The organism is Bradyrhizobium sp. USDA 10063 (assembly GCF_054063735.1).
On record NZ_JBSSGP010000002.1, the window covers coordinates 346029 to 402371 of the forward strand.

Sequence of the window (56343 nt, forward strand, 5' to 3'; positions counted from 1 at the left end):
GGCGTTGGCCGATTGACCGAAGAGGAACGGCAATCGCTGAGTGAGGATGAAAGGCAGAAATTGTAGTCCAAGGTGTGGACTCATTGGAGCGCGATCGCCCTCGGGACGGCAATCGCGCTCATCCATCGCATTGGGCATGATTCCTGACATCCGCGGAGCTCTGGACCGCCTGAAGATTTGGATCGCGAGGGCAGGGTAGTCGCGTACGATCCACGAGCTGATGCTGTCGAACCGGCCGCGCGGCTGGTGTGAGGAAACCGAACGATCTGTTTTAGGCAGCCTCGCGATTACATTGGGTCAATCCCGATCTTGCTGATGATTGTCGCCCACTTCGCGCTCTCCGATGCCATGAAATCTCTCAGACCTTCCGGGTTGAGCATGAACGGCTCGGCTCCCTGCTCGACGAAGAGGGCGCGCACCTTCGGATCGTTCACTGCATCCACCATCGCCGCATAGAGCTTGTCGATCACGGCCTTGCTGGTGTTGGCGGGGGCGAGAAGCGCAAGCCAGGCGGCGCTCTCATAGCCCTTAAGGCCGGCCTCGGCGGCCGTCGGGACGTCGGGCAGCGCAGTCATGCGCTTGTCGCTGGCGACCGCGAGCGCCCGCGCATCGCCGTTCTTGATCAACCCGATGACGTTCGGCAGCAACTGGAATCCGAGCGGGACTTGTCCGGCGATGAAGTCCGGCGTGTAGTTCGAAATATTACGGTAGGGTACGTGGGTGAGCTCCGTGCGCGTGAGCTGTTCGAAATAGGCGCCGGCCAGATGTTGTGACGAGCCGACGCCGACCGTGCCGTAGTTCAGCTCCTTGGGGTGTGCCTTGGCGTAGTCGATCAACTCGCGAAGGGATTTCGGCGGAAGCTTCGAATTAATGACGACGACATTTGGCAGGATAGCGAACAGGCCGATCGGCGCAAGGTCCTGCAGCGGATCATAGCCGAGCTCTTTGAACAGCGACTTGTTTGCGGCCAGCGGTCCGGAGGTGCTCATCAGCAGCGTATAGCCGTCCGGCGCGGCATGCGCGGCTGCTGCGGTGCCGATATTGCCGCCGGCGCCGGGGCGGTTGTCGACGACGAAAGTCTGCTTCAGCGACGTGGCCATCCGGTTGAGCAGGATGCGCGTGATCACGTCGCTGGCGCTGCCCCCCGCAAAGGGCACGAGCACCTGGATCGGCCGACTGGGATAGTCGGGACCCTGCGCGCCGGTGGGGCGCAGTCCGGCGGCGGCCAAGATCGCGCCCGCGCTCAGCGACAGGAGCGATCTGCGGCCGGGACGAAATCCGTCTCCTTGTGGCTGTGCGCCTTGCGTGATCCCGCTGTGACGGACCCCTGCCATCTCGGACTGAATCCTCCGGTTGCTTCTCGCCTTGGCGGCTTTGGCAGGAAGGTAGTTGGTCGGCGAACGGCACCGTATGCCGGTCGGTCTCAAGACTTACCAGCCCGTCTCATTTTGAGCTGGGGGGGGGCCGCATCTTGTCCACGTGATGACCAGGCGAGCCAGGTTCAGGAGGTTGTTTTTCTCCGAGGAGGCCGGCGCCGCCTGCGAGAGGATGAGGTCGCGCCACGAGAAGCGGGCTCCACGAACTCTCTTGCCGCCTTCGCGGCCTGCGCAAGATCGTGGCTGATGACGTCGAGCACGGCCTTCGCTGCCACGGACACGGTGCGTCGCGGATGATGAACCCAGGCGATCGAGCGAACGATCTTCTGTTCGTTGAAACGATGGGCCCTGATGGCCCCGCTCGCGAGCGATTGCCGGAGTGCAATGGTGGGCAAGACGGTCGCGAAATCGGTGGTCGCGATCACGTCGCACAGGGCCGGCAGGGTGTCGAGCTCGAGCCGCGGCCTCAAGTCGATGCCGAGCGCGGCGGCGTGCTCGTCCAGGATCAGCCGTAGGCCGTGCCGCTTCGAGGGCAGCACCAGGTCGAAATCGACGATGTGGTCGAAGCGCAGCTTTGCCGGCGGCTTGATCGGACTCTCTTTCCTGCAGGCAAAGATCATTTCCTCGTCCATGACGTGATGCGCGGCATGCGGAGTTCGTCGGCGCGGCACGTTGATCAGCGCGAAATCGAGCTGGCCGGTGTTGACCCAGTCGACCAGTGTCTCGGTGTACCCTTCGCAGGCGGACAGAGTGATCTCGGGATAGCGGTTGGCGACGGTCGCCGACGAGCTTGCCATGGTGCTCTGCGCGACCGAGGTGATGAGGCCGACCGAGACTCGGCCGGAAATGCGCCCGCCAAGCTGCTCCATCTCCTGCCGCGCATATTCGACGTCGCGTATGATAGGGGCCGTCAGCCGCAGCAGTGTTTCGCCGGCATTGGTCAGCGTCATTCCTTGAGCGCTGCGATCGAACAGCTTCTGACCCAGCTCTGCCTCGAGCTTTGCGATCTGCATGCTCAGCGCCGGCTGCACGATGTTGAGCTGTCGTGCAGCACGGGTGACGTTCTTCTCCTCGGCCAGGCACAGGAAATATCGCATCTGCCTGATTTCCACAGATCATCCTCCCGGCTTGGCTCGTGCGGCCTACGGTCATCATTTTCAGTGATCGACTTCATAATCAACCATTATTTGTGTTGATTGAAGGCCTTGCCTAGTCTTGTTCAAAAGTTGCTCGGTTCGCCTCATGGCGCTCGTCGGGCGAGATATTGCCGGTGTGGCCAGATGGTCGGCCAAGAACCATGGGGAGCGGAACGAAAACATGCGGGACGCGGCGCCCAAGCGGCTGATCATCGGCATTTCCGGTGCCTCCGGCGTCATCTACGGCGTACGCCTGCTGCAGGTGTTGCGGAATGCGGGAGTCCAGACGCATCTGGTGATGTCGAGGACCGCCGAGCAGACGGTCGCCTATGAGACGGATCTGAAGATCGCCGAGGTGAAGGAACTCGCTGCTGTCAGCCATGCGATTGACGACATGGCCGCCCCGATTTCGAGTGGGTCGTTTCGTACCGCCGGCATGATCGTCGCACCGTGCTCGATGCGGTCAATGTCCGAGATCGCGTCGGGCGCGACCACGACGCTTTTGAGCCGAGCCGCGGACGTCGTTCTCAAGGAACGTCGACGGCTGGTGCTCATGGTACGAGAAACCCCGCTGCATACCGGCCATTTGCGGACGATGACGGCATTGTCCGAAATGGGCGCGATCATCGCGCCACCGGTGCCCGCCTTTTATGCCAAGCCCGAAAATTTGGAGGATATGATCGAGCACGCGGTCGGCCGCGTGCTCGATCTGTTCGACGTCGATGTCAGTATTGTGCGCCGCTGGGGCGAGGATGATGCGTTGAAACGTCGCTCGCCATCGGTGCGCAAGATCGTTCCCTGAACGCATCGTCAAGATCAAGGACAAGTCACATGCGAGCAGAAGATCTGGCAAGAAGAGGGACCAACGCGCCATCCGATCTGCGCGCCTGGCTGGCCCATTTGGCCGAACGCGGTCGGCTTGCCATTGCGAGGGACGGCATCGGCCTTACCGATGAACTGGCTGCGATAGCCAAGCGGCTGGAGCGCGACCGTGCCGTGCTGTTTCTGCATCCTGACGGGCACGCGATTCCCGTCGTCGCCAATCTGTTTGCCGGTCGCGACTGGGTCGCGGACGCCATCGGGGTCAGCGAGGATCAATTGCTGTCGCGATTTCTCGCGGCTGCGCGTGAGCCGCTGCCGACCCACGAAGTGGCAAGCGGGCCGGTGCAGGAGGTCGTCCACAAGGACGTCGACCTGCTTTGCCAGCTTCCGATTCCGAAGCACAACGAGCACGACAGCGGTCCTTACATCACGGCGGGACTGCTGATTGCCCGCAATCCGAAAACCGGCGTTCAGAACGTCTCCATCCATCGCTGTCAGATCAGTGGTCCGAACCGCATCGGCGTCCTGCTGCTTCCGCGACACACGTTCTCCTACTACCACCTCGCGGAGCAGATGGGGCAGGCGCTGGAGATCGCGATCGTCATCGGCGTTCATCCGGCGCTGCTGCTCGCGTCGCAGGCAATAGCCGCATTGGACGAAGACGAGATGGCGATTGCGGGTGCGCTGCTGGGCCGCCCGGTCGATGTCGTCAAATGCCGGACCAATGCAGTCCGCATCCCGGCTCACGCGGAGATCGTGATCGAAGGACGAATCCTGCCTGGCGTTCGCGAGCCGGAGGGGCCATTCGGCGAATTCCCGCAATATTACGGCCCGCGTGCCAATCGCGAGGTGATCGAGGTGGATGCGGTCACGCATCGCGCGCGGCCAATCTTCCACACCATTGTCGGCGGTGGCTATGAGCACCTTATCCTCGGCGGAGTTCCGCGCGAGGCGACGCTGCTGCAGCATCTGCGGCGCAGCTTTCCCAACGTGCTCGATGTCCGCCTCACGCGAGGCGGCACGTGCCGCTATCATCTCGCGATCAAGATGGACAAGATCAACGATGGAGAGCCGAAGAACGTCATGATGTCCGCTTTCGGCGCCCATTACGACATCAAGCAGGTGGTCGTGGTGGATAAGGACGTCGACATCAGCTCTTCCGAGGAGATCGAATGGGCGGTGGCTACGCGCTTCCGGGCCGACCGGGATCTCATGGTCGTGTCGGGCGCGCTCGGCTCGAAGCTCGATCCGACGTCCAATAACGGGATCAGCAGCAAGATGGGCCTTGACGCGACCGCTCCCGCCGATGCGCCTGAACTCGCGTTCAAGCGCATTCGCGTGAAGGGCGAGGAGCAGGTCGATCTGGACGCGGTCTTGCTTGCCGACCCAGGGGCCGCCATCGCGCGGATCTTTGCGGAGGCCGGGTCGTGAGTCGGTTCCCGCTTGCGGGCATCTCGAGTTTGTTCGCGCCGGTAGCATCACCGGCGGATCGCGGCTATATTGGCGCTCCAGCAATAAAATCAATTCGCGTCGCAACGCGTGAGGGGAGGTACTGATGTCCACGGCCCTGCGCATCGCTCATGGTGCTTTCGGCCGGGTTGCTCTGCTCGACATGGATCGTTCGCTGGTGCGTCACGCCCATCACCACTGCCATGTCCTGCTCAAGGTCGAGGGCGGCGACACGCAGTTCCTGGTTGGGGACCGGGTCTACCCGCTCACGGATACGGCGGCGGTGCTCGTCGATGGGTGGAAGCCTCACGCTTATGTGCATGACGTGAACCGGCCGCGGACCCTCATCCTGGCGCTCTATATCGAGCCCGAATGGCTGAAGGAGTTCCGGCGGGGATGGGCCGCAAGCGGCGCGCCCGGCTTCTTCGAGCAGCCGTCGGGCGAGGTTTCTCCGCGCATCCGTGAGCTCACGTTGCGGCTCGCGGCCGACATGATGGCGCATCCGGACGCCGTGCGGACCCACGAGCAGACGCTGTCGGATCTCATGATTGCGGTGATCGAGCGGTTCACACCCTGGCGCAGCTTTCCAAGCTCGATCCGCGGCATGAGTGTGGTGAGCTGCGACTGGAGGATCCGGCGTGCGATGGATGCCGTACGGGTTCGCGATTCCTGCGTCAGCGTCGATCAATTCGTGAGAGGCGCCGGCCTCTCGCGCGCGCAATTCTTCCGCCTGTTCGAGGCTTCGCTGGGCGTCTCGCCCAAGCTCTACCTCAACGTCGTGCGGATGGAACGGGCGCTGGACGCGGTAATGCGTGAGGACACACCGCTGGGGGAACTCAGCGAACGCTTCGGCTTTCCGGAGCCCGCGCATTTCACGCGCTTCTTCCGTGACCATGCCGGCGTCGGCCCGCGCGAATTCCGCAACGTCTCGCGTCTTGCCGGCTGATATTGCGGCGCACGCGCCTTCAAATGAGACGATTTGGTAAGTCGTGAGAGCGGGCGGTATGGCCCCGCACACCTCGTCCTGACAACTGTCCGCGTCGCGTCAAAGAGCGCGTCGGGAGGTATGCCAGGACATGGTGCAGGCCGCGGTCAGATCCGCAACACTGATTGATCAGGGCGGGAGCGACGGCCGGCCCTGGGTTGGACGTTCTATTGAACGCGTCGAGGATGCCGCGCTGCTAAGCGGTCGCGGCCGCTTCATCGACGATCTCGGGGTTCAGCCCGGCACCCTGCACGCAGCGATCCTGCGCTCACCGCACGCCCATGCCGATATCATTTCCATCGACACCGAAGCGGCGAAGCGGTCACCGGGCGTTGCGGGCGTCCTCACGGGCGAGCAGGTCAAGGCAATCACGTCAAGCCTCGTCGTTGGCGTGAAGGCGCCGGTCGAATGCTGGCCGATCGCGATCGATCGCGTGCGCTATGTCGGCGAGCCGGTTGTGGTGATCGTGGCGACGGACCGCGCTCGCGCCGAGGACGCGGCCGAGTTGATCTCCGTCGAATATCGCGCGCGTGCCGCAATTGTCGACCCGCTTGGGGCGCTCGCGCCGGACGCGCCAGTTCTGCATGAGGGCTTTCCGGGAAATCTCGCGAGCGACCGCGCATTCCGTTACGGCAATCCCGAGCAGGAGTTTGCGGAGGCACCGCACCGCTTCTCGATCGACATCAGCTATCCGCGCAATTCCTGTACGCCGATTGAAACCTACGGCGTCATCGCGTCGCACGATGCGGCGGAGGATGCCTTCGATGTCCTGGCCAATTTCCAGGGTCCGTTCAGCATCCATACCGTGATCGCGCGCGCCCTCAAGGTGCCGGGCAACCGGCTGCGGCTGCGCACGCCCCCTGACTCCGGTGGCAGCTTCGGCGTCAAGCAGGGCGTCTTTCCCTATATCGTGTTGATCGCCGCCGCCGCCCGAGCGACGGGACGGCCGGTCAAGTGGATCGAAGATCGGCTTGAGCATCTCACCGCATCCGTATCGGCGACCAATCGGGCGACGACCCTGTCTGCGGCCGTTGCGGCAGACGGCAAGATTCTCGCGCTTGACTGGGACCAGGTCGAGGATTGCGGCGCGCATCTGCGCGCGCCCGAGCCGGCGACCCTCTACCGTATGCACGGCAATCTGACGGGCGCTTACGACATCCGTCATGTCAAGATCCGCAACCGCGTCGTCGTTACCAACAAGACACCGACAGGCCTCAACCGCGGCTTCGGCGGACCGCAAGTCTATTTCGCGCTGGAGCGACTGATGCAGCGCATCGCGATCGGACTCGGCCTCGAGCCGCTCGACGTCATCAGACGCAATCTCATCGATGCGAATTCCTTTCCCTATCGCACCGCGACCGGGGCCTTGCTGGATTCAGGCAATTACCAGGAAGCAGTCACGCGAGCGATCGAGCAGGGCAAGCTTGCCGAACTTAAGGCGCGGCGCGATAACGCGCGTTCGCAGGGTCGCCTCTACGGCATCGGTCTCGCTGCGGTCGTCGAGCCGAGCGTGTCGAACATGGGCTACATCACGACCGTGTTGACGGCGGCCGAGCGTCGCAGGGCGGGTCCCAAGAACGGCGCGCAGGCAACCGCGACCGTCGGCCTCGACCCGGTCGGCAGCGTCACCGTTCATGTCGCTTCCGTGCCGCAGGGCCAGGGCCATCGCACCGTGCTGTCGCAGGTCGTCGCCGACGTGTTCGGCCTCGAGCCGAAAGACGTCCGGGTCAACACCGAGATCGACACCGCCAAGGACGCTTGGTCGATCGCATCGGGAAATTATGCCAGTCGTTTCGCCGCGGCAGTGGCCGGCACCGCCAAGCTGGCGGCCGAACGCGTCGCCGGCCGTCTCGCCCGCATCGCCGCGAGCCAATTGAATGTCGAGCCGGCGGATATCGTGTTCGCGCGTGGCTTCGTCGCATCCCGGCACAATCCGGAAAACCGGATTGCATTCTCCCGCCTCGCAGCGCTCAGCCATTGGTCGCCCGGCTCGCTGCCGGACGATGCCGGTCAGACCATCCGCGAGACCGTGTTTTGGACGCCTCCGGAACTGACGGCGCCCGACGATGAGGACCACATCAACTCCTCGCTCTGCCACGGCTTCATCTTCGATTTCTGCGGCGTCGAGATCGATAGCATCACGCTCGAAACGCGTATCGATCGCTACGTGACCATGCATGATTGCGGCACCATCCTGCATCCCGGCATGGTGAATGGGCAGATCCGCGGCGGCTTTGCGCAGGCGCTGGGCGCGGCGCTCTACGAAGAATATGCCTATGCCGACGATGGCAGCTTCCTGACGGGAACGCTGGCCGACTATCTGCTGCCGACCACCACCGAGGTGCCAGAGCCGCAGATCATCCATATGGAGACACCATCGCCCTTCACTCCACTCGGAGCAAAGGGTGTCGGCGAAGGCAATTGCATGTCGACCCCGGTCTGTATCGCCAATGCGGTTGCGGACGCGCTCGGCCTTGCCGATGTCTCGCTGCCGCTGGTGCCCGCGAGACTCGCAGAGTTGGTGCGTGGAGCCGAACCGCCGCCGCCGGCGGGACGTTCGATCGCCGCGCCTCCGCGCGAAGGAGACCGGCGGCTTCACGGCGAGGGGCAGGCGTCCGTGGCGGCAGCGCCCGGGCAGGTCTGGGAGATGCTGCTCGATCCCGCCACGCTGCAGTCCGTCATTCCGGGTTGCCAGCGCGTTGACAAGATCTCCGATACGCACTTCCGGGCCGACGTGACACTCGGTATCGGTCCCGTCACCGGACGCTATCGCGCCGACGTCGAGTTGTTCGATCTCGACCCGCCACGCGCCGTCACATTGCGTGGACGGGCCGACGGCGCGCTCGGCTTCGGCAGCGCCGAGGGGCGGATCACGCTCGAGCCTGATGCCAAGGGCGGCACGCGGCTGGGATACAGCTATGACGCCGCCATCGGCGGCAAGGTCGCGAGCATCGGCGGCCGTCTCTTGGACGGCGCCACGCGGGTGATCATCGGGCAGTTCTTCACGGCGCTTGCCCGCAAGGCTGGCGGCGGTGGAGCGGTGAGCGGCTTCTCCCTGTTCGCGCTGCTCGGGAAACTCGCGGGCCTGTTCGGAGGACGCCGATGAAACCCGCCGCCTTCGACTATGTCCGCGCCGAAACGGCCGGCGAGGTCCTTGAAGGACTTGCGCAGGAAGGCAGCAATGCGCGCGTGCTCGCCGGCGGTCAGTCGCTGATGGCGATGCTCAACATGCGCCTCGCCAAACCGAAACTGCTGATCGACATCATGCGCCTCGAGGAGCTTCGTCATATCGAGCGGCAGGCGGGCGCGGTCGTCATCGGCGCCGGCGTGCGTCAGGCCGAGTTGCTCGCTTGGCCGCATCTCGCCGAGGCGCTGCCACTGGTAGCGCTTGCGCTGCCCTGGGTCGGGCACGTGCAGACCCGCAGCCGCGGCACGGTGTGCGGGTCGCTCGCGCATGCCGACCCCAGCGCCGAAATGCCGCTTGCGCTGGTCGCGCTCGGCGGCGAGGTGCATCTGCGCAGCGCGAAGCGGCGGCGGCGCGTGCCGGCCACAGACTTCTTCGCCGGCACGATGCTGACGGCGTGCGCGGACGACGAGCTGATCGAAGCCGTATCGCTGCCGATTCTTGGCCGAGCGCGCGTCGCGTTTCGCGAGGTGGCGCGCCGGCACGGCGATTTTGCCATCGTCGCATGCGCGGCGATGACGACGCCGAACGGACTGCGCTTCGCGGTGGGCGGCGTCGCCGATGTTCCGACGGCGCGCGATTGGCCGCGGCTGGAGGGCAGCGCGCTGGATGACGCCTTGAACAAATTTGCCTACGAGCTCGACGCGCGCGACGACGTTCACGCAACCGCGCGCTACCGCCGCGACCTGGTGCGGATGATCGGCCGCGAGCTGATCGGCGAGGTGCTGCAATGACCCGCATCCGCGCCGATAGCCGCCACTCCGTCCGGCTGACGCTGAACGGCGTCGTTGTTGCAGCGGATGCGGAGCCGCGGATGCTGCTCTCCGATTTCCTGCGCCAGCAGCTCGGTGCGACCGGAACGCATGTCGGCTGTGAACATGGCGTCTGCGGCGCTTGCACTGTCGTCGTCGACGGCATGCTCACCCGTGCCTGCCTCACGCTCGCGGTGCAGGTCGATGGCTGCGATGTCAGGACGGTCGAAGGGCTCGCTCCCTCGCCGGACCGGCTCGGCGCTTTGCAGCGCGCCTTCCGCCGCAACCATGCGCTCCAGTGCGGCTTCTGCACCGCCGGCATCCTGATGTCGCTCGACCACTATCTGAGCCGGCACCCGGCACCGTCCGAGGACGAGATCCGCGATCTCCTGAGCGGCCATCTGTGCCGTTGCACCGGCTACACCCCGATCATCCGAGCGGCTCTCGAAGCCGCCGGGCTTGCTACAGCCATGGAAGAGACCTCAGATGCTTGATCTCGGCAGCAGCTTCGTTGCCAGCGCGTCGCGCGATCCGAACGCCATTGCGCTGGTCGATGGCGATCTCCGCCTCACTTATCGGAGATGGTACGAGAAGATCTCGGCACTGGTGGCGTCGTTCGACCGCCTCGGCCTGAAGCCGGGGGATCACGTCGTCACTCTGTTGCAGAACCGCTGGGAGGCGGCCACGCTGCATTGGGCGTGCCAGTTCGCAGGGATCGTCATCACGCCGATCAACTGGCGAGCCAAGGCCGACGAGCTTGATTTCTGCATCGAGGATTCCGAGGCCTGCGCCATCTTCTACCAGGACGTCTCCATCGAGGCCGTGACGGGATCGTCGCGCGCCGGCCGATTGCGGCGCGTCTCGGTCGACCCGGGGGCAGGTGAGGCGATCAGCTTTGCCGAGATGATCAAGGACAGTGCGCCGGACGCCAAGCCGCGCGTCGGCGCCGACGCCTGGTCGATCATGTTGTACACGTCGGGCACGACCTCGCGGCCGAAAGGCGTTCCGCGGCGGCATCGCGCCGAACGGGCCGCGGCGATCGCGCATGTCGCGCAAAATTTGTATGGCCGCGGCGAGCGCATGCTCGGCGTCATGCCGCTCTACCACACCATGGGCGTTCGTTCCCTGCTGGCGATGTCGCTGATCGGCGGCGCCTTCATCTGCCTTCCGCGCTACGACAGCCGCCAGGCACTGGCGCTGATCGAAAAGGAGAAAATCAGCAACCTGTATCTGGTGCCGACTCTCTACCACGATCTCGTCCACCATGAAGCATTCTCGGCGACCGATGTGTCGAGCGTGCGCAAGCTCGGCTTTGCCGGAGCGTCGATGACTGACGGATTGCTGCGAAAGCTGAACGAGGCGTTCAAGCCAGAGCTCTTCGTCAATCACTACGGCAGTTCCGAGATCTACACGTTTACGATCGACCAGAACGCCGCGGCGAAACCCGGCTCGGCCGGCAAGGCCGGCATCAACCAGCATATCAGGGTCGTGCAGATCGGCGCGCGTTCGGTCGCGCAGCTTGCCGCGGTCGGCGAGGAGGGCGAGATCATCGCGTCGCTTGCCGGTGACGAGGCGTTCGAGGGCTACTGGCGACGCCCCGAGGCCGATGCGAAGGCGCTGCGCGAGGGCTGGTATTTCACCGGCGATACCGGCTTTGTCGATCCAGATGGCGACCTGCACGTCACGGGTCGCGTCGATGACATGATCATCACCGGCGGCGAGAACGTCTCTCCGGTCGAGATCGAAAGCTGCCTCTCGCTGCATCCCGCTGTTTCCGAGGTCGCGGTGGTCGGTATTGTCGACGAGAGATGGGGCAAGATCGTCGCCGCCTTCGTCAAGCGCAACCGGCCGGTATCCGAGGCGGAGCTGGAGCAGTTCTGCCGCGCCTCGGGCCTCGCCAATTTCAAGCGGCCGCGACGCTACGTCTTTGTCGACGCCATTCCGAAATCGCCGGTCGGCAAACTGTTGCGCCGACTGCTCGTCGCCGGGGAATACGAGACCGATCGCCTGCCGCCATCGGACGCCGCCTGACTTCAATGAACAATCAACAGAAGGAAGCACACATGCCGTCACCCTACACATTTGCGGATCCTCGCCTTTCAGAGCTGGACGGATTCAAGGTCGAAATCGACGAAGCCCATGAGCGCGCTGACATCATCCTTGGCCGTCCGCCCTATAACGTGGTGTCGATGCCGCAGCGCGACCAGCTCCGGCTGACTTTCGAGACCCTCGACGAAGATCCGCGCGTCCGCATCATCGTGCTGCGGTCCGAAGGCGATCATTTCTCTAGCGGCGGCAACATTGGCGGCTTCATGGAAGCGAGCCCCGAGCATGTTTCCAAACTGGCCTGGAACATCGCGGCGCCCGCGCGTTGCGCCAAGCCGGTGATCGTGGCCAACCGCGGTTATTGCTTCGGCGTCGGTTTCGAGCTGTCGCTCGCCTGCGATTTCCGCATCGCCTCTGAGACCACGCAATACGCCTTGCCAGAGCAGAAGCTCGGGCAGATCCCGGGATCGGGCGGTTCGGCGCGGTTGCAGAAGATGGTCGGCATTACACGCACCAAGGACATCGTCATGCGCTCCAAGCGCATCTCGGCGAAGCAGGCGTTGGAGTGGGGTATCGTGACGGAGTGCGTGGCGGATGCCGAGCTCGAGAAGGCGACCGACAAGCTGGCGGACGAGCTCCGCACCTTCTCGCCCCTTGCGCAGCGAACAGCAAAGAAACTTCTGAACGACACCGAGGATTCGACGCTCACGATTGCCATCGAGCTTGAAGGCCACTGCTACAGCCGCCTGCGCCAGTCGGACGATTTCAAGGAAGGGGTGGAGGCTTTCAACGCCAAGCGTCAGCCGAAGTTCGTCGGCCGCTGATACGCGAAGCAATCAACTGCCGCGGTTCGGCAATCGTTGAACCGCGACCATACAATATTCAACGGGGAGGGTAAAAAATGGCTGAAATCGACGTAGCAATCGGGAAGACCGAGACGTCTACAGGCAACGGGCAGATGATCAATGCGATCATTGCGTCGGTGTTGGGATGGGCGCTCGATCTCTTTGACTTGTTCATTCTGCTGTATGTGGCGCCAGTTGTCGGCGCATTGTTCTTTCCTTCGAGCAACGCGGCCCTGTCGCTGGCTGCGGTCTATGCCTCGTTTGCCGTTACCTTGTTGATGCGACCGCTCGGCTCTGCGGTGTTCGGACATTACGCTGACGTACATGGCCGAAAGCGCGCAATGCTGATTGCCATCATCGGCGTCGGGATCAGCACGGCTGCATTCGGCGTGCTGCCGACCATCGCTCAGGTCGGTGTCGTCGCGCCAATTGTATTTCTGGCGCTGCGACTGGTGCAGGGCGTCTTTGTCGGCGGTGTCGTTGCCTCCACCCATACCATCGGGACCGAGTCGGTGCCGGCACAATGGCGTGGCGCGATGTCGGGCCTGGTCGGCGGCGGCGGCGCGGGCATCGGTGCGCTGCTCGCATCGTTCGTCTTTCTGATCACGTCCTCGATCTTCCCTGGCGACGCGTTCGCCGTATGGGGCTGGCGATTCATGTTCTTCTCGGGCCTCTTGAGCTCGCTGCTCGGGTGGTTCATCTTCAAGAACCTGGAGGAGTCGCCCTACTTCAAGGAGCTCAAGCGCCAGCAGGGCACGCATCAGGCGAAGGTGTCGAAGGCGCCGGTCAAGGAGATCTTTTCGGGAAAGTATCGCAACATATTGCTGCTCAATCTCCTGATCACGTTCGGTGGCGGCGCCGGGTACTATCTGACGTCCGGCTACCTTCCTAGCTTCCTCAAGGTCATCAATGCAGTCCCGAACCAGACCTCGTCCTTGATCCTGATGGGCGCAAGCGTGTCGGCCTTCTTCTCCGCCGTCCTGGTGGGCGCGCTGAGTGACGGCATCGGTCGCAGGAAGACGTTTCTTCTGATCGGCGTTTGCGCGGCGGTGCTGCTGCCGCTCTGCTACCTGGGTCTGGCGGCGACGAAGGACGTCACAGAGATCACGCTTTACGCGATGGCCATCGCGTTCATCGGCAATGCCGGCTATGCGCCGGTTCTGATCTTCCTGAATGAGCGCTTTCCGACCGCCGTGCGTGCGAGCGGCACGGGACTGTCCTGGAACATCGGCTTTGCTCTGGGTGGGATGACGCCGACCTTCGTCTCGCTGGTGAGCGCGAGTCCCGCGCAGATTCCGACGTCGCTCGCCATGTTCGCGGTCGGTGTCTTCATCGTGTACCTGATCGGGGCGATCGTGGCGCCCGAAACCAAGGGCAACTTCCGCTGAGCTGTGGGCGGCGCGGCCACATCGAGGCTGCGCCGCCGCGTTGGCTCGCCGAGTGCATTGCGGAACGAGTTGGGAATGGATGGGCTGCATTTCGACGACGTGATCGTCGGCGGCGCTTCATGCATGTCTTCAACGTGCAGATCGATGAGATCGCCGAAGGTGCGAACCTTTAGCGTAGCTCGCGGTTCGGGTGATCCGCTGCGGTCGATGTTGCGCTCGATGTCGAGCGCCCATTTCTCGCCGTCCTTGCGGCGGCGAAAGCTTTCTGCAACGTAGCGGTTCTTGCGGCGGACCTGGACGCGCCAGTTCCCGGAAGGCAACTGAGTGAAGCTGGCCATGGCCGTGTGCACTCCCCAATTCGTGTGCGCTACGTGTGCACTGAGAGGTCAAAACGGGTACAAACGTATTGAGAGCATAAGGTAAATCATTGAAATCGCAAGATTATCGCTTTTCCGTGGCCCCGATGATGGATTGGAACGAGAGTTCAAGTTTTTCAATTGGATAGGCGGCCGCGTGTGCACGACGTGTGCACCGGGAGATCAAGAAAAATCTTGTCAGAGCCAACGTGAGCAGGGACTGGAGGTAGCCTCCTGCTTGGAGCGACCGGCATTACAGAGGGCAGGGGATATCGCCTGCGATGGAAGAGAAGGACCTAGCGATCTCGGGTGAGGTGCGGGCGGTCGCCGCACCTCGGCGGAGCGTCGCCGGCTCAATTGAGCACAATGAACGCTGACTTCGCTGGATTGTTAGCGGTCCCCGCTACCAACCGCACGGGTTGTGTACGCCAGCTTCGCTCGCAATTTGAGCAAGATATCCGGAGACGATCACAACCCCGAGGGCTCGTGCATTCGCTGCAGACCCGGCATCGCCGCCTATGCGACGCTGAGGCGGTCACGGTCGGAATAGGGATCGATCTCGACCACGATCTTTTTGATCGTAACGCTTGGCGCCTTGCGGCGGTGCCCGGCTGCCCTCATTCTGATAAACCCGACCGCCTCCATCTTTGCCAGCGTGCGCGTGAGGTTCGGCTGGGCCCGTCCACTCATCTGCACGAGTTCGGCGACCGACTGCGGCTTGCGGTCCCGGATAATGGCGAGAAGTTCGCGGTTCTCCGGAGTCAATAACCGCACCACTGCGTCGACCGAATTGAAGCTCGGTATGGCCGCATCGGCGGGAGCCGGACGCTCGCCGCGCGCTACGGCCTTCATCTCGTCACGCAATGATCGTAGATTTTGAACCTTGTGCTTCGTCATTTTGACCTCCGCATCTCTTCCACTCCGACAACTGTCGTACTGATTCCACGCTCGCCCAACACTCGCTCAACCTCGTCGAAAAAATCGTCTATCAGGGTCTCGGCGTCTTTGAACTTGTACGGCCGCCCTGGGTCCTTTTCGGTCCGGTGCCAATGGTCACGTGTTTCCGGTTGCCGCTTGAACCGCGATCCTGTCGCAGGAACAATGTGAGCGTTATCAAAGCCGACCAGTCGCGTACCATCCGGAGCATGCAGCGTGAACGAGTAAGACAGTCCGTGCGGGCGCTCCTTGGCGACCTTGACGCGCTTAATCTCGAACTTGATCCAATAGGCTTCTTCAAGGTGATGGATGCGTCCATCGAAGCCTAACAGGAATTCAAGCCCGTAATCGGACGTTTTACTTATCATATCCTATGATGATATATTAGTAAGATTTGCCCTGTCAAGGGATGGGGCTCGGACCCGAGCCGGGCCCAGGCAAACGGACCGAACCTCGTAACCGGCGATTGGCGAGCTTGCGCTGGGCCGCTGAGGCGGACCGCCTGAGTGAGAGCTACTCTGCAAGCACCATCAAAACTCCGCGTTCGTATACGGTTCCGAACTTCGTCTGCCGCGGCGCAATTTTGTTCTTCCGTCCCGGATGCTGCCCACTAGAATCGAGCATCGAACGGCCTCAGGAAGACAGTTCAATACGATGGCCAATGTTCATCGACAGATAGCAGTACTAAGGGACCGACTTGCAGCGCTCGACCGGGAGCGATCTGAGATCGCCGAACGATTGAACGCGCTCGAACGTGCGCGGGCAGAGGAGGAGATCAAACGGCCGGTTGTTGATGCTGCGCCTGTCACGATGGACTCTCCGACGGCTGCGAAGATCAGGCTCTTCCGAAGCCTGTTTCGTGGGCGAGAGGATGTGCTGCCACGTCGCTGGGAAAACCCGAAAACCGGGAAAACCGGCTATGCGCCCATGTGCCGGAATGAGTGGGTCCACGGAGTTTGTGGAAAGCCGCAGGTCAAATGCGGTGAGTGTCTCAACCAAGCGTTTGTTCCGGTTGGGGAGGACATCCTCCGCTCCCATCTCGCCGGAAAGGGAGCCGGCAGCTCGGCGGATGTCACCATTGGTGTCTATCCCATGCTGCAGGATGAGACATGCTGGTTTCTTGCTGCCGATTTCGACAAAAAGTCGTGGAAGCAGGATGTCGCAGCGTTCCGCGACACGGCCCGGGCGAGAGGTATCCCTATCGCGATCGAACGGTCACGTTCGGGCAACGGCGCGCATGCATGGATCTTCTTCGCCGAGGCGGTGCCGGCGGCGGATGCAAGACGCCTCGGCAGTCTTCTCGTGACAGCAACCATGGATCGCTGCCCCGATGTTGGATTTGATTCATATGATCGGTTCTTCCCCAGCCAGGATACGATGCCGGTTGGCGGCTTCGGCAATCTGATCGCCCTGCCGCTTCAGAGCCAGCCTCGCGAGAAGGGCAATAGTGTCTTTGTCGATGACGATTTCCGTCCCTACGAAGATCAATGGGCATATCTGTCGACGATCAGCCGGTTGTCACGGGATGAACTAACATCGATCGTAGCCGAAGCTGCTGCCGGAGGACAGATTATCGGCGTCCGGCTGCCGTCCACCGAAGAGGATGACGAGCCTTGGGTCGCGCTGCCGTCTCGCCGCATCAAGGAACTGCCGATCGAAGGCGAGGTTCCGTCTTCGGTCGAGGTCGTGCTTGGCAACCAAGTCTATATCGACCGAACGCAGCTTCCATCTGTTCTCGTGTCTCGCATTGCACGGCTCGCTGCGTTCCAGAACCCTGAGTTCTATGCCGCGCAGGCCATGCGCCTGCCGACCTTTGGCAAGCCACGCGTCATCTCATGTGCCGAACTGCTCTCAAAGCATATTGCCCTTCCAAGGGGATGTCTCGACGACCTGTTGATCCTTCTGCGCGATACGGCCATCTCAGCCAACCTGCGGGATCAACGACAGCAGGGGCGGCCGATCGGGACGCGATTTCTCGGTGAGTTGACCCCGGAGCAGGAAAAGGCTGCCGCGGCGCTTCTCGTGCACGAGACCGGGGTGCTCGCTGCGACGACGGCGTTCGGCAAGACAGTCGTTGCCGCGAAGGTGATTGCGGCGCGTGATCGAAACACGCTGGTTCTCGTCCATCGCCGGCAGCTTCTCGATCAATGGGTGGCGCGGCTTCGGACCTTCCTTAACCTTCCGCTGGACAAACTCGGTGTCATTCACGGCGGGCGAAGGAAGCCAACCGGCTTCGTCGACGTGGCTGTCATGCAGGGTTTGGTCCGAAAGGGCGCCGTTTCCGATCTGGTCGCCGATTACGGGCATGTCATCATCGATGAATGCCATCATCTGTCCGCCGTGGGCTTCGAATCGATCGCGCGAGAGGCCAAGGCCCGATATGTGCTTGGTCTATCCGCGACAGTGACGCGGAAAGACGGCCATCATCCGATCATCTTTATGCAATGCGGGCCGGTTCGCCATCGCGTCGATGCCAAGAAGCAGGCAGCGTTGCGGCCTTTCGATCATAAGGTCGTTTTCCGGCGAACGGATTTCCGGCTTGCTCGAAACAATGCTGATGAAAGGCCGGCGATCCACGAACTCTACGCCAAGCTTGCTCAAGACCAAGCGCGGAATGATCTCATCTTCGATGATATCCTGTCGGCGCTTGAGGCTGGCCGTTCGCCGGTGGTCATTACCGAACGCAAGGATCATCTCGAAGTGCTGGCTGAGCGCCTATCGAAGTTTGCGAAGAACGTCGTCGTTCTCCGTGGTGGACTGAGCGATCGGCAGATGCGTACGGCAAGCGAATCCCTGACGGCCGTTCCAGCGGGGGAGGAACGGGTCCTGGTAGCGACGGGTCGTTATCTCGGCGAGGGGTTCGATGATGCGCGGCTCGACACCTTGTTTCTGGCCATGCCAATTTCCTGGCGCGGAATCCTTGCACAGTATGCCGGCCGGCTGCACCGCCTGCATGCCGCCAAACGCGACGTTGTCATCTACGACTATGTCGATGTGAACGAGCCAGTGCTCGCTAAGATGGCGGTAAAACGGGAAGCTGGATATCGGGCCCTTGGATATCGAAAAGCGGCAGGAGGGGAATTACCTTTCGAAGCATCCGTTGGCTTCCCAGAATAGTTGTCTTGTTGCCCCGCGGCCGAGTGAGCAAGTAGCCTTCCGTTGGATGCGCATGTTCCGCCTACGGCGCGCGGCGACATTCACTTTTCGCAAGTGCAAGGTGTGTTTGCTCAGGCCCGCTGAACTGTGTCATGCGCAAGAAGAAATTCCATGGCGCTGGTATCAACAGTTCACGTCGTGAGCTATCCTCTACCCGCAATTGGAGTAGATCATAACTGATGCACGTTTTGCAGGAGGCGTGTGCGCCTGCGTTCTCGTGTGCACGACGTGTGCACTGAGAATCCGAAATCCCGGTTTTCGCTTCCAATCCGCACCTATATGATCCTAAAAGGAGCAATCTTCGGAAACGTGGTCGTACTGAGTTCCTCAGTCGGTCCAATCATATAGAAGACAGGCTGGAGACAAAATAGATAAACGAAATGAATGACTTACGGTGGAAATTTTCCACAGCCCCGATGATGGAGTGGACCGATACAAGGTGTCGCGTCTTCCATCGTCAGCTTTCGCGGCGGGCGCGGCTTTATACGGAGATGCTGACCACCGGCGCCGTCATTCATGGCGATCGCGCGCGGCTGCTTGGGTTTGATGCGATCGAGCATCCGGTGGCGTTGCAGCTTGGCGGGTCCGATCCGCGTGACCTCGCGGCCGCGGCCAGGATCGGCGAGGACTTCGGCTATGACGAGATCAACCTCAATGCCGGTTGTCCGTCCGATCGCGTCAAGGATGGCCGGTTTGGCGCCTGCCTGATGGCGGAGCCGGCGCTCGTCGCCGAGGGGGTCGCGGCGATGAAGCGCGCGGTAAGGGTTCCCGTGACGGTGAAATGCCGCATCGGGATCGACGACCAGGATCCGGAACTGGCGCTCGACACGCTGGCGCGCGGCGTGGTCGAAGCAGGCGCGGATGTGCTGATCGTGCACGCCCGGAAGGCCTGGCTCAACGGCCTGTCGCCGAAGGAGAACCGGGACATCCCGCCGCTCGATTATGACCGGGTCTATCGGCTGAAGGCTGCCATGCCCCACGTTCCCGTCATCATCAATGGCGGCATCGCAAGCCTTGACGAGGCGAAGCGCCACCTGGCGCATGTCGATGGTGTGATGCTCGGGCGCGCGGCCTATCAGGAGCCGTGGCGGTTGTTGTCGGTCGACCCCGATCTGTTCGGCGAGGCGGCGCCGCACGCCACGATGCAGGACGCGCTTGAAGCAATGGTCCCCTATATCGAGGAGGAGCTTGCGCGCGGCACGCGGCTGCATGCGATCACGCGGCATTTCGTCGGGGCATTCTTCGGCGTCCCTGGCGCGCGGGCTTTCCGCCGCCATCTCGCCGAGCATGGCACGAGGCCCGGCGCGGGCGTGAACGTGCTGCGCGAGGCGATCGCGCTAGTTGGACGCCGTGCGGCCGCGCCGATGGCGGCCTAGCACGTCGGGGTAGCCGGTCAGCATCAGCTTGTCGGCGCGCACGCCCCAGCTTTCCAGCCGATCCAGGAAGCTCATGCCGAGCAGATTGGTCTTCATCTGCCCGCGCGGCACCACCAGCGCCGGGATCGACTTTTCCACCAACTGACCGACGGCGAGACGATCGAGCGTCAGCCGCGCCGCCTTGGTGTGGCCGCCCGCGGTCTCGAGATCGACATTGTATTCAAGCATTTCGATCGGCAGCCCGATCGCCTTCGCGGTCTCCCAGGTCAGCACCACCGAAGTCGCCCCGGTGTCGATCACCATCGGCGCGCTGACGCCGTTGATCTTGGCGCGCAGCGCGAACTCGCCGCCCTGTCCGCGCGGAATCTGCACGGCGGGGGCGGGTGCCACGATGTTTCCGCGCAGCAAGTGCGAGACCCGGTTGCTGGCGCGCGCGATCTGTTCGGGGTCGCCATAGGCGACGACTGCGCCTGCGGTTGCAACCAGCATCAAGAGCACAAGGAAGATGCGGCTCATGACACCGCCTCCCGTGTCCGCATCATCAGGCGCGCGTTGGGCGCGCCTCTATCCGCTCGAGGCCGGCTTCCGTCATGCGCGCGGGCAGCAGCGCCATCACGGCGAGGCGCTCGGCGCTGTCCATCTTGTGCCAGCGCGCGATCTCCGGCAGCGTCCGCCCACAGCCGAAGCAGAGCTTGGTCCTGGGGTCGATCATACAGACTGCGATACACGGCGTTTCTTTGCTCATCCATCGATAGTGAAACGATTTCGATCGCGGGTGCAAGCAGGCCGCGGGATGACTCTTCTTCGAAGCGTCTTCCCGCTCTCGCTTTCTTGTTTGAGCATGATCTCGGCGCAAACGCCTTGCGTTTGTCGCCGGGAAAACCGGTATCCACTTTTCCGGATCATGCTCTATAATCCAGTGCCCGCACTCATGATCGGCTTGTGGCGCCCCCTTTGCTTGTCGTCGGTCGAAGGAATCGAGGATTGCGGCTGCAAGGGCGGCGCTTCCTCGGCCATCGGCGCCAGCGCCGACATCACGCGCTCGGGCGGGAACGTCACGATCACCTCGGTGCCGATGCGCAGTTTGGACTTCAGCGTGAAGGTACCGCCATGCAGGTCGATCAGGCTCTTGGCGATCGGCAGGCCCAGACCGGCACCTTGTTCCGCCGATTTGATCGAGTTGGAGCCCTGGCCGAACGACGCCAGCACGATCGGAATCTCGTCCTCGGCAATGCCGGAGCCGGTGTCCTTCACGCTGAGATATTGGCCGCCGGAGGCAGTCCAGCCGACCTTCAGCCAGATCTCGCCGCCTTGCGGGGTGAACTTGATCGAGTTGGACAACAGGTTGAGCACGATCTGCCGCGTGGCGCGCTCGTCGACCCAGATCCGCGGCATGCCCTGCTCGAACACTTCGTGGATGGTGATGCCGCGGCTGGTCGCGCGCAGCTTTAACAGATGGTGGCAGTCGGCGACGACATGCAGCAGCGAGACCGCCTCCTCGTTGAGCTCGTAGCGGCCGGCCTCGATCCGCGATAGATCGAGGATCTCGTTGATGAGGTTGAGCAGATGGACGCCGGAATTGTGGATGTCGGCGGAATATTCCTTATAGACCGGCACCGCATGCGCGCCGAAGATCTCGCTCTTCATCACCTCGGAGAAGCCGAGGATGGCGTTCAGCGGCGTGCGCAATTCGTGGCTCATCTGCGCCAGGAAGCGCGACTTGGCGACGTTGGCGGCTTCGGCGCGGTGCCGAGCCTCGTCGGAGATCGCCTTGGACTGCTCGAGCTCGGCGATCAGCACATCCTTCTCGGCGCGCGCCTGCAGCGTGGCAAGCGTCGTCGAATGCAGCCGGTGGGCAAGCAGCGCGAAATAGCCCTCGGCGCCAAGCGCGAGCAGCGCGAACACGTAATTGTCGAAGGAGCCGCTCAGCACGAAACTGACGGCGATCGCGATCGTCACCGGCGCGGTGGCCGCCAGCGCGGCGATCGGAAGGCTTGCCGCGAGCATGCTGGAGACCGCGATCACCAGCAGCATCAGGAACATCATCAGCGCATTGGAGGCGGCATCCGTGCCCGCGGGATGAGTCAGGATCACCGTCCAGAACAGGCCGTAGAGCAGGTCGAGCAGCACGAACCGCGTCTGCCATTTGCGGGTCGCGGCAGGCGAGGGGGACTCCTTCAGAAATTTGGCGCAGGTCTTCACGGTCGAGGCATGGATGCCGAGCATGCCGATGGTCCAGGCAGCCGCCACGATCGGGTCTCGCCACACGCCGAACAGCACGCCGGTGGCGATCACCAGCAACATCACGACGTAGGATGCCGAGATCCTCGTCTGGGCGTATTGGCGGAGCAGTTCGGTGTCGAAAGCGGGCCGGGTCCCGCTGGTTGACGTTAACCGATCCCGCGCCTCCCGGACCCGCTGCGCTGCGGCGCGGCGGCTGTTGACCGGCGCGGCAGCCTGGGGCTCGGCCGGCAGCTGGACAACTTCAGGCTTTTCCGCGGAATCACTCATCAACAACACAAAATCCTGCCCGCGAACCGCGCGGGCTTTTGCATTGTCTATCTCTCGCGCCAAATCATTAAGCGATGACTTAGAAAGCTAAAGATTCTCGTTAACGAGAGGTTAAATTAACGATTGGCTTTGCGCGAAGTGCCTCAAACCTCCCCTTGAAAAGGGGAGGTCGGTTTGCGCTGAAAGCGCAAAGCGGGTGGGGATCATCTCTCTCCACGAACAGCGGTGCGCGTGGCTGACCCCCATCCCGACCTTCCCCCTTTCAGGGGGAAGGAGTGCAGCACGCGCTGTCAGCGCTCCAGCCGCGCGAGCAGGCTCGACGTATCCCAGCGCTTGCCGCCCATCTTCTCGACTTCGGCATAGAACTGATCGACCAGCGCGCTCACCGGCAGGTTGGCGCCGTTGCGGCGGGCCTCTGCGATGCAGATCGAGAGGTCCTTGCGCATCCATTCCACCGCGAAGCCGAAATCGTACTTGCCCTCGTTCATGGTCTTGTAGCGGTTCTCCATCTGCCAGGATTGCGCCGCGCCCTTGGAGATCACGTCGATCACGCTGGCGACATCGAGCCCCGACTTCTTGGCGAAGTGGATGCCTTCGGAGAGGCCCTGGACCAGGCCGGCGATGCAGATCTGGTTGACCATCTTGGTGAGCTGGCCGGAGCCCGCCGGTCCGAGCAGCTTGCACATCCGCGCATAGGCGGCGATCACCGGTTCGGCGCCCGCATAGGCGTCTTCCTTGCCGCCGCACATCACCGTCAGCACGCCGTTCTCGGCGCCGGCCTGTCCGCCGGAGACCGGCGCATCGACGAATTTGAATCCGGCCTTCTGGGCGGCGGTATCGAGCTCGCGGGCGACTTCGGCGGAAGCGGTGGTGTGGTCGACGAAGGTCGCACCCTTCTTGATGCCGGCGAACGCGCCGTCCGGGCCGATCGTGACCGAGCGCAGGTCGTTGTCATTGCCGACGCAGCACATCACGAAGTCCTGACCTTCAGCTGCGGCTTTCGGCGTCGGCGCCGCGCGGCCGCCGAACTTCTCGACCCAGGCCTGCGCCTTCGCCGGCGTCCGGTTGTACACGGTCACCTCGTGGCCACCCTTTTTCACGAGATGTCCTGCCATGGGGAAACCCATCACGCCGAGACCGAGAAAAGCGACTTTAGCCATGTCTGCTACCTTGTTTCTTGTTACCTTGGGATTTGCCGGCGACATTGGACGGGCCGGACGGTGTTTTTCAGGCGGGAGGGCCGCACCATAGACGCTGCGCCGCAGAGGGCAACGGCTTCGTTTGGCCGATATCAGGCGTTTCGTGCTAGGATCAGCTACCAACAAACCTCACAAAAATGGGAGTGAGACATGGGCGCAAGCGTAGGCGTGCTCGATCATTTCAACATCCGCACCCGGAAACTCGCGGAAACCGTCAAGTTCTATGAGGAGGTCTTGGGCCTGGAGAACGGCGCACGGCCGAATTTCGCCTTTCCCGGCGCCTGGATGTACAGCGAGGGCAAGCCGGTGGTTCACCTCGTGGATATTTCCCCGACCGATGAGCCGCAGAAACCCGACTCCGGCGTGGTCCATCATGTCGCCTTCGTCAGCCGCGGTTTCACGGCGATGAAGCAGCGCCTGCAGTCCAGGGGCATGAAGTTCGATTCCCGGCAGGTTCCGGGCGGCGATCTCTGGCAGATCTTTGTGCACGACCCCAACGGCGTGATGATCGAATTGAACTACGAGGTCGCCAAGGAACAGGACGCCGAAGCCCCGGCCGAGCGCGCCGACGACGTCGGCGGCAGATAGGAACCTTCCGGGCAAATCGCGGAAATCTATTGCGCCGGCACAACTACCCTTTTCTGCCGATCCGTCATATCTGTGACCTCAGCATGAAGATCTTCGGCAGGAGAGCGGCTGTGAGCGTGACGCAGCAACAGGTTCTGGAGAAATTGGCGGGGGTGACGTCGCCGCGCGGCGTCGCCTTGACCAACGCCAATGTGCTGTCGCCGATCACGGTCAGCGACGGCAAGGTGTTCTTCTCGATCAATGTCGATGCCGCGGAAGCGCGCGCCTGGGAAAGCGTGCGCGCGCAGGCGGAGAGCGCCGTGCGCGCCATTCCCGGCGTTACCACCGCCATGATCGCGCTGACCGCCGAGCGCAAGCCTGGCACGGCCGCCCCGCCGCAGCCGCATCGTCACGCCGGCGGAGGGGTGGCGCCGGCCTCGACGCATCGGCCGCCGCAAGGGGCTCCGTCGCCGATGTCACGGCAGGCGGAAATCCCCGGGATTGCGGCGGTCATCGCGGTGGCCTCGGGCAAGGGCGGTGTCGGCAAGTCGACGACCGCGCTCAACCTTGCGCTCGGCCTGCGCGATCTCGGTTTACGCGTCGGCCTGCTTGATGCCGACATCTATGGCCCGTCGGTGCCGCGGCTGACCGGGATCCGCGAGAAGCCCGCGCTCAACGACGACAGGAAGATGATCCCGGTCCCCCGATTCGGGCTCTCGATCATGTCGATCGGCTTCCTGGTCGAGGAGGACACCGCGATGATCTGGCGCGGGCCGATGGTGATGTCGGCGATCACGCAGATGCTGCGCGACGTCGCCTGGGGCAAGCTCGATGTGCTGGTGGTCGACATGCCGCCCGGCACTGGCGACGCGCAGCTCACGCTGGCGCAGAACGTGCCGCTCAAGGGCGCCATCATCATCTCGACCCCGCAAGACCTGTCCCTGATCGACGCCCGGCGCGGGCTCGCGATGTTCAGAAAGGTTAACGTGCCAGTGCTCGGCATCGTCGAGAACATGAGCTATTTCCAATGCCCGCATTGCGGCACGCGGTCGGACATTTTCGGCCATGGTGGCGCCCGGCACGAGGCCGAGCGGCTCGGGGTGCCGTTCCTGGGCGAAATCCCCCTCCATATTGCGATCCGCACCACCTCGGACTCCGGTAACCCGGTGGTGGAAAGTGAGCCGGACGGGCCGCACGCGGCGATTTACCGCGCAATCGGGGCCAAGGTCCGCGACCAGCTCCGGGGCGTGATCGCCGCGGCTTGACGGCCATTTCCGCCCGGGATTTCCCCTCGCGCCTTTCGACTTTCGTCCAGTCCCGTCATGCCAATGTCGCGTTTTCGCGGGCGGTCATCCGTGTTAAACGGCCCCGCCAGAGCGCCCCGGAGCCTGAGGATTCGCCCGCCCGGAGGAGATGCTTTTGGGGACAAATGGGAAACGCCCCGCAAGGAGATGCCTTAAGATGAAGCGTCGTGACTTTTTGAAAGTTTCTGCGGCCGGTGCGGCCGCGACCGCGGTTGCCGCGCCGGCGATCGCGCAGTCTTCTCCCGAAATCAAGTGGCGCTTGACCTCGAGCTTCCCGAAGTCGCTGGACACGATCTATGGCGGCGCTGAGCAGCTATCGAAATACGTCGCGGAGATGACCGACAACAAATTCCAGATCCAGGTGTTCGCGGCCGGCGAGCTCGCGCCGGGCCTGCAGGCGCTGGATGCGACCTCGAACGGCACCGTCGAGATGTCGCACACGGTGGCCTATTATTACGTCGGCAAGGACCCGACCTTTGCGATCTACGCCTCGGTCCCGTTCGGCCTCAACGCGCGGCAGCAGAACTCGTGGTGGTACCAGGGCGGCGGTGAGCAGCTCGGCAACGAGTTCTTCAAGAAGTTCAACGTGATCGGATTCCCGTGCGGCAACACCGGCACCCAGATGGGCGGCTGGTTCCGCAAGGAGATCAAGACGGTTGCGGATCTCTCCGGCCTCAAATTCCGCATCGGCGGCATCGCCGGCCAGGTCCTGCAGAAGGTCGGCGTGGTCCCGCAGCAGCTCGCCGGCGGCGACATCTATCCGGCGCTGGAAAAGGGCACTATCGACGCCGCCGAGTGGGTCGGCCCCTATGACGACGAGAAGCTCGGCTTCCAGAAGGTCGCGAAGTACTACTACTACCCGGGCTTCTGGGAAGGCGGCCCGACCGTGCACGCCTTCGCCAATCTCGAGAAATGGAACGCGCTGCCGAAGAGCTACCAGGCGATCCTCACCAACGCGACCGCGAACGCCAATAGCTGGATGGCCGCCCGCTACGACCTGCAGAACCCGACGGCGCTGAAGCGGCTGGTTGCCGGCGGCACGCAGCTCCGTCCGTTCACCAACGAGGTGCTGGAAGCCTGCCTGAAGGCGACCAACGAGCTGTGGAGCGAAATCTCCGCCAAGAACCCCGACTTCAAGAAGTCGATCGACGCGATGCAGGCCTACCGCTCCGACGAATATCTGTGGTGGCAGGTCGCCGAATACACCTACGACAGCTTCATGATCCGCTCGCGCACCCGCGGCTGATCAGATCTTAAGCCGTAGACGGGCAGCCCGGTCCCCTCGCGGGGGCCGGGCTTTTTTACGCGCTGCGGCGAACGTTGGCGGTGGCAATCGCGCAGGGGATGCTCCATGCTGCCCTCAGGCCTCGATACGAAGGCCAACAACATAGCCAGCAGGGCAGGAAACAACATGAAACGACGGGACTTTCTCAAGGTCACCGGCATCGGTGTCGCCGGTGCCACCACGCTCGCCGCACCGGCCATTGCGCAGTCGATGCCGGAGCTGAAATGGCGGATGACGACGAGCTGGCCGAAATCGCTCGATACGCTGCATGGCGCGGCCGAGATCATGGCCAAGGTCGTCGGCGAGGCCACCGACAACAGGTTCCAGATCCAGACCTTTGCCGCCGGCGAGATCGTGCCGGGGCTGCAGGTGCTGGATGCCGTGCAGACCGGCACGGTCGAGATGGGGCACACTGCGTCCTACTACTATTTCGGCAAGGATCCGACCTTCACCTTCGGCTCCGCGGTGCCGTTCGGGCCGAACGCGAGGCTCAATCAGGCCTGGTACATGATGGGCGGCGGCAAGGAGCTCCTGAACGAATTCTACAAGAGCTACAACGTCACCTCGCTGCTTGCCGGCAACACGACGTGCCAGATGGGCGGCTGGTTCCGCAAGGAGATCAACACCGTCGATGATCTGAAGGGATTGAAATTCCGCATCGGCGGCTTCGCCGGCCGCGTGATGCAGAAACTCGGCTGCGTGCCGCAGCAGATCGCCGGCGGCGACATCTATCCGGCACTGGAGAAGGGCACGATCGACGCAGCCGAATGGGTTGGTCCTTACGACGACGAGAGGCTCGGCCTGCAGAAAGTCGTGCCGCACTACTACTATCCGGGATGGTGGGAGGGCGGCCCGATGCTGCTGGCGATGGTCAATCTCGACAAGTGGAACAGCCTGCCGAAGCACTACCAGTCCATCCTTGAGCAGGCCGGCCACTATGCCAACAACTGGATGATGGCAAAGTACGACACCGTGAACCCGACCGCGCTGAAGAAGCTATTGGCGGGCGGCGCCAAGCTGCACGCCTTCTCGCCGCCGATCATGGAGGCGAGCTTCAAGGCGGCAAAGGAGCTGCATGCCGAGGTCTCGGCAAGCAACGCCAACTTCAAGAAGGTCTATGAATCGCTCTCGGCCTATTCCAGCAGCGGCTATCAATGGTTCCAGGTCGCCGAAGTCGGCTACGACAACTTCATGGCGCGCCACTCGCAGAGCTGATCCGTAGATCAATCTAAGGGGAGGCTTGCTCCGTTGCCTCCCCTTAGCGCGGGTGACGCGCAGCGCAACCGCCCGCTATCGTGGATGCCGACGTCCCGGGTTACGCTTTCGCTCCGCCCGGGCTGCGGGTCGGCGCAGAAGCCTTTACCTTCACCGGCGCCGTCTCGGGCATCAGGCTCATCGCGATCAGTCCGACGACGGCGGCAAGCAAGAGGTACCAGGCGGGCGCCAGCGGATCTCCTGAAATATGGAGAAGCCACGTGATGACGAGCTGCGCGGTGCCGCCAAAGCTTGCGATTGCGACCGCGTAGACGGTGGCGAATACGCCGCCGCGGATCTGTTGAGGCAGCGCCTCGGTGAAGGTCGCATAGAAAGCGGTGAACGGCAGCGATCCGATCAGCGATAGCGCGCCGAAGCCGAACAATAGCGACCACGCGCCGGGTGCACCGGCGATCCACAGGAAGATCGGATAGGTCAGCGCGAGTGCGACCAGTTGCGGGTAAATCATGACCGGCTTGCGACCAAGGAGGTCGGCCAGCCAGCCTCCCAGCAACGCGCCTGCGATTCCCAGGCCGTTGCTGACTAGCGACGTTGCAAAGGCCAGAGACGGCGCCACATGAAGCGTGTTCTGTGCATAGGTCGTCATGTATTGCGTCGCATAGGTTGAAATCGTGCCGCTCGCCAAGATCATCAGCGCCAACAGGATCAGACGAATGTGCCGACCTGCCAGCACGAGATGGCGCGAGCTTTCAACGCGCCGGGCGCCGCTTTCACCCTGCGGGATCGTCTCTGGCAGCGTCCGACGCATCCAGAACCCGAACGGCAGGCAGATCGCCCCGATTAGGAATGCCAGACGCCAACCATAGGATTGCAGCGCCTCCGGCGTCATCGTCTTGCTCAGCACGAAGCCGACCAGTGCGCCCGTGGTGGCGGCGATCTGCTGGCTCGTCGGCTGCCACGAAACCACCAGCGCGCGGCGTTCGGGAGGGGCGACCTCCATGAGATAGGCCGTGGTTGGCCCGACTTCGCCGCCAAGCGCAAATCCCTGCAGCATGCGGGCTACGATCACGATGATCGGCGCCGCAAGGCCGATGGCGTTATAGGATGGGGTGATCGAGATCGCCAGGATCGCGCTCCCCATCAACGCAAAGCTGAGCAGCATTGCCGGCCGCCGTCCAACACGGTCGGAATAGATGCCAAGCACGATCCCGCCGATCGGCCGCGTGACGAAGCCCGCCCCGAAGGTCGCGAGCGATAGCATAAGGCTGCCATACTCGCCTTGCGCAGGGAAGAAGGTGTGCCCGATCTGTATGGCGAAGAAGCTGTAGGTAATGAAGTCGTAGAATTCGAGCATGTTGCCGATGGTGGCGGCAAACGCTGCGCGCTTCACGCTGAACTGTTTGGTCCCCTCGATGCCAAGCGACAAACTCACCTTCCCTGAAGCGGTTCGATAGCATTCATTATTCGTACTCTCGCGAGTGCTTACAATGCATCGGGAACGTCCTTCTGCCATGCGTTCATGGCAGTTGCGGTCGAGTAGTTCGGGATGGGCGGCGGCGATCTAAGGCGGATCGAGCGCACTGATGGTGACGTAATATCCGTCAGGATCTCGGAGCGAGAACTCCATGGTGCCAGTGTTGGGATTCACATGCGGCTCTTCTTCCAGCCGGCTGACGAGCGCGCGGGCCCTTGGCAGAGCCACGTCAAAGTTGTCGACCCGGAAGAACAAGAGAAGGCCGTTGCCCGGCTTGGCGTCGTGGGGACTTGTCAACGAGGGATGCTCGTGGGCACCCCACTCGTGGAGACAGAGCAACACCGTTCCATCCGAGTCGACGATTTGCCCGAAGTAGTCGTGGGCAGGCGCCGTCTCGAGCAGCCCAAGCAGCGACTGATACCACGTGAAGCTCTGGGGCACGTCAGCCACGCCAATGATTGTCCACGTGCGTTTCATGGGTTCCTGCCTGGCAATCATTTGATCTATCGGTGCAACACCGACTATGCGCCAGACAACCGCTTCAGGAAAGCATGCCTGCGCCCCGACGAGCTCCATATACGCCTTCGGGCGACGTCGGTTTCAAGGCGCGCCCCCTAAACCTTCGTATCATTCCCTGTCCCCTTTGGATGGCCGGCGCATTACCTACGTTCAATTGAGCGGTTGATCCCGATCGTCCTAGGCTGCAGGCGAAGGAAAAGCGCACAGGGGGCACGAAGTGCGACGGTGAAAGAGGATGATCGACGAACAGCAACGATAATACCGAGAGGAGACTGCGATGCCCGATTGCTCCGATGGTCTTAGGTCTGGCAGAGCCGCGCGATGCGCAGTGTGCGATGGCAAGTTTGGTCTCGTCCGGTACTACTCGTGGCGAACCCCCCTTTGTTCCAAGAAGTGCCTCGATCGCTTCAGAACCCGCCGGGCAAGTGACCGCAATTGGCTGCCCTGGCTCCAAATCGCCTTGGACCGGACGCCTGAGAACCGCGCGAGGGCTCTATGACCTTCCAGATCGTGAAGCCGCTACCACTTGGGTGATCGCTCGTCGTCGATCCTTCGCTCTGACATCGAGTGCGAAGAAACCGCCAAACTGCCGCGCGTCTTCTTCAAGCGGCCGCAGCGTCGGCGCGGCTAAAAACAGCTTCCGAGGCGACCTCATCGCGAAGCGGTCCAGCGTGGGCATCCTCCCTGACTTGGCCAGCCCGCAACGGGAGCGGGCTCGACCTCGGCTCCACCACATTTCCGCTGCAATAGAAAAGGTATATATTGTCCGCTGCTCGTCCGGTTGCGGTAGACACCGGCCTTTCGTTCGATCCTTGAACTGCATCGCGAAAAGGAGCACGACCATGGCGATTACGACGCTGAAGGTTCTGGCGAGCCTCCTGCAATTGCACGGGCCAGGCGCAACAATCCAAAGCGATCATCAAGGCATCGACGCACTGCTGAACGATCTGCAAGCACAGAGTTCAACGGAAGGGCTTGCTTCCGATCAACCCGCAGTTGTTCCCGAGCAACCCGTTGTAAATCAAGTTTATTTCAGGCGAGGCTTTGGCAGGGGCCCGTATGTGGGCGGCTTTCGCAGGGCCGGATACTATCCAGGGGCAGGTGCATTCCGCAGAGGCGGATACTATCCGGGAGCAGGCGCCTTCCGCAGAGGGGGCTTCGTTCGGGGATACTAGCTAATCGCCGTTTCTTCAGGCGCATACCGGCATCGGCATGTTGTTTGACGATTCAAATTCTGTCGCCTTCCATGACCAGCCGATCACGCAGTTGCTGGTCAAGGTGGCCGCGCGATGCAACATCGACTGCTCCTATTGCTACTGGTTCCGCGACGCGGCGGTCTACGATAAGCCGAAGCTGATGAGTACGGACGTGCTGCATCAGTTGTTGCAGCGCATCGAAGAACACGTCGCGCGATACTCGCTGGTCGATTTTCCCATCGTTCTGCACGGCGGCGAGCCCCTGCTGTGGGGGGTCGAGAATTTCCACCGTTTTGCCGAGGCCTGCGAGGGCATTTCATCCCGAACGGGCTGCGACATTCCGATCGCGGTCACAACCAACGGCGTGTTGATCGATGACGAATGGCTGAACTGCTTCGAGACGCGCAACATCTCGGTGGCCATCAGTCTCGATGGACCGGCACATATTCACGACCTTCACCGTCGTACGTTTCAGGGGACGGGCACCCACGCGGCGGTGGAGCGCGCCGCCCGCATGCTGGTATCACGCGACATCTGCGTAAGCGCTTTGGCCGTCTGCAATCCCGCTTATCCCCCGGAGCAGTATGTCGAGTTTTTCGCCGCCTGCGGAATTGCCAACTACGACATCATGATCCCCGATGCGACGGTGGATGAGAAACCGCCATCCATCGCTTCGTTCTACAACGGGCTGTTCGACCTGTGGCTGGCGGCAAATCGCGCAGCGCCGACCGCCAATATCCGCATTATATCCGACATGATCACCGCCCTGCTTGGCAACAATTCGCCGACCGAGGGCGTCGGCCACAAGCCCATCGAGCTTTGCACCGTAATGACTGATGGCACTGTGGAAGCGCACGATGTGTTGCGGATCGCAGGCGATGGCTTCACGCAAACCAGGTTCAACATCTTCGATCATGCGATCGACGAGGTCAGGAACGAGCCTCGCTGGAAAGCCGCGCGCGATGCTTCAATCAATCTTTGCGAGAAGTGTCGGCAGTGCAAGTTCATGAACGCCTGCGGAGGGGGGTATCTTCCGCATCGTTTCTCCAAGGCAAATGGCTACGACAATCCTTCGGTATATTGCGACGATCTCTATTCGATGCTGGAGAACATGCAATCCGTCTTGGAGCGCCATCTTTACGTCAGCAAGCCAGGTGGCGAACGCGTTAACGTGAGCGACGCGTCGACGCGCGCTTAGCAGTTGTAGCGGCGGCTCGAAGGGAGCCGCACGCTGCCAATTTGTCGTCACCACCAGCCGTAAGTGTAGCCGGGATAGGAGTAGTAGTAGCCCGGATAGCCCCGATACGAGTTGTAGGTCGGATAGCCCCAGTACGAATTATAGGTGGGATAGCCCCAGTACAGGGGGTAGGCGTAACCCCGACGCACCCAATAGCGCACCTGTGTAGTCATAGCTGGCGCCGCCGCCTTGATCGACATGCCATTGATCGGCGCAGCAGACGATTTGGCCGTGGCGGCCACTGCGAGAGGACCAGCAACTGCGAGTGCAAGCACCAGCCTGCCAACTTGAATCTTCATTGGAAACTCCTATTCGTGTTAAAGGTGACTGCTCACCAGGCAAGGATGATGGGGGCAGGATGCCTACAGAATAATTTCGGCCATCTGGAATTGCGTTACGCGGGTAACGACCGATTCGTTGTTGCGCACTCAGGTCTGGTGGCGGCATGAAGCCAGGTCCCACAACCCGCCACTCGATCGAAACTGCACAGACGCGTCATGTCGCTTCTTGGTCCCGAGCAGCGTGTTTCTGGACCGTCTACTTCTGCGCCGCTAACGGCCTTCAGCGGACGCAGATCAAGACAAGTGGTTTATTGATCGGCGCCCTTGAGCATGATCCGGAAAAGTGGAGACCGGTTTTCCGAAAAGATCATGCTCAAACAAGAGCTAAAGCGGGATGACGATTCGAAGAAAAGTCATCACGCTCGAGTGCAGCAGTCTGTACTGGATGATCTAGGCGGCGGCGTTGGCGAGATAGCCGAGCAATGCAAGGGCGCTGATGCGCCGGACGTATCAGAAGAACTGGATCTTCGCCAACGCCATCGCGGCGACGCTGGCCGCCGAATTCCAGCCGGAACGGAGCATTGAGCATCGAGAGGATCCCACCCTGATCGGTTTAGGGATCAACTATTTGACCTTCATCAAGTGCAAGGGGGGCGGTACAGTTAGATTGACGAATATCAGAACTGGGATTTGCGATGCTGAAACGAATTTTGGTCCTGCTTGGCGAGACACCATCCTCTGTATCAGCGCGGCATTTTGCGTTCGGCTTGGCACGACGGACGGAAGCTGACCTGACGGGATTGGCCGGTATCGATCTGACTTACATCGAAGCTCCGATGCTTGGAGGGATCGGCGTTGCAGCCTACCAAGTCGACCTGGAGGAGCAGCTCAAGACACAAGCGAGTAACATCCGGCGGCGCTTACGCGGCACATTCGAGGTGGAATGTCGGGATCATAATATTTCTTTTGAGTGGCTGTCATTCGAAGGCGATCCCGTAGGGACGCTATATTTGGCATCCGAGGCCAGGGACTTGGTGATCACCGGTCACGATACGGCCTTCTGCGGCAACGTTCGTGAGCAATTGTCGGAGGTTCTCGCCAAGTTGTTGCTGGTAACCCCGCGGCCGGTGATTGTTTGCCCGGACGAGCTAGCCACCGATAGTGATATATTGATCGCCTATGATGGCAGCATCCCCGCGATGCGTGCCGTCCAAATGTTTGTGCTGCTCGGAATTGGTGCAGGAAGACGCATCTCTGTGACATCGATTGACGAAACTCAGGAGCTGGCTGCGCGCAGAACCGCCGGTGCCGCCGAATACCTTCGCAGCCATGGACTTGAAGCCGAAGCCCATCCCATCGCGACCAGAATTCATCCGGCAGAGGTCATCAGGCTCGAGATCGCCGAGCGGAAGATCGGGACGCTTGTTATGGGATCCTATGGGCATCGCGGTTTTCGAACCGCTCTGTTTGGCTCGACGACTAACGCATTAGTCGAAACGCCGCCCTGCGCACTCTTCGTCTATCACTGACATACCATGACGTTCGGGACATGAACGTCATGGTATTAACGCTCCTGCCTTGGCTGAAGTTCGCGTTTTGCATCATCCTGATCGGCTTTGCCGGCCCGGCGCTGATACGTAACGGCGACGTCATCGCGCGCATAACCGGGCTATCTCAATCGTGGATCGGCCTCGTCCTGCTCGCAACAGCCACGTCCCTTCCCGAACTGTTTACGGGCATCAGCGCAGTAACGGCTGCGGACACACCCAACATCGCGGTCGGCGACGCGCTCGGGAGCTGCATCTTCAATCTGCTGATGCTGGTACTGCTGGATGAACTAGCTCGCGATGAGCCGATGTACCGGCGCATTGACCAAGGTCACATCCTCACAGCCGGTTTCGGCGTGATCCTGATCGGCTCGGTTGGCGCGTTCCTGTTGCTCGGCCACAATAGCGTCAGCTTCCAGCTCCTGCACATCAGTGGCTATACCCCATTCATCATCGTGATTTACCTCGTCGCAATGCGAGCGACCTTCGTCTATGAGCATCGTGCCAGGCCGCCAGATGCTTTCAAAGCGGAGGCCAATATCACCTTGCGCGTCGCGGCTCTCCGCTACGCCGGCGCAGCCGGCGTGATCGCTGTAGCCGGCGCGTGGCTGCCGTTTGTCGGACAGGAACTGGCAGAAGTGACAGGCTGGAAGGCGACTTTCATCGGCACGCTGCTCATTGCCGGAGCCACCTCGGTGCCAGAACTGGTGGTAACTGTCAGTGCGTTACGGCTCGGCGCCGTCGATATGGCCATCGGTAACCTGCTCGGCAGCAATCTCTTCGATGTTCTGATCCTGGCGGCCGATGACATCGCCTACACCAAGGGTCCTCTGCTAGGAGCGGTTTCGCCTGCTCACGCCATCACCGCGTTTGCCGCCGTGATCATGTCGGGTATCTTCATCGTTGCCATGCTGTACAAGCCGCAGACACGCGTGCGCGGAGTAATCGGCTGGGTCAGTCTGGCGCTGCTCCTGGTCTATCTGTTCAGCTCGTACGCCGTCTACCTGCACGGCCACTAGCGGCCGTTCGCAAGCAGGGGTGATGCTGAAGCATCGTTCGAGACGTATCGCCAATAACCCGAGCCCGCTGACATGCGGATGATGATGCGCCCGCGGAAGCTTGCACAGGCTGCGCCGCGTCATGCTATAGAGGGTCTAGCTGTTGCCAAAAGAGCGCCGTCCGGGATTTCGAGGATGGTCATATCGCGCATTTTCGAAGATGGAGCGAGCAGGTATGGGTCTTCTTTCCAGCTTCGGCCAATGGCGAGCGGAACGCGTTCGCGTGCCTGCCCTGTGGCTGGCTCTTTCGTTGGCTGCCGTAACAGGTCTCGCGTCGCATTTTCTGCAACGAGCATGAACCGAATGCGAGTTGGCCGCTATTTTTTGACCGGTATCTTGGTCGCTCTCTTATCTCCCTCGGAGGCGCTCGCCGCCACGCTCGACGGCGCCAATATGCGTCTCGGCTGGGCAGTACCCTTTGCCGGCATGCTTTTATCGATTGCATTGTTTCCCCTCGCTGCGCCGCATTTCTGGGAACACCATCAGGGCAAGATAGCGGCGGCTTGGGGTGCCCTGACTGCGATCCCGCTCGCGCTCTCGATCGGATGGGTCGAAGCCACGCATGCGCTGGTGCATACCGCACTGCTGGAATACATTCCCTTTATCCTTCTGCTCCTGGCGCTCTTCACGGTTGCCGGCGGAATCGTTCTGCGGGGCAACCTGCACGGCTCACCTGCTTCGAACACCGCACTACTTGCGCTGGGAGCTCTCCTTGCAAGCGTGATCGGCACTACCGGAGCATCCATGGTGATGATTCGTCCGGTCATCCGGGCGCAATGACGACCGTCGGCACAATGCACATGTCGTCGTGTTCTTCATCTTCCTGGTCTCGAACATCGGTGGCTCGCTGACGCCGTTGGGTGATCCGCCCCTTTTTCTCGGCTTTCTGCGGGGTGTCGATTTCTTCTGGACGACGAGGCATCTGGCAGCAGAGACGGCATTTGCCGCGGCAGCTCTGCTGGTCATCTTCTTCTGCATTGATGCATATCTTTATCGCAAGGAGGGACGCATCAAGCCGGATCCGACGCCTGACAATCCATTGCGGATCAGTGGCGGCATCAACTTTGTGCTTATGGCTGTCATTATCGCAGCTATTCTCCTCGGTGCGTCCTTGAAACTCGGGAGCTTTGAAGTTTTAGGCACGCATGTGGCAGTGGAGAATGTGCTGCGTGATGCTGTCATGGTTTGCGTGGTGTTCATCTCTCTTGCACTGACCCCGAGGCGAGACCACGAAGCCAACGGCTTTTCGTGGGGGCCGATCGTCGAAGTGGCAAAGCTCTTCGCCGCGATCTTCGTCACCATCATTCCGGTCCTCGCAATGTTGAGCGCGGGACGTTCCGGCGTATTTGGACCGCTCGTAGCCATGGTTACGGACGCCGATGGTGTTCCAAATAATGTCGCCTATTTCTGGCTCACCGGTCTCCTTTCATCCTTTCTGGACAATGCTCCGACCTACTTGGTTTTTTTCGAGCTCGCCGGCGGCGATCCGCAGCAGTTGATGACGAACGGGGCCTTGACGCTTGCGGCAATCTCTGCGGGCGCAGTGTTCATGGGTGCCAATTCATACATCGGCAATGCGCCAAACTTCATGGTCTATGCCATTGCCAAGAAGAGCGGCGTCCGCATGCCAAGCTTCTTCGGCTATATGGCTTGGTCTGCAATGTTGCTGCTGCCCACCTTTGCGCTCGTCACGTTGGTTTTCTTCCGGTGAGCGTCAGGGCTGCTATCGACACGACGACGCAGTAGTCGCGAACGTCGATGCCACGCGCTGCATCTCACGCTGCAGAAGACAGCAGCGCCGATCAGTTCTTCGGCTGTCCGAAGTCCAGCGGCGGGAGGTCGATCTGTGGGATCTCGATCTTGACCGAGTCCGGATCGACGGTCGACGCCGCGCCCTTGTAGTGCATCACCATCGCCGGGAACAGGATGACCAGCCCCACCATGATGATCTGGATCACGACGAACGGCACCGCGCCCCAATAGATCTGGCCCGTTGTCACCGGATCCATGCGCTTGCCGGTGACACGATCGATGAAGGATTCCTTCGGGGCCACCGAACGCAGATAGAACAGCGCGAAGCCGAACGGCGGATGCATGAACGAGGTCTGCATGTTGACGCCGAGGATCACGCCGAACCAGATCAGGTCGATCCCGAGCTTCTCGGCGGCAGGCCCCAGCAGCGGGATCACGATGAAGGCGAGCTCGAAGAAATCGAGGAAGAAGGCGAGGACGAAGACGATGGCGTTGACGACGATCAGGAACCCGACCTGGCCGCCGGGAAGCGAGGTCAGGAGATGCTCGACCCATACATGGCCGTTGACGCCATAGAAGGTCAGCGAGAACACGCGGGCGCCGACCAGGATGAACACCACGAAGGCCGACAGTTTCGCGGTCGATTCCGCGGCCTGCCGGATCAGATCCCAGCTCAACCGGCGCTTCATGGCGCCGAGAATGATCGCGCCCGCCGCGCCCATCGCGCCGCCTTCGGTCGGTGTGGCAAGGCCGATGAAGATGGTGCCAAGCACCAGGAAGATCAGGAACAGCGGCGGGACCATCACGAACGTGGTCTGCTGCGCCATCGCCGAAAGGAAGCGGAAGCCTGTGACCTTGTCGATGATCCAATTAAGGACGGCGACGAAGAAGGCGAACAGGATGCCGTAGAGCATGCTGAGCACGACGTAGTCGGCGCCAGCCACGGTGGAGCCCCGCATCATGAACCAGCCGAACACGCAGCTCGCGAGGAACAGCACGCCGAGCGACCACAGGCCGCGGCTGCCGTTCTTTTCACGGAAGCCGATGGCCTCCGGAGGAAGGCCGGGTGCCGCCTTGGGGAACAACACCGTGACCAGGAAGGCGTAGCCGGCGTAAAGACCGGCAAGCACGAGTCCCGGAATGAACGCGCCTTCGTACATGTCGCCGACCGACTTGCCGAGCTGGTCGGCCATCACGATCAGCACCAGCGAAGGAGGGATGATCTGGGCCAGCGTGCCAGAGGCGGCGATAACGCCGCTCGCGACCCGCCGGTCGTAGCCGTAACGCAGCATGATCGGCAGTGAGATCAATCCCATCGAGATCACGGAGGCGGCGACGACACCGGTCGTGGCGGCGAGCAGCGCGCCGACGAAAATGACAGCGTAGGCGAGGCCGCCACGAACGGTACCGAACAACTGGCCGATGGTGTCGAGCAGGTCCTCGGCCATGCCGGATCGTTCGAGCACCAGTCCCATGAAGGTGAAGAAGGGAATTGCCAGCAGCGTATCGTTGTTCATCACTCCGTAGACGCGCTCGGGCAGCGCCTGCAGGAAGTCGGGGTGGAATTGTCCAAGCTCGATGCCAACGACAGCGAAGATGAGCCCGACGGCGCCGAGCGAAAAGGCTGCGGGATAGCCGAGCAGGAGCGTGACGACCAGCGCCGCGAACATGATCGGCGCCATATTGTCGATAAGAAAAGCTGTCATCCAAAATCCCCTGCGATCGCTGCGATCAGCGCTTTTCGATCGCCTCAACGAGCTGTTCGACTTCGGCTTCGATGGCAGTCACCTGCGTGTCGTGCGGATCCGGAATAAGGTCGCGCATCACGGCGATGCGCTTGATCAGCTCGGATATCCCCTGGACAAACAGAAAAGCGAATCCGATGACGATCAGCGACTTGGTCGGCCACTGCGGCAGGCCGCCGGCATTTCCCGATTGCTCATTGAGCTCGTAGGACCGCATGAAGAACGGGCCGCCGGTGATGATCATGACGATGCAGAGCGGCATCAGGAAAAACGCGTGACCGATGACGTCGATGATGTTGCGTACCTTCTTGGGCAGCGTGTTGTTGATGATGTCGATCCGGATGTGCTCGTTGTCGAGCAACGTCCAGGGCGAGCACAGGAGGAACACGATGCTGAACAGCACCCATTGAAGCTCGAGCCAGGAGTTGGACGACGTATCAAGCGTCTTGCGGACGATGGCGTTGACCGCCGAGATGATGACGGCGACCAGGATCAGCCATGCCAGGCGCTTGCCGGTCCAGCGCGTGAACGCGTCAATGCCTCGGCTCAATTTCAAGAGCGATTGCAACCGGTCATCCTCCCCGCTTTGGGGCTTCAGCAGTCTTGACTGCGCCTGCCAGGCGCAGCGGCTTATCCAGCCAAGCTAGCGTGAAGCCCGCCGCACCAAACCAGCGGCCGGAGCCGGCGTCAATCGGAAGTTTGTTGATATTGAAGGAGAATTGGCGGTGCGGTAAGCGCGACCGCCGGTTCTGCGTCGGCTATTCTCATCAGAAAGCCGACGGCTGACACCCCCGATGGTCTCCACCTGCGTTGACATGGGACCAAATTCAACGACTCGCTCCGTGGAGCGTTGATCGTGTCGAGATCGGATTCATGAACGTGAAGAACGGCGCCGGCCCTCAGCCGCCGGTGACGCTCATATGCCGGCTGACGCTGGGGCGGTTATGGCGGCGGTCGATGATGAAATCGTGCCCCTTCGGCTTCAATCCGATGGCGCGGTCGATCGTGGCGGACAACAGCTCGTTGTCTGCCGACGCCCGCAGCGGTTTGCGCAAATCGGAGGCATCCTCGTGGCCCAGGCAGGTGTGCAGCGTGCCGGTGCAGGTGATGCGCACGCGGTTGCAGGATTCGCAGAAATTGTGGGTCATCGGCGTGATGAAGCCGAGCTTGCCGCCGGTCTCGCTGACCCGGACATAGCGGGCAGGGCCGCCGGTGCTCTCGTCGAGGTCGGTCAGCGTGAACTGCTTTTCCAGCCGGGCGCGGAGAAGCGACAGCGGCACATACTGATCGATGCGGCCGGCGCCGATGTCGCCCATCGGCATCACCTCGATCAGGGTCAGTCCCATGCCTTTGCCGTGCGCCCACTCCATCAGCGAGGGGATCTCGTCCTCGTTCATGTTCTTGAGCGCCACCGCGTTGATCTTGACCGCGAGCCCGGCGGCCTGCGCCGCCTCGATGCCGGCCAGCACCTTGTCGATGTCGCCCCAGCGCGTGATCGCGCGGAATTTGTCGGCATCGAGCGTGTCGAGCGAGACGTTGATGCGGCGCACGCCGCAATCGGCGAGCTCGCCGGCGAAGCGCGCGAGCTGCGAGCCGTTGGTTGTCAGGGTCAATTCATCGAGCGCGCCGCTCCCAAGATGCCGCGACAGCGAGCGCACCAGCGACATCACGTTGCGCCGCACCAGCGGCTCGCCGCCGGTGAGGCGGAGCTTGCGCACGCCCTTGGCGATGAAGGCCGAGCACAGCCGGTCGAGCTCTTCCAGCGTCAGGAGATCGGCCTTCGGCAGGAAGGTCATGTCCTCCGACATGCAGTAGAAGCAGCGCAGGTCGCAGCGATCGGTGACGGAGACGCGCAGGTAGCGGATCGTCCGGCCGAACGGATCGGTCATCGGACGGAACAGGGATTCGGAGGAGGGAAGCGAAATCGCGTTCATTCACACGCCTTGCTCAGCGGAGCCGGACGAAAGGGAAGTGGCGCTCCGCTAGCACAATCTAGGCAGCTTGCCACCGTCCGACAATGCGTTCTGCAAAGGGTGCAGTGCGAACGTGAAAATCAGTTCTGCGCCGGTGCGTTCGGATCGGGGAACGGCGAGCCGGCGGTCGCGGCAGGTTCGGCTGCCGGAGCGGCCGCGGCCGGCTTCGGCCGTTTCGGCCGCGGCTTGCGCGCTTTCGGCGGCGGAGCGGCAGGCTTCAGTTCCGCGACCACCGGATTTGGATCGACTACGGTCGATGCCGGAGTGGTGAGGTCGCCGGGGTTGCGGACAACGGTGACCGGAACCGTAGCCGGCTCGTACTTCGGCAGGTTGAAGGTGACGGAGAAGCCGCTGTCAGGCGCGGCCACCGAGACCGTGCAAGGCGTCTTGCAGCCCGGTCCGACCGAGGTCACCGCGTCCGCGCCCGGAGGCGTCGATTCGAGCTGGACCTGGACCGGCGCAGGCGCTGACTTGAACGAATCCCAAGAAAAAGACGAACAGCCCGCCAGGCTTGCCCCGGCGACGGCAATCGCGATGACACGACGCATATTGATCCACACCTAACTGTGGCTGAGAGCCACAATCCCCGGCCGGACCATAGGAGCGTCGAAACTGCGGCGCAACGGCGCAGGGCGGATTCGCTAAGCGATGGTTAATAAGAAGCCGCAGTGTTGCAGAAAAGCAACGTAATCTCAGTAGGTTAGGAGATATTCACAGCCTTGGCGAGGCTGTCGACAGCGGCTGGCAGCTCGCGCATATGGCCGATCAGCCGGTCCGGCTTCAATTCGGCGATAGGTATGTCGGTATAGCCGAACTCGACCCCGATCACCGGGATACCCGCCCGCCGTGCGACCCCGACATCCGGCCCGGCATCGCCGACCATCACTGCGGAGGACAACTGTCCGCCCGCCTGCGCCACCGTCTGCCGAAGGATCGCCGGATCCGGTTTCGAGACCCCGAAGGTGTCAGCCCCGCAGATCGCCGCAAACCGCCCGCTGAGGCCAAGCTCATCGAGCAACAGCCTGGACAGGAATTCGAGCTTGTTGGTGCAGACCGCAAAGCGGAACCCCTGCGCGGCGAGCTCGTCCAGCGCGGTTTCCAGGCCTTCGAACGGGCGCGATTCATTGGCGATATGGGCGGCGTAATAGTCGATGAAATCCTTGGTCAGCCGGCTGATGTCGTCCGTGCTGGCGTGGCGGCTTTCGAGTTCGAGCGCGCGCTCGATCAGTCTGCGCGCGCCGGCGCCGATCATGGTGCGCGCCATTCGCAGCGGCACGGGCGGCAAGCCCTCGCGGTCCAGCACGTGATTGAGCGCGCTGATCAGGTCGGGCGCGGTATCGACGAGGGTACCGTCGAGATCGAAAACGACAATGCCGGGAGAGTTCATCGTCCTTTGGCTATCGTTTCCGACGCCGTCATGCAAGAGAAGAGGGCGGGCGAACACAAGGGAGGGCGCCGATGCGCGAACTTGGCGGCAGAACAGCCTTTGTCACGGGCGGAGCCAGCGGCATCGGCCTTGCGCTCGGTCGTGCGTTCGCAGAGGCCGGCATGAAGGTGATGCTCGCCGATATCGAGGCGGCGGCGCTGGAGCGTGCCGTCAAAAGCCTGGCTGAGTTCGGCCCAAGCGTCAGAGGCACGATCTGCGATGTCGCCGATCCCGCCAGCGTCGAGGACGCCGCCGGCGCCGCGTTCGACGCCTTCGGCAACGTCCACATTCTCTGCAACAACGCCGGCGTCGCGGCGCCCGGTGGCATCGACGCGATCTCGCTCGAGAGCTGGCGCTGGGTGATCGATGTCAACCTGATGGGCGTGGTGCACGGCATCGCAAGCTTCCTGCCGCACATGCGCAAGCACGGCGAGGGCGGACACATCGTCAACACCGCGTCGATGGCCGGGATGAACGCCGGCCTCGGCTTCAGCCCGTACTCCGCAACGAAATTCGCGGTCGTGAGCATGTCCGAGGGACTGGCCGTGCGGCTCGAGCCGCTCGGGATCGGCGTCAGCGTGCTGTGTCCGAGCTTCGTGCGGACCCGTATCGGCGAGAGCGGACGCAACCGGCCTCCACGCTACGGTCCGGGACCCGCGCTCGATCCCGAGAGCCCGGCGGCCGCCATCTTCGCCGAGCTCGCGCGGCAAATCGAGGCCGGTATCGATCCGGCCGACGTCGCCGCACGCGTGCTTGCCGCCATACGGGAAGACCGCCTCTATGTATTCACCCATCCCGGCATGCGGGCCGAGGTCGAGCCGCGGTTTGCCGCCATCCTGACCGCGATGGACGAGGTCTCCGGTTAATCTTCCAGTTTAGGACGAAGCGTGTCGTCGCCCGAAGAAAGCGTGGAAAAACAGCACGCTGGCGGGCGATTCTGATCGAATATTAAAACTGCAGCGCGCCGCCGCATCAGGCGCTATTGGCGCTGTCCCTGCGCGCAAAAGGGGGCTAGATATGCGCCCGCCGGAGCGGGGATGGGGCCGCTCCCAAGCCTTGAGAAACTAGTCCCGCTCGCAAGTCCTGGGAAATCGTCGCACGTGGACATGGACGGATTGAAACGACAGGCCGCGGCGCGCGCCCTCGCAGAGGTGCGCGACGGCATGAAGCTCGGGCTCGGCACCGGCTCCACCGCCAAGCATTTCGTCGATTTGCTCGGCGAGAAGGTTCGCTCTGGCATGAAGGTCGTGGGCGTGCCGACCTCGGAGGCGACCCGCGCGCAGGCGGAGGCCTGCGGCATTGCCCTGACCACGCTCGACGACATCGACCACCTCGATCTCACCGTCGATGGTGCCGACGAGGTCGATCCCGCGCTCAACCTGATCAAGGGCGGCGGCGGCGCGCTGCTCCGCGAGAAGATCGTCGCGGCCGCATCCGATCGCATGATCGTGATCGCCGACGACAGCAAATGGGTTGATGCGCTCGGCCGTTTCCCGCTGCCGATCGAGGTGGTCCCGTTCGGGCTCGCGGCGACCAAGGCGGCGATCGCGAAGGCCTTTACGGAGGCCGGCGTCGCCGGGCAGATGGTGCTGCGGACGGCCAAAGACGGCCACGTTTTTGTCACCGATGGCGGCCACTGGATTGTCGACGCTCACCTTGGACGGATAGGAGATGCGCCGCGCCTGGCCGGGCTGCTGAGCGTGATCCCCGGCATTGTCGAGCATGGGTTGTTCATCGGTCTCGCCGGCACGGTCGTGCTGGCGGGCGCGCAGGGAATTCGCGTTGTTGAGCGGCGCTGACGCCGTAAATTCTGGGAGACTTGTAATGACGAGCTTTGTACGGATTTTGTCGGCTGCCGGCCTGGCCTTGGGCGTGGCCTTGACCGCCGTATCGGTGAGCGCGCAGCAGCAGAAGGCGCCGGCTCCCGCACCGGCGCCTGCGTTGAAGGAAGGCACGCCCGCGGCGATCGCCGCCGCCAAGGAAATCCTCAAGATGAAGAACGCGAGCGCGATGTACGCCAACGCCGTTCCCAACATCGTGCTGCAGACCAAGGAAAGCCTGCTGCAGTCCAACCTCAACTACCAGAAGGACCTCAACGAGGTTGCCGCGATCGTCGCCAAGAACCTGGCCGGCCGCGAGCAGGAGATCGGCGACGGCATGGCCAAGGTCTATGCCAACGAATTCACCGAGCAGGAACTGAAGGACCTCGTCACCTTCTACAAGTCGCCGCTGGGCCAGAAGCTGCTCGCCAGCGAGCCCCGGGCAATCCAGTTCTCGATGTCCTATATGAACCAGTGGGCGCAGCAGTTCGCCGAGATTGTGAACGCCCAGTTCCGGGCCGAGATGCGCAAGCGCGGCAAGGAGATTTGATTCTCAAGAGCATGATCCGGAAAAGTGGAAACCGGTTTTCCGAAAAGATCATGCTCAAACGAGATAGTGTAGGACATAGGTGCCATGGCTGATTACGACGTCGATCTGTTCGTCATCGGGGGCGGTTCGGGAGGGGTTCGCGCCGCCCGCATCGCCGCCGGCCATGGCGCCAAGGTCATGGTCGCCGAAGAGTACCGCATGGGCGGCACCTGCGTGATCCGCGGCTGCGTGCCGAAAAAACTGTTCGTGATGGGTTCGCACGTGCAGCAGGAGATCGAGGATGCCGCCGGCTTCGGCTGGACAATCCCGCAGGCCTCGTTCGACTGGCCGACGCTCGTCGCCAACAAGGACAAGGAGATCGCGCGGCTGGAGGCGGCCTATACTACCAATGTCGAGAAATCCGGCGCGCATATCGTCAAGACGCGCGCCGTCTTCGAGGACGCGCACACGCTGCGTCTTGCGACCGGCGAGACGGTCAAGGCCAACTACGTGCTGATCGCGACCGGCGGCGCGCCGAACCATGGGGCCGAGATCCCCGGCCTGGAGCACGTGATCTCGTCCAACGAGGCATTTCACCTGCCCGAATTGCCGAGGCGCATCGTGATCCAGGGCGGCGGCTACATCGCGCTGGAATTCGCGGGCATTTTCGCCGGCTTCGGCTCCGACGTCACCGTGATCTACCGCGGCGACAACATCCTGCGCGGCTTCGACGAGGATGTCCGGGAGCACGTCCGTGCCGAGATGGAGAAGCGCGGCATCACAATCCTGACCGGCTGCACCGTCACCAAGGTCGACCGCCACGGCAAGGAATTCACCACGCATCTGTCGAACGGCTCGAGCCTCGCCTCCGAAAAAGTGATGTTCGCGATCGGGCGGCATCCGAATGTCGCCAATCTCGGCCTGGAGAAGGCGGGCGTCGCGATCAACCCGAACAACGGCGGCATCGCGGTCGATGCCTGGTCGAAAAGCTCGGTGTCGAACATCTACGCCATCGGCGACGTCACCCATCGCCACAATCTGACGCCGGTCGCGATCCGCGAGGGCCACGCCTTTGCCGACACCGTGTTCGGCAAGCGCCCGGTCCAGGTCGATCACACCAACATTCCGACCGCGGTGTTCTCGCAGCCGGAGGTCGGCACGGTGGGTCTGACGGAGACCGAAGCGCGCGCGCGAGTGAGCCACGTCGACATCTACAAGACCAGTTTCCGCCCCATCAAGGCGACGATGTCGGGCCGCGACACCCGCGTTTTGATGAAGCTCGTGGTCGACGGCGTGAGCGACCGCGTGCTCGGCTGCCACATCGTCGGCGACTGCGCCGCCGAGATCATCCAGGTGGTCGCGATCGCAGTGAAGATGAAAGCGACCAAGGCCGATTTCGACGCGACCTTCGCGTTGCATCCGACCGCTGCCGAAGAACTGGTCACGATGCGCACGCCGACCGCGCGCTACGTGAGACAAGCCGCCGAGTAGGGCCGTAGAGCGGGTTGGCGAAGCGTAACTCGCCATCTGCCTACCGATAAGCGTCACTGCACAAAACTGCGCACCGCCCATAACCCCACGAACAGCGCGCTGATTGAGCAGGCGAACGACACGGCCACATAAAACAGCGTCAAGCCAAGTTCGCCGCGTTCATAAAGCAGGGCCGTATCGAGCGAGAACGAGGAGAAGGTGGTGAAGCCACCGAGAATGCCTGTAGTCAGGAACAAGCGCCAAGCCTGCGTGGCTTCGCCCCGGAACGCGAAATAGCCGGCAAGCAAGCCCATCACCAGCGAACCGACCACGTTGACCGTGAGCGTTCCGTACGGGAAGCCGGTGCCGAACGTGCGTGCGGTGGAGAGATTGACGCCATGGCGCAATGCACCGCCGATGCCGGCGCCGACGAAGACAAGAATGTAACCTAGCATGTACTTTGCCGCCTCTTTCCGTTTCGAGGCAGCAAAAACCCGCTGACAGCGGGTTCATCCATGCTCCCGCCGCAGCGAGGCTTGCCGCCTCACTCAGCAGGAGTCATCAGCCCACGACGGGCGGGTATCGGGGGACTCCATCCCCATCTGTCGCTGCAAGCTAACACATGATGGACGACGGTCAAAGAATCAAACCGGCCGCTCAGGACTCGCTGTGTTTGCGGGCCGGACGTAACGCGAGCAAGGCAAGGAATGCCGATAGCGAGGCGAGGGCGCTGACCCACAGCGCGCCGGCACCGATATGCTCCACCATCAAGCCCACGGTGAGCGGCGCTAGCGCTCCCGTCGCGCGTGCGGGCAGAGAAATCAGGCCGACACGCTTTCCAAAACCCTTCGGTCCGAACAGGGCGAGCGGCAATGTACCGCGCGCGATCGTGATGATGCCGTTCCCTGCGCCATAGAACATCGCAAAGAGCGGTGCGAGCACAGGACCGCCGAGAGTGAGGATTGCGACGCCGAGTGGATTCATCAACGTCGCGAGCCGCGCGGACAACAGCGGATGATAGCGCGCCAGCCATCCCGCTTCGATGATGCGTGCCCCGACCTGGGCGGGCCCCACCAACGTTCCGGCAAGCAGTGCGGCGGCCGGCGTTGCGCCCAATTGCACCAGAATGGTCGGCAGAAGTGCCGAAAGGCCCGAACTGACAAATCCCGAGGCGGCGAACATGTAGGCCAGCGCCACCATTGCAAACGTCTCGCTCTGACCGGATCCGTTGTCTGCATGCGGCTGCGCGGCGTCGATGTGCGCAAGCGCTTTCGGGCGCGGCAGGGAAAGGTTGAGCGGCAGCGCCAATCCGATGTGGACAAGAGCCCAGATCTGGCAGGCCGCCCGCCAACCCAATTCGGAATCAAGCCAGGTCGAAATGGGCCACCCGACAGTGCTGGCGAAACCCGCGATCAGGGTGATGCCGGTGATCGGCCGCCGCGCCGCGGCACCGTAAATGCGCGTCAGCGTGGCAAAGGCGGCCTCATACAGGCCCATTCCCATGGCGATTCCGAGAACGATCCATGCCGCGATCAGGACGGTCGGTCCGCCGGCCAGCGAAAGCAGCAGCAGGCCGCTCGCAAAGACGAGATTCGAGATCGCCAGCAATCCACGACCGCCGAACGTATCGATGGCATGACCGACGCGCGGTCCGAGCAGGCCGGAGATGACGAGCCCGCCCGACAGTGCCCCAAACACGTAGGCGGGCTCCAGCGACAGGTCACGGGCGATCGGCGCTGCCAGAATGGCGGGAAGGTAGTAGCTCGACGCCCACGCAATGGTCTGCGTGGTGCCGAGCGCGATGATGACCGGCAGCGAGCCGGCGTGAGCTTGCTTCATGAACAGCCGCAACCGGAATCGCCCGACTGCCGGGCGGTCTCGTCAGCGGCGCAGCAGGCGGATGCATCTGTTCTTGCGGGACCACCGCAACAACCGCCATCCTTCACTGAGGCCGAAACATTGCAGACGCCGGTTTCCGGAAGCACCAGCTCGACGCGGCGTGCAGCCTGGATGTCGCCCGCAAGCTCGGCCGCGATCGACCGAACCTGCTCATAGCCGGTCAGCATCAGGAACGTCGGGGCTCGCCCATAGGACTTCATCCCGGCGATGTAGAAGCCGGGTTCGGGCTGTGCCAGCTCGAGCGCACCATGCGGGCGCACGGTTCCGCAGCTATGCTCATTCGGATCAATCAGCGGCGCCAGCGCGGGCGGGCAATCGAGCGCGGGATCCAGTGAAAGCCGCAATTCGCTGAGAAAGCCGAGGTCGGGACGAAAGCCCGTTGCGACAATCAGTTCATCTACAACGAGCGATCGGCCGCAGCAGGCGGAGCCGGCGCCGATGCGAAGCCCGTCCTCCGTCATCGTCAAATGCGTAACGCGGAAGGCGGGCTCGACGCGCACGTTTCCCCGCTGCACGAGGTCGGCAAACATGCTTCCCAGCGCGCCGCGCGCCTGGAGCTTGTCGTTGGTGCCGCCACCGAAGGATTTTGCCGGATCATCGCCGCGTAGCAGCCAGAAGACTTCGGTGCCCGGAGCCGATTGGGCCAGCGTGACAAGATCGACCAAGGTGCCGATGGCCGAATGTCCGGCTCCCAGCACGGCGACGCGCTTGGATGCGTACCGTGCTCGTTGCGGGCCGAGAACGTCGGGCATGCCATAGGCGATCCGGGTGGAGGCTTCGCTTTCACCGATCGCGGGGAGGCCGTTGGCACCCGCAGGGTTGGGTGACCGCCAGGTGCCGGAAGCATCGATCACCGCATCGGCACGCAGCGTCTTGTCGCCAGCGCCGTTTCGGTAGCGAAGCTCGAAGGGGGCATTGCCGCGGCCCCTGGTCTTCACCTTGTCGAACCCGACGCGACTGATCCCGGTCACGCGCGCGGACATGCGGATGTGCTCTTGAAGAATTGTCCTGGAGGCGAGGGGCTGCAGATATCGCTCCACCAGTTCGCCGCCCGTCGGATAGGCCTGCGGATCCGGCGAATTCCAGCCAGTCGGCTCCAGCAGGCGGCGCGCGGCCTCATCGATATTGTATTGCCACGGCGAGAACAGCTTTACATGCGACCATTGCCGTACGGCATCTCCAGCCTCACTTCCGGCCTCCAGCACCGTGGGTGTCATGCCGCGCTCGATCATGTGCGCGGCCGCGGCGAGTCCGACGGGACCGGCTCCGATGATCGCGACCGTCTTTCCTGCGCTCATTTTTCTGTTCCTATCTTTCTAGAATTATCGAATGATCAGGCAAAAAAATCAGGTCGCTGTCTGCGCCTCTTTGCATTGGTTCTCTTCGGCGCAGCACTCGGCCACGAGGAAATCCACCAGGCCCCGCATCGTGTCATATTCGGCGTGGCACACTAGCGTCGTGCCCTCGCGCACCTGAGAGATCAGGCCTACGGACACGAGTGCCTTGACGTGGTGCGACAAGGTCGACGCTGGAATCTTGAGCCGCTCCTGCAAGCGCCCGACTGGCATGCCGGCATGTCCGGCACGGACCAGCACTCTATAGATCCTAAGTCTGGTCGGATTGCCCAGGGCTTCCAGTCGCTGAGCTGCAGTTTCAATCTTCATGGATCGAACTATGCGCATGCTTTCGCGTGGAATGCAACCATATTTCTAGAATGTTAGAAATAGGGATAAGGTTGGCCGGCTGTCAACTCAGGCTGGCCTTAACAGCAATTGTCGTTTTGCTGAACGGGCGGGCAGGGGACCGATCCATAGGAGCAGAATACGCAGCAGTCGCCACTTTTAGGCTTCAGCCGAGTTCCACAACCTTTGCAATCGTAGAAGAATCGGCAGGCGTCGGTCGGCATGGTTTCTACCGAGACGTGACGACAGACCGGGCAGGTAATGATTGATTCCGTCTGCATGGTCAGTTTCCAGAATGCGACATGCCTTTCGTATTCTACGGAGAATCGACTAGGAAAACACGCTAATTAATTCGACCAAACGTTTTCAAACTCGTACACTACAATTCTCGTTGTAAGGTGCACGGCGCGGGCGATGCGGCCGCGAGGCCCGGAACCTTATAAGCCGCCCCCCATGGCAACTCCGCCTTCGCCGCTGCGCCTGCGCGCGTGCCGAAGCTCGTTTCAAGCGCTCAAGAGAACCTTTGTGAAGCTCGGCGATTAGGCGAACGAGGAAGCCCCTCAAAACCCGCGGAGAGTTCCATGCAAGTCCAGGAAATGATCAGTCGGCACCCACGCGCCCAAGGCCAGGGCGATGGCCTGCTCGTGCGCTGCATCGAGCAGTGTTATTCCTGCGCCCAGATCTGCACCTCCTGCGCCGACGCCTGCCTCGCGGAGGACATGGTCAAGTCGTTGACGCAATGCATCCGCCTCAACCTCGATTGCGCCGACGTCTGCAATATCACCGGCAGGATGGCCACGCGTCAGACCGGCTGGGATGACGAAATGATCCGCCGCATGCTGCACACTTGCACGGCGGCTTGCCGGCTCTGTGCCGACGAATGCCAGAAGCATGCGGGCGAGCACGAGCATTGCCGCATCTGCGCCGACGCCTGCCGCCGCTGCATGCAGGCCTGCGAAGAGGCCGGGCGCAGCATGGCGCATTGAGGGAGTTGGCAAATCACGCGAAAGTCTCGCGGCTTGGCGGCTAAGACATTCGTTGCTGCAACCGCCGGTTCCAGAATTAACCTGAAACCGCAGCATCAAGCTTAATTCCGGTATTGTGCTGCGGCCGGGAAATCTTGGCACTAGGTTGCGGTATGTCCAACCGCAACCGCCGCAATGAGCCGCCACCGCCGCCCTGGATCAGAAACGATCTGCGTGCGCAGTACGAAGAGGTTCTCCGCCTGCGAGCCAAGTTGAAACGCCTGCTCGCAAAGAAGGCCCGCGGCCAATCCAAGCGACGTCCTTGCCGCCACTAGCGAGCTTTGCTGGCCGCCTGTTCAGGTGTAGTCGCATTCCGCCACTCCTCTCGCCTTAACCTCCATCGTCATTCCGGGCTCATCGCTTCGCGATGCCCCGGAATGACAGTGTGTGTTGTGGCGCGAGCTATGCAAAAAGTGCCCGTCGGGCAAATCACCAAAAGTCTGTCCAGCCCTTCCGCAAAAAACATTCCGCTTCCGTCGTCGGGCAAATCAGTGATTTAACTCCGCGCGTCTCAGCGCGAATGAGGGGCGGGTCGCGATCGTCACGAACGTTGCGGTGAGATGCGGTGGACGCGATGGGTGTGACTGACGAGCACGCCCATCACGGACGGCGAAGTCGTGTGGTTCTGGCGCCCCGACGCTGGCGCTAAGTTTTTTGCGTGAACAAATTCACGCAAGAGATGACGGTGGCAAGAAAGCCCGGTCACCGGGAAGAGCACGAAGTAAGCCGTAAAACCATCGCGCAGGGAAAGCCGGAGTTGCTTCGGTTGACCTGTGGTCCTACCCCCGTGCTTTTTGTTGCACGGGGCCCACGGGTGCAACCGGCACCCGGCTTTCCCTGCGCCCTCTGTTCGATGAGAGGGTGGAAAGTGACGCAAACCTCGGGCGCAACGTGCCGCGAGAACGCGAACTCACATCTCTCACCATACTCCACCGTCATGCCCCGCGCAGGCGGGGCATCCAGTATCCGGCGGCCTCTCAGCTCAAGCTCAGACGCCTCTGGGATACTAGATCGTCCGGTCAAGCCGGACGATGACAGCGGAGAGCTGTTTGAAAACTGAATCAGAATCGTAGGATGGATAGAGCGCAGCGAAACCCATCATTCGTGCCGCTTGCTCCGTCACGATGGGTTTCGCTGCGCTCTACCCATCCTACGGGCCACCAGCCTCACTCGCTAGCCTCAATCCACTCCGCGGCGCCGCGCCAGAGCGTGTCGCGGTGCTCGGGGCGGAAGAAACCGAAATGGCCGATCTTCTTGACGCCGGCATCATCAGGTGTGATCGAGATGACCTCCGTCTTGGCGGCGGTGAAGCCGGAGCAGAGCAGTTCGATCGCAGGGCGCGTCGCCCAGGTGTCATCGGCCATGCACAACGCGCGCAGGGCGCCCTTGAAGTTCGCGAAATTCGACACCGCGTCGAGCTTGGCGTCATCGAACAGGTAGCGCGGGCTGTTCACCCCAATTCGTCCATTGCTCGAACACGCCCTTCGGCAAATCCATGCCGAGCCCCGCCCAGCCGGGCGTGTAGCCGAGCACGCGGGTCAACGGCAGAAGGACGAAATTCATGGCGGTGTAGACGCGATAGCGTTCGGGCGAGGCCATCAACCGCCAGGTCGCGGCCTGCGAGGCGACCAGGAGCGCGCGCGACACCTCGATGTTGTTCGGGATCAGTCCCAGCGCCTGGCCGCCGAACGAATGGCCGACATAGGCGAGCGGCAGCGCCTGGTAGCGCTCGCGCACCCACGTCACGGCGGCGGTGACGTCGAGCGCGGCCCAGTCCGACATCGAGGCCTTGAAGCCGACCAGCGATTTCGGCTGGTTGTCTCCGCTCACGGCCTTCTGCCTGGAATCGCCGGTGCCGCGATAATCATAGGTGAGGACGACGCAGCCGCGCTTGGCGAGATAGCCAGCGAAGCCCTTGTAGACCCTGCGTGGCACCGCAGTTGCCGAATTGACCAGGACGGCGTGCCGCTTGGAGCCGCGGGGCAGGAAGAGGGTAGCCCCAAGCGGATAGTCGTCGATGGCGGGTACAATGATGTCGTCGGTGAAGACGTCGTCCAGCGCAGCCTCAGCCACTTACGGTTTTTCCTTGCGTTTCGCGCTTTACTCTAACAAATGCGAATTCGGTTGCCGTCCCAAAGGCTTGACCAGACAGCCGGAAATCCGGCTGGCGGTCTTTCGGCAGCCTGTGTATATAGCTTCACTTTCCCGGATAAGTAGCGGTTTTTGCTCAGGAGTTAACGCCCATGTCCGAGCGCTGGACACCCGACAGTTGGCGCGTCAAGACGGTCTTGCAGATGCCGGACTATCCCGATGCCAAGGCATTGGCCGACGTCGAGGCGCAGCTTGCGACCTTTCCGCCGCTGGTGTTCGCGGGCGAAGCGCGCAACCTGAAGAAGGCGCTGGCCCGCGTCGCCGCAGGCGAGGCCTTCCTGCTGCAGGGCGGCGACTGCGCGGAAAGTTTTGCCGAGCACGGCGCCAACAACATCCGCGACTTCTTCCGCGTGCTGCTGCAGATGGCCGTCGTCATGACCTATGCCGGCGCGTTGCCGGTGGTGAAGGTCGGACGCATTGCCGGACAATTTGCAAAACCGCGCTCCTCGCCGACCGAAAAGGTTGCTGGCGTCGAACTGCCGAGCTACCGCGGCGACATCATCAACGATATTGCCTTCACCAAGGAGGCGCGCACGCCCGATCCGGCGCGGCAGTTGATGGCCTACCGGCAATCGGCGGCGACCCTCAATTTGCTGCGGGCGTTCGCCACCGGCGGTTTCGCCAATCTCGGCAGTGTGCATCAGTGGATGCTCGGCTTCCTGAAGGACTCGCCGCAGTCGCGCCGCTACAAGGAGCTCGCCGACCGCATCTCGGAGGCGCTGAATTTCATGCGTGCCTGCGGCCTCGACCTCGAGAGCCATCCGGAATTGCGCTCGACCGATTTCTATACCAGCCACGAGGCTCTGCTGCTCGGCTATGAGCAGGCGCTGACCCGGGTCGATTCCACGACCGGTGATTGGTATGCGACCTCCGGCCACATGATCTGGATCGGCGACCGCACCCGCCAGCTCGAGAACGGCCATGTCGAATATTTCCGCGGCATCAAGAACCCGATCGGCCTGAAATGCGGCCCGTCGCTGAAGCCGGACGAGCTCTTGAAATTGATCGACGTACTGAGCCCCGACAACGAGCCCGGGCGGCTGACGCTGATCGCCCGCTTCGGCGCCGACAAGGTCGGCGAGCATCTGCCGGCGCTGATCCGCGCGGTGAAGCGGGAAGGGCGGACGGTGGTGTGGTCGTGCGATCCCATGCATGGCAACACCATCACCTCGACGTCCGGCTACAAGACGCGTCCGTTCGACCGGGTGCTGTCGGAAGTGAAGTCGTTCTTCACCATCCACCAGGCCGAAGGCACCCATGCCGGCGGCGTTCACCTGGAGATGACCGGGCAGGACGTCACCGAATGCATCGGCGGCGCGCGCGCGATCACGGATGAGGATCTCAACGATCGCTATCACACGGTCTGCGATCCCCGCCTCAACGCCGAACAGTCGATCGACATGGCCTTCCTGATCGCGGAGCTCCTGAAGCAGGAGCGGGCGAGCAAGGTCAAACCGATGCCGGCAGCCGCGGGGCTCTGACACTTGCTGCGGTTCTGGCGGGCCACCATCAACTCGTGGAACGGCCTCGGCTTTGCGATCCGCTCGGAGCAGGCGGTTCGCGAGGAGGTGGTGGCGCTGATATTGTCCGTGCCGGCGGCATGGCTGATCGGCGCCACCGTGATGCGCCGGGTCGAGCTCGTTGCATCGGTGGTGCTGGTGCTCGTGGTCGAGCTGCTCAACACCGCGATCGAGAAGCTCGCCGACCGCCTGACCATGGACCATGATCCGCAGATCGGGCGGGTCAAGGACATGGGCTCCGCCGCGGTCGGCGTGGCGCTGGTGATGTCCGGTCTGTTCTGGCTGTTCGCCCTCGCCGAGCGCATGGGCGTGATCTAACGCAGGCGATTGCAGTTTAGGTGGGTGCAAGGCACCATTGGTCTCATGAGCGAACCTGAGTTCATTGTTACACTGGCGCAATTGAATCCGACTGTCGGCGACGTCACCGGCAACGCCGCGAAGGCGCGCGCCGCGCGCGAGACGGCGAAGGCGGCCGGCGCCGATCTCGTGGTGCTGTCGGAGCTGTTCATCGCCGGCTACCCGCCGGAGGACCTGATCCTGAAACCGGCCTTCCAGGCCGCCTGTCGTGCCGCGGTCGAGGAATTGGCGCGCGAGACGGCTGATGGCGGTCCGGCTGTCCTGATCGGGACGCCCTGGGTCGAGGACGGCAAGCTCTACAATGCCTGCGCGCTGCTCGATGGCGGCCGCATCGCCGCGCTGCGCTTCAAGGCCAATCTGCCGAACTACGGCGTGTTCGACGAGAAGCGGCTGTTCGCGCGGGGACCGGCGCCGGGCCCGGTCACGGTGAAGGGCGTCCGGGTCGGCGTGCCCATCTGCGAGGATATCTGGCTCGAAGAGTCCGAGGACTATGAGAACGTCGTCGAATGTCTCGCCGAGACCGGCGCGGAGATCCTGGTCGTGCCGAACGGCTCGCCTTATGCGCGCGACAAGAACGATCTCCGGCTCTCGATCGCGGTCGCCCGCGTCACCGAGAGCGGCTTGCCGCTGATCTATCTGAACGAAGTAGGCGGGCAGGACGAATTGGTGTTCGACGGCGCCTCGTTCGCGCTCAACGCCGATCTCTCGGTGGCGGCGCAGCTTCCGGCATTCGAGGAGAGCATCACGACGCTGCGCTGGACCAGAGGCGAGGCGGGCTGGCGCTGCAACGGGCCGATCACGCCGCTGCTCGAGGGCGACAAGGCGGACTACGCGGCCTGCGTGCTCGGCCTGCGCGACTATGTCCGCAAGAACGGCTTTCCTGGCGTGCTGCTCGGTATTTCCGGCGGCATCGATTCCGCGCTGTGCGCGGCAATCGCAGTGGATGCGCTCGGCGCCGAGATGGTCCACGGCGTGATGCTGCCGTTCCGCTACACCGCGCAGGTGTCGCTCGATGATGCGGCAAACCTGACCAGGATGCTCGGCATCCGCTACGAGGTGCTGCCGATCGCGGACGCCGTGAACGGGTTCGAGAAGATCCTGGCCGAGCCGTTCAAGGGCCTGCCGCGCGACATCACCGAGGAGAACCTGCAAGCGCGCACCCGCGGCACGTTGTTGATGGCGCTCTCCAACAAGACCGGCGCGATGGTGGTGACCACCGGCAACAAGTCGGAGATGTCGGTCGGCTATGCCACGCTTTACGGCGATATGAACGGCGGCTTCAACCCGATCAAGGACATCTACAAGACCGAGGTGTTCCGGCTCGCCGCCTTGCGCAACACCTGGAAACCGGAAGGCGCGCTCGGCCCGTCGGGCGAAGTGATCCCGCCCTCGATCATCACCCGGCCGCCGACGGCCGAACTGCGCGAGAACCAGACCGATCAGGACTCGCTGCCGCCTTACGATGTGCTCGATGCGGTGCTGGAACGGCTGGTCGAGCGCGAGGAGCCTTTGGCCTCGATCGTCGCCGCCGGCTTCGATCGCGAATTGGTCGCGCGCATCGACCGCCTGCTTTCCATCGCCGAATACAAGCGCCGGCAGGCCGCGCCCGGCGTCAAGGTCACACCGAAGAATTTCGGCCGCGACCGCCGCTATCCCATCACCAACCGCTTCCGCGATCGCGGCGAGGCATTGCCGCAGCCGGACGAGAAGCTGGTGACGCGCGGCACCCGCGCCTCGGTGGAGGCGTTCGAGGGCTAGCTATTGTTGTTTCTTCGGGATGAAGGGCGGGCCGAC

Annotated in this window: 51 protein-coding genes, 2 pseudogenes and 1 riboswitch (2 of these 54 running past the window's edge); of the genes and pseudogenes, 30 read left to right on the plus strand and 23 right to left on the minus strand. The window is 62.6% G+C overall.

All coding sequences use genetic code 11. The features are described 5' to 3' along the window. A protein-coding gene (locus ACVJGD_RS03480) for a filamentous haemagglutinin family protein (protein ID WP_456633047.1) crosses the window boundary here: on the plus strand, positions 1-66 show its final stretch. 10941 nt of this gene lie to the left of the window's left edge; 66 of the gene's 11007 nt are visible here — the last part of the coding sequence; the start codon falls outside the window, past its left edge; the stop codon is at positions 64-66. Between the two features lie 221 nt (positions 67-287). Here the strand turns inward: ACVJGD_RS03480 and ACVJGD_RS03485 are convergent, their stop codons facing one another. Next, positions 288-1334 carry a Bug family tripartite tricarboxylate transporter substrate binding protein gene (locus ACVJGD_RS03485; protein WP_456633048.1) on the minus strand — a complete coding sequence of 349 codons (1047 nt, stop codon included), beginning with the start codon at positions 1332-1334 and terminating at the stop codon, positions 288-290. Between the two features lie 167 nt (positions 1335-1501). Then, on the minus strand, positions 1502-2473 hold the full coding sequence (locus tag ACVJGD_RS03490) for a LysR family transcriptional regulator (protein WP_456633049.1): 972 nt from the start codon (positions 2471-2473) through the stop codon (positions 1502-1504). A 220-nt stretch (positions 2474-2693) separates the two neighbouring features. Here ACVJGD_RS03490 and ACVJGD_RS03495 point away from each other — a divergent pair, with 220 nt between their 5' ends. From ACVJGD_RS03495 to ACVJGD_RS03535, 9 genes are all read left to right on the plus strand, one after another. Next, the gene (locus ACVJGD_RS03495) at positions 2694-3314 is read left to right on the plus strand and encodes a UbiX family flavin prenyltransferase (protein WP_456633050.1); all 621 of its coding nucleotides are present in this window, start codon (positions 2694-2696) and stop codon (positions 3312-3314) included. A gap of 29 nt (positions 3315-3343) precedes the next feature. Further along, entirely contained in the window at positions 3344-4765 is a 1422-nt protein-coding gene (locus ACVJGD_RS03500; protein ID WP_456633051.1) for a UbiD family decarboxylase, read from the plus strand. 124 nt (positions 4766-4889) lie between these two features. After that, on the plus strand, positions 4890-5729 hold the full coding sequence (locus tag ACVJGD_RS03505; RefSeq protein ID WP_456633052.1) for an AraC family transcriptional regulator: 840 nt from the start codon (positions 4890-4892) through the stop codon (positions 5727-5729). 130 nt (positions 5730-5859) lie between these two features. Then, positions 5860-8874 (plus strand): xanthine dehydrogenase family protein molybdopterin-binding subunit, encoded by a 3015-nt coding sequence (locus ACVJGD_RS03510; protein WP_456633053.1) that lies wholly within the window; start codon positions 5860-5862, stop codon positions 8872-8874. Then, positions 8871-9686 (plus strand): FAD binding domain-containing protein, encoded by an 816-nt coding sequence (locus tag ACVJGD_RS03515; RefSeq protein ID WP_456633054.1) that lies wholly within the window; start codon positions 8871-8873, stop codon positions 9684-9686. The genes ACVJGD_RS03510 and ACVJGD_RS03515 overlap by 4 nt, the downstream gene beginning before the upstream one ends. Next, positions 9683-10198 carry a (2Fe-2S)-binding protein gene (locus tag ACVJGD_RS03520; RefSeq protein WP_456633055.1) on the plus strand — a complete coding sequence of 172 codons (516 nt, stop codon included), beginning with the start codon at positions 9683-9685 and terminating at the stop codon, positions 10196-10198. The genes ACVJGD_RS03515 and ACVJGD_RS03520 overlap by 4 nt, the downstream gene beginning before the upstream one ends. After that, positions 10191-11735: an AMP-binding protein gene (locus tag ACVJGD_RS03525; RefSeq protein WP_456633056.1), complete on the plus strand. Its 1545-nt coding sequence runs from the start codon at positions 10191-10193 to the stop codon at positions 11733-11735. The genes ACVJGD_RS03520 and ACVJGD_RS03525 overlap by 8 nt, the downstream gene beginning before the upstream one ends. Positions 11736-11767: 32 nt before the next feature. After that, complete coding sequence (locus ACVJGD_RS03530; RefSeq protein ID WP_456633057.1) at positions 11768-12574, plus strand: enoyl-CoA hydratase/isomerase family protein; 807 nt, start codon at positions 11768-11770, stop codon at positions 12572-12574. Positions 12575-12651: 77 nt separating this feature from the next. Next, a complete protein-coding gene (locus ACVJGD_RS03535) occupies positions 12652-13983 on the plus strand; it encodes an MFS transporter (protein WP_456633058.1) in 1332 nt (443 codons plus the stop codon). Positions 13984-14855: 872 nt separating this feature from the next. Here ACVJGD_RS03535 and ACVJGD_RS03540 read toward each other — a convergent pair. Together ACVJGD_RS03540 and ACVJGD_RS03545 are read right to left on the minus strand one after the other, a co-directional pair. Then, a complete protein-coding gene (locus ACVJGD_RS03540; RefSeq protein ID WP_456633059.1) occupies positions 14856-15236 on the minus strand; it encodes an HVO_A0114 family putative DNA-binding protein in 381 nt (126 codons plus the stop codon). Beyond that, entirely contained in the window at positions 15233-15643 is a 411-nt protein-coding gene (locus tag ACVJGD_RS03545; protein ID WP_456633060.1) for a toxin-antitoxin system TumE family protein, read from the minus strand. Before ACVJGD_RS03545 ends, ACVJGD_RS03540 begins: the two co-directional genes overlap by 4 nt. Positions 15644-15929: 286 nt before the next feature. Here ACVJGD_RS03545 and ACVJGD_RS03550 point away from each other — a divergent pair, with 286 nt between their 5' ends. Both ACVJGD_RS03550 and dusA read left to right on the plus strand, forming a co-directional pair. Further along, on the plus strand, positions 15930-18392 hold the full coding sequence (locus tag ACVJGD_RS03550) for a TOTE conflict system archaeo-eukaryotic primase domain-containing protein (RefSeq protein ID WP_456633061.1): 2463 nt from the start codon (positions 15930-15932) through the stop codon (positions 18390-18392). Positions 18393-18811: 419 nt separating this feature from the next. Continuing rightward, on the plus strand, positions 18812-19807 hold the full coding sequence (gene dusA, locus ACVJGD_RS03555) for a tRNA dihydrouridine(20/20a) synthase DusA (protein WP_456633062.1): 996 nt from the start codon (positions 18812-18814) through the stop codon (positions 19805-19807). Here the strand turns inward: dusA and ACVJGD_RS03560 are convergent. The 4 genes from ACVJGD_RS03560 to ACVJGD_RS03575 all read right to left on the minus strand — a co-directional run bounded on the left by ACVJGD_RS03560 (position 19769) and on the right by ACVJGD_RS03575 (position 23478). Next, on the minus strand, positions 19769-20323 hold the full coding sequence (locus tag ACVJGD_RS03560; protein ID WP_456633063.1) for a TIGR02281 family clan AA aspartic protease: 555 nt from the start codon (positions 20321-20323) through the stop codon (positions 19769-19771). The genes dusA and ACVJGD_RS03560 overlap by 39 nt on opposite strands. A 25-nt stretch (positions 20324-20348) precedes the next feature. Continuing rightward, positions 20349-20552, minus strand: coding sequence for a DUF1289 domain-containing protein (locus tag ACVJGD_RS03565; RefSeq protein ID WP_456633064.1), 204 nt, complete (start codon positions 20550-20552; stop codon positions 20349-20351). 164 nt (positions 20553-20716) lie between these two features. Continuing rightward, a complete protein-coding gene (locus tag ACVJGD_RS03570) occupies positions 20717-22318 on the minus strand; it encodes a sensor histidine kinase (RefSeq protein ID WP_456633065.1) in 1602 nt (533 codons plus the stop codon). Positions 22319-22608: 290 nt separating this feature from the next. Beyond that, complete coding sequence (locus ACVJGD_RS03575; RefSeq protein ID WP_456633066.1) at positions 22609-23478, minus strand: NAD(P)-dependent oxidoreductase; 870 nt, start codon at positions 23476-23478, stop codon at positions 22609-22611. A 189-nt stretch (positions 23479-23667) separates the two neighbouring features. On the opposite strand from ACVJGD_RS03575, the gene ACVJGD_RS03580 reads away from it, so the two are divergent. The 4 genes from ACVJGD_RS03580 to ACVJGD_RS03595 all read left to right on the plus strand — a co-directional run bounded on the left by ACVJGD_RS03580 (position 23668) and on the right by ACVJGD_RS03595 (position 27888). After that, entirely contained in the window at positions 23668-24105 is a 438-nt protein-coding gene (locus ACVJGD_RS03580; RefSeq protein ID WP_456633067.1) for a VOC family protein, read from the plus strand. Positions 24106-24215: 110 nt separating this feature from the next. Continuing rightward, on the plus strand, positions 24216-25349 hold the full coding sequence (locus tag ACVJGD_RS03585) for an Mrp/NBP35 family ATP-binding protein (protein WP_456633068.1): 1134 nt from the start codon (positions 24216-24218) through the stop codon (positions 25347-25349). Between the two features lie 196 nt (positions 25350-25545). After that, the gene (locus tag ACVJGD_RS03590; protein ID WP_456633069.1) at positions 25546-26634 is read left to right on the plus strand and encodes a TRAP transporter substrate-binding protein; all 1089 of its coding nucleotides are present in this window, start codon (positions 25546-25548) and stop codon (positions 26632-26634) included. A gap of 165 nt (positions 26635-26799) precedes the next feature. After that, the gene (locus ACVJGD_RS03595) at positions 26800-27888 is read left to right on the plus strand and encodes a TRAP transporter substrate-binding protein (RefSeq protein ID WP_456633070.1); all 1089 of its coding nucleotides are present in this window, start codon (positions 26800-26802) and stop codon (positions 27886-27888) included. 100 nt (positions 27889-27988) lie between these two features. On the opposite strand, the gene ACVJGD_RS03600 is transcribed toward ACVJGD_RS03595, so the two are convergent. After that, positions 27989-29242: an MFS transporter gene (locus tag ACVJGD_RS03600; RefSeq protein WP_456640153.1), complete on the minus strand. Its 1254-nt coding sequence runs from the start codon at positions 29240-29242 to the stop codon at positions 27989-27991. A 207-nt stretch (positions 29243-29449) separates the two neighbouring features. Then, a complete protein-coding gene (locus ACVJGD_RS03605; RefSeq protein ID WP_456633071.1) occupies positions 29450-29938 on the minus strand; it encodes a VOC family protein in 489 nt (162 codons plus the stop codon). A 785-nt stretch (positions 29939-30723) separates the two neighbouring features. Here ACVJGD_RS03605 and ACVJGD_RS03610 point away from each other — a divergent pair. Together ACVJGD_RS03610 and ACVJGD_RS03615 are read left to right on the plus strand one after the other, a co-directional pair. Further along, positions 30724-31056, plus strand: a complete 333-nt coding sequence (locus ACVJGD_RS03610; protein ID WP_456633072.1) for a hypothetical protein — start codon at positions 30724-30726, stop codon at positions 31054-31056. 37 nt (positions 31057-31093) lie between these two features. Next, entirely contained in the window at positions 31094-32275 is a 1182-nt protein-coding gene (locus ACVJGD_RS03615; protein WP_456633073.1) for a radical SAM protein, read from the plus strand. A gap of 47 nt (positions 32276-32322) precedes the next feature. Here the strand turns inward: ACVJGD_RS03615 and ACVJGD_RS03620 are convergent, their stop codons facing one another. Next, positions 32323-32613, minus strand: a complete 291-nt coding sequence (locus ACVJGD_RS03620) for a hypothetical protein (RefSeq protein WP_456633074.1) — start codon at positions 32611-32613, stop codon at positions 32323-32325. 306 nt (positions 32614-32919) lie between these two features. On the opposite strand from ACVJGD_RS03620, the gene ACVJGD_RS03625 reads away from it, so the two are divergent. The 4 genes and pseudogenes from ACVJGD_RS03625 (at position 32920) to ACVJGD_RS03640 (ending at position 36911) form a co-directional block, all read left to right on the plus strand. Beyond that, complete coding sequence (locus ACVJGD_RS03625; RefSeq protein ID WP_456633075.1) at positions 32920-33180, plus strand: hypothetical protein; 261 nt, start codon at positions 32920-32922, stop codon at positions 33178-33180. Between the two features lie 110 nt (positions 33181-33290). After that, complete coding sequence (locus ACVJGD_RS03630; RefSeq protein WP_456633076.1) at positions 33291-34124, plus strand: universal stress protein; 834 nt, start codon at positions 33291-33293, stop codon at positions 34122-34124. A 20-nt stretch (positions 34125-34144) separates the two neighbouring features. Beyond that, a complete protein-coding gene (locus ACVJGD_RS03635; protein WP_456633077.1) occupies positions 34145-35161 on the plus strand; it encodes a sodium:calcium antiporter in 1017 nt (338 codons plus the stop codon). Between the two features lie 342 nt (positions 35162-35503). Further along, positions 35504-36911: pseudogene (locus tag ACVJGD_RS03640) on the plus strand (sodium:proton antiporter). Between the two features lie 91 nt (positions 36912-37002). Here ACVJGD_RS03640 and ACVJGD_RS03645 read toward each other — a convergent pair. The 5 genes from ACVJGD_RS03645 to gph form a co-directional block, all read right to left on the minus strand. Next, positions 37003-38658 carry a TRAP transporter large permease gene (locus ACVJGD_RS03645; protein ID WP_456633078.1) on the minus strand — a complete coding sequence of 552 codons (1656 nt, stop codon included), beginning with the start codon at positions 38656-38658 and terminating at the stop codon, positions 37003-37005. Positions 38659-38683: 25 nt separating this feature from the next. After that, positions 38684-39265: a TRAP transporter small permease subunit gene (locus tag ACVJGD_RS03650; protein WP_456633079.1), complete on the minus strand. Its 582-nt coding sequence runs from the start codon at positions 39263-39265 to the stop codon at positions 38684-38686. A 331-nt stretch (positions 39266-39596) separates the two neighbouring features. Continuing rightward, positions 39597-40631, minus strand: coding sequence for a GTP 3',8-cyclase MoaA (moaA, locus tag ACVJGD_RS03655; RefSeq protein WP_456633080.1), 1035 nt, complete (start codon positions 40629-40631; stop codon positions 39597-39599). Positions 40632-40750: 119 nt separating this feature from the next. After that, on the minus strand, positions 40751-41218 hold the full coding sequence (locus tag ACVJGD_RS03660; RefSeq protein WP_456633081.1) for a hypothetical protein: 468 nt from the start codon (positions 41216-41218) through the stop codon (positions 40751-40753). Positions 41219-41370: 152 nt separating this feature from the next. Continuing rightward, positions 41371-42057, minus strand: coding sequence for a phosphoglycolate phosphatase (gene gph / locus ACVJGD_RS03665; RefSeq protein ID WP_456633082.1), 687 nt, complete (start codon positions 42055-42057; stop codon positions 41371-41373). 71 nt (positions 42058-42128) lie between these two features. Here gph and ACVJGD_RS03670 point away from each other — a divergent pair, with 71 nt between their 5' ends. The 4 genes from ACVJGD_RS03670 to gor all read left to right on the plus strand — a co-directional run bounded on the left by ACVJGD_RS03670 (position 42129) and on the right by gor (position 45936). Beyond that, positions 42129-42962 carry an SDR family NAD(P)-dependent oxidoreductase gene (locus tag ACVJGD_RS03670; RefSeq protein WP_456633083.1) on the plus strand — a complete coding sequence of 278 codons (834 nt, stop codon included), beginning with the start codon at positions 42129-42131 and terminating at the stop codon, positions 42960-42962. Positions 42963-43196: 234 nt separating this feature from the next. After that, the gene (gene rpiA, locus ACVJGD_RS03675) at positions 43197-43895 is read left to right on the plus strand and encodes a ribose-5-phosphate isomerase RpiA (protein ID WP_456633084.1); all 699 of its coding nucleotides are present in this window, start codon (positions 43197-43199) and stop codon (positions 43893-43895) included. A gap of 25 nt (positions 43896-43920) precedes the next feature. After that, positions 43921-44466, plus strand: coding sequence for a DUF2059 domain-containing protein (locus tag ACVJGD_RS03680; RefSeq protein WP_456633085.1), 546 nt, complete (start codon positions 43921-43923; stop codon positions 44464-44466). A gap of 84 nt (positions 44467-44550) precedes the next feature. Then, on the plus strand, positions 44551-45936 hold the full coding sequence (gene gor / locus ACVJGD_RS03685) for a glutathione-disulfide reductase (protein ID WP_456633086.1): 1386 nt from the start codon (positions 44551-44553) through the stop codon (positions 45934-45936). A gap of 53 nt (positions 45937-45989) precedes the next feature. Here gor and crcB read toward each other — a convergent pair whose 3' ends face one another. From crcB to ACVJGD_RS03710, 5 genes are all read right to left on the minus strand, one after another. Then, positions 45990-46370: a fluoride efflux transporter CrcB gene (gene crcB, locus ACVJGD_RS03690; RefSeq protein ID WP_456633087.1), complete on the minus strand. Its 381-nt coding sequence runs from the start codon at positions 46368-46370 to the stop codon at positions 45990-45992. A gap of 90 nt (positions 46371-46460) precedes the next feature. Further along, positions 46461-46524: riboswitch (Fluoride riboswitch) on the minus strand. A gap of 48 nt (positions 46525-46572) precedes the next feature. After that, a complete protein-coding gene (locus ACVJGD_RS03695; protein ID WP_456633088.1) occupies positions 46573-47754 on the minus strand; it encodes an MFS transporter in 1182 nt (393 codons plus the stop codon). Continuing rightward, on the minus strand, positions 47751-49112 hold the full coding sequence (locus ACVJGD_RS03700; protein ID WP_456633089.1) for an NAD(P)-binding domain-containing protein: 1362 nt from the start codon (positions 49110-49112) through the stop codon (positions 47751-47753). Before ACVJGD_RS03700 ends, ACVJGD_RS03695 begins: the two co-directional genes overlap by 4 nt. A gap of 48 nt (positions 49113-49160) precedes the next feature. Continuing rightward, a complete protein-coding gene (locus ACVJGD_RS03705) occupies positions 49161-49478 on the minus strand; it encodes an ArsR/SmtB family transcription factor (RefSeq protein ID WP_456633090.1) in 318 nt (105 codons plus the stop codon). A 98-nt stretch (positions 49479-49576) separates the two neighbouring features. After that, positions 49577-49777, minus strand: coding sequence for a GDCCVxC domain-containing (seleno)protein (locus ACVJGD_RS03710; RefSeq protein WP_456633091.1), 201 nt, complete (start codon positions 49775-49777; stop codon positions 49577-49579). Between the two features lie 300 nt (positions 49778-50077). Between ACVJGD_RS03710 and ACVJGD_RS03715 the strand changes: the two genes are divergently transcribed. Next, a complete protein-coding gene (locus ACVJGD_RS03715; protein ID WP_456633092.1) occupies positions 50078-50482 on the plus strand; it encodes a four-helix bundle copper-binding protein in 405 nt (134 codons plus the stop codon). A 1205-nt stretch (positions 50483-51687) separates the two neighbouring features. Here the strand turns inward: ACVJGD_RS03715 and ACVJGD_RS03720 are convergent. Further along, positions 51688-52594 (minus strand): annotated as a pseudogene (locus ACVJGD_RS03720) (alpha/beta hydrolase family protein). A gap of 170 nt (positions 52595-52764) precedes the next feature. On the opposite strand from ACVJGD_RS03720, the gene ACVJGD_RS03725 reads away from it, so the two are divergent. Genes ACVJGD_RS03725 through ACVJGD_RS03735 form a run of 3 tightly spaced genes read left to right on the plus strand, consistent with a single transcriptional unit; the run spans position 52765 to position 56307 of the window. Further along, on the plus strand, positions 52765-54153 hold the full coding sequence (locus tag ACVJGD_RS03725; RefSeq protein ID WP_456633093.1) for a class II 3-deoxy-7-phosphoheptulonate synthase: 1389 nt from the start codon (positions 52765-52767) through the stop codon (positions 54151-54153). Between the two features lie 3 nt (positions 54154-54156). Continuing rightward, positions 54157-54510: a diacylglycerol kinase gene (locus ACVJGD_RS03730; protein WP_456633094.1), complete on the plus strand. Its 354-nt coding sequence runs from the start codon at positions 54157-54159 to the stop codon at positions 54508-54510. Between the two features lie 45 nt (positions 54511-54555). Then, positions 54556-56307 carry an NAD+ synthase gene (locus ACVJGD_RS03735; RefSeq protein WP_456633095.1) on the plus strand — a complete coding sequence of 584 codons (1752 nt, stop codon included), beginning with the start codon at positions 54556-54558 and terminating at the stop codon, positions 56305-56307. Here the strand turns inward: ACVJGD_RS03735 and ACVJGD_RS03740 are convergent, their stop codons facing one another. Beyond that, positions 56308-56343: the end of a DUF2865 domain-containing protein gene (locus tag ACVJGD_RS03740; RefSeq protein ID WP_456633096.1), read on the minus strand. The gene runs 1146 nt beyond the window's last position; 36 of the gene's 1182 nt are visible here — the last part of the coding sequence; the start codon falls outside the window, past its right edge; the stop codon is at positions 56308-56310.

What these genes read in the sequence shown, in the direction of transcription:
- ACVJGD_RS03490 (WP_456633049.1), bottom strand. Translation starts at nt 2,473, where the DNA reads ATGCGATATTTCCTGTGCCTGGCCGAGGAGAAGAACGTCACCCGTGCT.
- ACVJGD_RS03715 (WP_456633092.1), top strand. Translation starts at nt 50,078, where the DNA reads ATGCAAGTCCAGGAAATGATCAGTCGGCACCCACGCGCCCAAGGCCAG.
- ACVJGD_RS03595 (WP_456633070.1), top strand. Translation starts at nt 26,800, where the DNA reads ATGAAACGACGGGACTTTCTCAAGGTCACCGGCATCGGTGTCGCCGGT.
- ACVJGD_RS03510 (WP_456633053.1), top strand. Translation starts at nt 5,860, where the DNA reads ATGGTGCAGGCCGCGGTCAGATCCGCAACACTGATTGATCAGGGCGGG.
- ACVJGD_RS03505 (WP_456633052.1), top strand. Translation starts at nt 4,890, where the DNA reads ATGTCCACGGCCCTGCGCATCGCTCATGGTGCTTTCGGCCGGGTTGCT.
- ACVJGD_RS03635 (WP_456633077.1), top strand. Translation starts at nt 34,145, where the DNA reads ATGAACGTCATGGTATTAACGCTCCTGCCTTGGCTGAAGTTCGCGTTT.
- ACVJGD_RS03725 (WP_456633093.1), top strand. Translation starts at nt 52,765, where the DNA reads ATGTCCGAGCGCTGGACACCCGACAGTTGGCGCGTCAAGACGGTCTTG.
- ACVJGD_RS03495 (WP_456633050.1), top strand. Translation starts at nt 2,694, where the DNA reads ATGCGGGACGCGGCGCCCAAGCGGCTGATCATCGGCATTTCCGGTGCC.
- ACVJGD_RS03485 (WP_456633048.1), bottom strand. Translation starts at nt 1,334, where the DNA reads ATGGCAGGGGTCCGTCACAGCGGGATCACGCAAGGCGCACAGCCACAA.
- ACVJGD_RS03560 (WP_456633063.1), bottom strand. Translation starts at nt 20,323, where the DNA reads ATGAGCCGCATCTTCCTTGTGCTCTTGATGCTGGTTGCAACCGCAGGC.
- ACVJGD_RS03610 (WP_456633072.1), top strand. Translation starts at nt 30,724, where the DNA reads ATGGCGATTACGACGCTGAAGGTTCTGGCGAGCCTCCTGCAATTGCAC.
- ACVJGD_RS03580 (WP_456633067.1), top strand. Translation starts at nt 23,668, where the DNA reads ATGGGCGCAAGCGTAGGCGTGCTCGATCATTTCAACATCCGCACCCGG.
- ACVJGD_RS03600 (WP_456640153.1), bottom strand. Translation starts at nt 29,242, where the DNA reads ATGCTCGAATTCTACGACTTCATTACCTACAGCTTCTTCGCCATACAG.
- ACVJGD_RS03515 (WP_456633054.1), top strand. Translation starts at nt 8,871, where the DNA reads ATGAAACCCGCCGCCTTCGACTATGTCCGCGCCGAAACGGCCGGCGAG.
- gor (WP_456633086.1), top strand. Translation starts at nt 44,551, where the DNA reads ATGGCTGATTACGACGTCGATCTGTTCGTCATCGGGGGCGGTTCGGGA.
- ACVJGD_RS03590 (WP_456633069.1), top strand. Translation starts at nt 25,546, where the DNA reads ATGAAGCGTCGTGACTTTTTGAAAGTTTCTGCGGCCGGTGCGGCCGCG.
- ACVJGD_RS03500 (WP_456633051.1), top strand. Translation starts at nt 3,344, where the DNA reads ATGCGAGCAGAAGATCTGGCAAGAAGAGGGACCAACGCGCCATCCGAT.
- ACVJGD_RS03575 (WP_456633066.1), bottom strand. Translation starts at nt 23,478, where the DNA reads ATGGCTAAAGTCGCTTTTCTCGGTCTCGGCGTGATGGGTTTCCCCATG.
- ACVJGD_RS03660 (WP_456633081.1), bottom strand. Translation starts at nt 41,218, where the DNA reads ATGCGTCGTGTCATCGCGATTGCCGTCGCCGGGGCAAGCCTGGCGGGC.
- ACVJGD_RS03525 (WP_456633056.1), top strand. Translation starts at nt 10,191, where the DNA reads ATGCTTGATCTCGGCAGCAGCTTCGTTGCCAGCGCGTCGCGCGATCCG.
- ACVJGD_RS03550 (WP_456633061.1), top strand. Translation starts at nt 15,930, where the DNA reads ATGGCCAATGTTCATCGACAGATAGCAGTACTAAGGGACCGACTTGCA.
- ACVJGD_RS03680 (WP_456633085.1), top strand. Translation starts at nt 43,921, where the DNA reads ATGACGAGCTTTGTACGGATTTTGTCGGCTGCCGGCCTGGCCTTGGGC.
- gph (WP_456633082.1), bottom strand. Translation starts at nt 42,057, where the DNA reads ATGAACTCTCCCGGCATTGTCGTTTTCGATCTCGACGGTACCCTCGTC.
- ACVJGD_RS03545 (WP_456633060.1), bottom strand. Translation starts at nt 15,643, where the DNA reads ATGATAAGTAAAACGTCCGATTACGGGCTTGAATTCCTGTTAGGCTTC.
- ACVJGD_RS03605 (WP_456633071.1), bottom strand. Translation starts at nt 29,938, where the DNA reads ATGGAGCTCGTCGGGGCGCAGGCATGCTTTCCTGAAGCGGTTGTCTGG.
- ACVJGD_RS03695 (WP_456633088.1), bottom strand. Translation starts at nt 47,754, where the DNA reads ATGAAGCAAGCTCACGCCGGCTCGCTGCCGGTCATCATCGCGCTCGGC.
- ACVJGD_RS03630 (WP_456633076.1), top strand. Translation starts at nt 33,291, where the DNA reads ATGCTGAAACGAATTTTGGTCCTGCTTGGCGAGACACCATCCTCTGTA.
- ACVJGD_RS03620 (WP_456633074.1), bottom strand. Translation starts at nt 32,613, where the DNA reads ATGAAGATTCAAGTTGGCAGGCTGGTGCTTGCACTCGCAGTTGCTGGT.
- ACVJGD_RS03520 (WP_456633055.1), top strand. Translation starts at nt 9,683, where the DNA reads ATGACCCGCATCCGCGCCGATAGCCGCCACTCCGTCCGGCTGACGCTG.
- ACVJGD_RS03535 (WP_456633058.1), top strand. Translation starts at nt 12,652, where the DNA reads ATGGCTGAAATCGACGTAGCAATCGGGAAGACCGAGACGTCTACAGGC.
- ACVJGD_RS03645 (WP_456633078.1), bottom strand. Translation starts at nt 38,658, where the DNA reads ATGACAGCTTTTCTTATCGACAATATGGCGCCGATCATGTTCGCGGCG.
- ACVJGD_RS03615 (WP_456633073.1), top strand. Translation starts at nt 31,094, where the DNA reads ATGTTGTTTGACGATTCAAATTCTGTCGCCTTCCATGACCAGCCGATC.
- ACVJGD_RS03530 (WP_456633057.1), top strand. Translation starts at nt 11,768, where the DNA reads ATGCCGTCACCCTACACATTTGCGGATCCTCGCCTTTCAGAGCTGGAC.
- ACVJGD_RS03565 (WP_456633064.1), bottom strand. Translation starts at nt 20,552, where the DNA reads ATGAGCAAAGAAACGCCGTGTATCGCAGTCTGTATGATCGACCCCAGG.
- crcB (WP_456633087.1), bottom strand. Translation starts at nt 46,370, where the DNA reads ATGCTAGGTTACATTCTTGTCTTCGTCGGCGCCGGCATCGGCGGTGCA.
- moaA (WP_456633080.1), bottom strand. Translation starts at nt 40,631, where the DNA reads ATGAACGCGATTTCGCTTCCCTCCTCCGAATCCCTGTTCCGTCCGATG.
- ACVJGD_RS03705 (WP_456633090.1), bottom strand. Translation starts at nt 49,478, where the DNA reads ATGAAGATTGAAACTGCAGCTCAGCGACTGGAAGCCCTGGGCAATCCG.
- ACVJGD_RS03735 (WP_456633095.1), top strand. Translation starts at nt 54,556, where the DNA reads ATGAGCGAACCTGAGTTCATTGTTACACTGGCGCAATTGAATCCGACT.
- ACVJGD_RS03710 (WP_456633091.1), bottom strand. Translation starts at nt 49,777, where the DNA reads ATGCAGACGGAATCAATCATTACCTGCCCGGTCTGTCGTCACGTCTCG.
- ACVJGD_RS03700 (WP_456633089.1), bottom strand. Translation starts at nt 49,112, where the DNA reads ATGAGCGCAGGAAAGACGGTCGCGATCATCGGAGCCGGTCCCGTCGGA.
- ACVJGD_RS03570 (WP_456633065.1), bottom strand. Translation starts at nt 22,318, where the DNA reads ATGAGTGATTCCGCGGAAAAGCCTGAAGTTGTCCAGCTGCCGGCCGAG.
- dusA (WP_456633062.1), top strand. Translation starts at nt 18,812, where the DNA reads ATGAATGACTTACGGTGGAAATTTTCCACAGCCCCGATGATGGAGTGG.
- ACVJGD_RS03670 (WP_456633083.1), top strand. Translation starts at nt 42,129, where the DNA reads ATGCGCGAACTTGGCGGCAGAACAGCCTTTGTCACGGGCGGAGCCAGC.
- ACVJGD_RS03540 (WP_456633059.1), bottom strand. Translation starts at nt 15,236, where the DNA reads ATGACGAAGCACAAGGTTCAAAATCTACGATCATTGCGTGACGAGATG.